Annotated in this window: 22 protein-coding genes and 1 pseudogene (2 of these 23 running past the window's edge); 5 read left to right on the top strand and 18 right to left on the bottom strand. The window is 69.1% G+C overall.

Going from position 1 to position 57,671, the window contains the following annotated elements:
- The 3 genes in view from ACGFQC_RS21460 to ACGFQC_RS21450 are tightly spaced (at most 26 nt apart) and all read left to right on the top strand, a layout consistent with a single transcriptional unit that may run on beyond the window.
- Positions 1-400 carry the 3' portion of an amino acid adenylation domain-containing protein gene (locus ACGFQC_RS21460; RefSeq protein ID WP_363092874.1) on the top strand. Its footprint begins 3,599 nt before the window's first position, so 400 of the gene's 3,999 nt are visible here — the last part of the coding sequence; its start codon lies beyond the left edge, outside the window; the stop codon is at positions 398-400.
- Complete coding sequence (locus ACGFQC_RS21455; RefSeq protein WP_363092875.1) at positions 397-9,708, top strand: amino acid adenylation domain-containing protein; 9,312 nt, start codon at positions 397-399, stop codon at positions 9,706-9,708. The genes ACGFQC_RS21460 and ACGFQC_RS21455 overlap by 4 nt, the downstream gene beginning before the upstream one ends.
- Before the next feature lie 26 nt (positions 9,709-9,734).
- Positions 9,735-10,607 (top strand): TauD/TfdA family dioxygenase, encoded by an 873-nt coding sequence (locus ACGFQC_RS21450; RefSeq protein ID WP_363092876.1) that lies wholly within the window; start codon positions 9,735-9,737, stop codon positions 10,605-10,607.
- A 627-nt stretch (positions 10,608-11,234) separates the two neighbouring features.
- Here ACGFQC_RS21450 and ACGFQC_RS21445 read toward each other — a convergent pair.
- The 15 genes from ACGFQC_RS21445 to ACGFQC_RS21375 all read right to left on the bottom strand — a co-directional run bounded on the left by ACGFQC_RS21445 (position 11,235) and on the right by ACGFQC_RS21375 (position 51,802).
- The gene (locus tag ACGFQC_RS21445; protein ID WP_363092877.1) at positions 11,235-12,107 is read right to left on the bottom strand and encodes an NAD(P)-dependent oxidoreductase; all 873 of its coding nucleotides are present in this window, start codon (positions 12,105-12,107) and stop codon (positions 11,235-11,237) included.
- Positions 12,108-12,174: 67 nt separating this feature from the next.
- Positions 12,175-13,344 carry an ATP-grasp domain-containing protein gene (locus ACGFQC_RS21440; RefSeq protein ID WP_393288499.1) on the bottom strand — a complete coding sequence of 390 codons (1,170 nt, stop codon included), beginning with the start codon at positions 13,342-13,344 and terminating at the stop codon, positions 12,175-12,177.
- A 125-nt stretch (positions 13,345-13,469) separates the two neighbouring features.
- Positions 13,470-17,828, bottom strand: a complete 4,359-nt coding sequence (locus tag ACGFQC_RS21435; protein WP_363092879.1) for an amino acid adenylation domain-containing protein — start codon at positions 17,826-17,828, stop codon at positions 13,470-13,472.
- Between the two features lie 72 nt (positions 17,829-17,900).
- Complete coding sequence (locus tag ACGFQC_RS21430; protein ID WP_363092880.1) at positions 17,901-19,682, bottom strand: non-ribosomal peptide synthetase; 1,782 nt, start codon at positions 19,680-19,682, stop codon at positions 17,901-17,903.
- An 11-nt stretch (positions 19,683-19,693) separates the two neighbouring features.
- The gene (locus ACGFQC_RS21425; protein WP_363092881.1) at positions 19,694-20,950 is read right to left on the bottom strand and encodes an MFS transporter; all 1,257 of its coding nucleotides are present in this window, start codon (positions 20,948-20,950) and stop codon (positions 19,694-19,696) included.
- Between the two features lie 29 nt (positions 20,951-20,979).
- Positions 20,980-22,566: an acetolactate synthase large subunit gene (locus ACGFQC_RS21420; RefSeq protein WP_363092882.1), complete on the bottom strand. Its 1,587-nt coding sequence runs from the start codon at positions 22,564-22,566 to the stop codon at positions 20,980-20,982.
- Positions 22,563-23,267 carry a TauD/TfdA family dioxygenase gene (locus ACGFQC_RS21415; protein WP_363092883.1) on the bottom strand — a complete coding sequence of 235 codons (705 nt, stop codon included), beginning with the start codon at positions 23,265-23,267 and terminating at the stop codon, positions 22,563-22,565. The genes ACGFQC_RS21420 and ACGFQC_RS21415 overlap by 4 nt, the downstream gene beginning before the upstream one ends.
- Before the next feature lie 76 nt (positions 23,268-23,343).
- On the bottom strand, positions 23,344-24,387 hold the full coding sequence (locus ACGFQC_RS21410; RefSeq protein WP_363092884.1) for a zinc-dependent alcohol dehydrogenase family protein: 1,044 nt from the start codon (positions 24,385-24,387) through the stop codon (positions 23,344-23,346).
- Positions 24,388-24,409: 22 nt separating this feature from the next.
- The gene (locus ACGFQC_RS21405; RefSeq protein WP_363092885.1) at positions 24,410-25,342 is read right to left on the bottom strand and encodes a hypothetical protein; all 933 of its coding nucleotides are present in this window, start codon (positions 25,340-25,342) and stop codon (positions 24,410-24,412) included.
- Between the two features lie 23 nt (positions 25,343-25,365).
- Positions 25,366-25,833 (bottom strand): VOC family protein, encoded by a 468-nt coding sequence (locus tag ACGFQC_RS21400; RefSeq protein ID WP_363092886.1) that lies wholly within the window; start codon positions 25,831-25,833, stop codon positions 25,366-25,368.
- 125 nt (positions 25,834-25,958) lie between these two features.
- Positions 25,959-27,668 (bottom strand): carbamoyltransferase N-terminal domain-containing protein, encoded by a 1,710-nt coding sequence (locus ACGFQC_RS21395; RefSeq protein WP_363092887.1) that lies wholly within the window; start codon positions 27,666-27,668, stop codon positions 25,959-25,961.
- Between the two features lie 11 nt (positions 27,669-27,679).
- Entirely contained in the window at positions 27,680-28,645 is a 966-nt protein-coding gene (locus ACGFQC_RS21390; protein ID WP_363092888.1) for a class I SAM-dependent methyltransferase, read from the bottom strand.
- A 135-nt stretch (positions 28,646-28,780) separates the two neighbouring features.
- Positions 28,781-40,438 (bottom strand): amino acid adenylation domain-containing protein, encoded by an 11,658-nt coding sequence (locus ACGFQC_RS21385; RefSeq protein ID WP_393288497.1) that lies wholly within the window; start codon positions 40,436-40,438, stop codon positions 28,781-28,783.
- Complete coding sequence (locus ACGFQC_RS21380; protein ID WP_393288509.1) at positions 40,435-49,845, bottom strand: amino acid adenylation domain-containing protein; 9,411 nt, start codon at positions 49,843-49,845, stop codon at positions 40,435-40,437. The genes ACGFQC_RS21385 and ACGFQC_RS21380 overlap by 4 nt, the downstream gene beginning before the upstream one ends.
- Before the next feature lie 667 nt (positions 49,846-50,512).
- Positions 50,513-51,802, bottom strand: a complete 1,290-nt coding sequence (locus ACGFQC_RS21375; RefSeq protein WP_363090332.1) for an MFS transporter — start codon at positions 51,800-51,802, stop codon at positions 50,513-50,515.
- 285 nt (positions 51,803-52,087) lie between these two features.
- Between ACGFQC_RS21375 and ACGFQC_RS21370 the strand changes: the two genes are divergently transcribed.
- Positions 52,088-52,417 (top strand): hypothetical protein, encoded by a 330-nt coding sequence (locus ACGFQC_RS21370; protein WP_363090344.1) that lies wholly within the window; start codon positions 52,088-52,090, stop codon positions 52,415-52,417.
- On the opposite strand, the pseudogene ACGFQC_RS21365 reads toward ACGFQC_RS21370, so the two are convergent.
- Positions 52,374-52,484 (bottom strand): annotated as a pseudogene (locus ACGFQC_RS21365) (IS5/IS1182 family transposase); the annotation flags it as partial. The gene ACGFQC_RS21370 and the pseudogene ACGFQC_RS21365 overlap by 44 nt on opposite strands.
- Positions 52,485-53,543: 1,059 nt before the next feature.
- Between ACGFQC_RS21365 and ACGFQC_RS21360 the strand changes: the two are divergent.
- Entirely contained in the window at positions 53,544-54,929 is a 1,386-nt protein-coding gene (locus tag ACGFQC_RS21360) for an MFS transporter (RefSeq protein WP_363090197.1), read from the top strand.
- Positions 54,930-54,981: 52 nt separating this feature from the next.
- Here the strand turns inward: ACGFQC_RS21360 and ACGFQC_RS21355 are convergent, their stop codons facing one another.
- Both ACGFQC_RS21355 and ACGFQC_RS21350 read right to left on the bottom strand, forming a co-directional pair.
- Entirely contained in the window at positions 54,982-57,048 is a 2,067-nt protein-coding gene (locus tag ACGFQC_RS21355; RefSeq protein ID WP_363090198.1) for a GAF domain-containing protein, read from the bottom strand.
- 76 nt (positions 57,049-57,124) lie between these two features.
- Positions 57,125-57,671, bottom strand: partial view of a 3-hydroxybutyrate dehydrogenase gene (locus tag ACGFQC_RS21350; protein WP_363090199.1) — the 3' portion only. The gene runs 254 nt beyond the window's last position; only the last 547 of its 801 coding nucleotides appear in the window; its start codon lies beyond the right edge, outside the window; it ends in the stop codon at positions 57,125-57,127.

Here is a 57,671-nt window from a genome sequence, read left to right as displayed (position 1 = left end):
CCGGGAGAAACTGGTGCGCTTCAACGGCATGTACCCGGGTATCGACGACGACCAGGTGGCCCGGTACCTGAACGTCTACAACCACCATCGCGAGACGGCGCGCGACTACGCCGTACCCGAATCACCCGCCCGTGTCGTACTGATGCAGGCGACGGCCGTGGAGGACGAAGACGCGGACGTCGAGGGTGCCGCCGCTCGTCTGCGCGCGTTCTGGCGGCATCGCGTCAGCGGTGAGTTCGTGGTCGAGCCGGTCGCCTGCGGTCACTGGGACATGTTGGAGAGCGACGAACTGCCCCGCGTCGCCGCCGTCCTCATCGCAGAACTGCACCGGCTGACATCCGGCCCCGGCCAGGGCGAGACGGAGCGCACCACACCTTCAGGTACGTCGGAGGCACGATGAAACCGCGCGTCGAAACGTCCCCCACCGACGTGGCCGAGGACGTGAGCGCCCCGACCGGGATAGCCCTCGAGATTCACCGCCGGGCTCTTCGCACACCACACGCCGAGGCGGTCGTCGACGGCGAAGTCAGGCTCGACTACGCGACGTTGAACGTGGCAGCCGCCGCCGTCGCCCAGGAGCTGGGGCGCCGGGGCGTCACCGCGGGGCAGGCCGTGGCGGTGGCGCTGCCGCGGTCGTGGCGGCTGCTCTGCGTGATGCTGGGCGTTCTGCGGCTGGGAGCGCATGTCGTGCCCCTCGACACGCAGAGCCCTGCCGAACGCCGTCACTTCATCCTCCGGGATTCCGCCGCGGTCGCCCTGGTGCATCAGACGATCGAGAGCGTCACCGGGCTGCCGCAGGGCGTGAAGGCCCTCACCGTGGACACCCTTGTGCCCGAACTTCCGGACGTCGCCGAAGCCGTAGAGGAACCATCCGTCCCCGGCGAGGTGTCCTTCCTGTTCTACACCTCCGGAACGACGGGGCAGCCCAAGGGAGTCGAGGTCCGTGACACCGGAGTCCGGCGACTGGCACAACCGGGCTACATCCGCGTCGAGCCCGGTCTGCGCTATGCCTGCCTGGCCAATCCGGCGTTCGACGCGCTGAGTTTCGAAGTCTGGGTGCCCCTGCTGACCGGTGGCTGCTGCGTGGTCCTGAGCGACGGGGACGCACAGACTCCCGAGCGGCTCGCCGCGGCGCTGCGGCGCGGGCGCGTGGACACCGTCTTCATCACCACGGCGCTGTTCAACGCGGTGGTCACGGCTGTGCCGGACTGCTTCGCCGCGGCCGGCGAGGTCCTTGTGGGCGGTGAGCAGCTCAACCCCCGGGTGATACGCCGCTGGTACCGGGACAACGCCGCCAGCGGCACCCGTCTGTTCAACATATACGGGCCGACGGAGTCCACCACCTTCGCCCTGTGCCATCCGATCCCGCGGGACTTCGACGGGGACGTGGTGCCGATCGGTCGGCCCCTGCCGCAGAGCGGTGCGGTCCTGGTCGTACCGGGCCAGGAGCGGGTCGCCGCGCCCGGTGAGGTCGGCGAACTCCTGCTGAGCGGAGCCGGACTCGCCGTCGGATACCGCAACCTTCCCGAGGAGACCGAGCGGCGTTTCGTACGGCTGCCGTGGCTCGACGGTGGCGAGGAGCGGTACTACCGCACCGGTGACCTCGTACGGGCCGATGACCAGGGTCTGGTGGAGTACGTCGGACGAATCGACCGCCAGGTCAAGGTCCGTGGCTTCAGGATCGAGCCCGGCGAGGTGGAACTGCACGTTCTCACCCACCCCGCGGTCCGGCGGGCCCACGTGTGCACGCGCCGCGCCGGCCAGGAGGGGCCCAACGAACTGCTGGCGTTCGTCGTCCTCGGCCGGGCGCTGTCCTACGAGGAGTTCGACAGCCACCTCGCGACCCACCTGCCCGCCTACATGCGCCCCCACCGGGTCCACCTCGTGGCCGAGCTGCCGCTCAACGCCAACGGCAAGGTCGATCAGGCCGCCCTGTTGCGGCGGGCCGGCCGGCCCTGGCGGCCCGCCGCCTCCGCATCCGGCGGACCGGCCATGACGGAGACGGAGCGCCGGGTCGTCGAGCTGGCCGAGGAGGTACTCGGCACCACCGGTCTCGGGCCCGGTGACCGGTGGATCGCCAGCGGCGGCGACTCGCTGAAGGCGCTTCGGTTCTGCTTCGCCGTACGACAGCGCTGGGGCCGCGAGCTGACGCAGGCGGCCGTCCTCCACGGCGACCTGGCCGCCGTCGCCCGGTGCCTGAGCACAGTCGCTCCCGGCGAGGAGAGCACCCTGCCGGCACCGGTGGTCTCCGGTGCCCGGTCTGCGCCCGCCACCAGCGAACAACAGCGGCTGTGGCTGGTGCAGCGCCGCGCCCCCGGCTCCCGGGCCTACTCCGTCAACCAGGCCTTCCGGGTGGACGGACCCGTCGACACCACTGCCCTGCGGGGGGCGCTGCGCAGCCTGGTGGCACGTCACGAGGCACTGCGGACGGGCTTCGGTCTCGGGCCGGACGGCCTGGAGCAGACCGTCGGCGAGCCGTACGACCCCTGGCACGAGCCGAAGCCCCGGCAGTCCTGGAGCGAGCAGGAAGCGCACGCCTTCGCCGACGCCTTCTTCGCCGAACCCTTCGACCTCGCCGTCCCCCGCCTGCTCCGAGCCTGCTGGCTGCCGCGTGACGGCGGCGGCACGCTCCTGCTGCACCTGCACCACATCGCCGTGGACGGCTGGTCGTTGAGCATCCTGTTGCAGGACCTCTCGGCCGCCTACGCCGAAAGCGGCCGGCCCGAGGAACCCGCTCCGACCCCGCTGGACTTCGCCGTCTGGCAGAGCGACCGGTTCGCGAGCACGGCCTACCAGGTGCAGCGCGACGAACTGCTCACGTTCTACCAGGGTTTGGAGGACCCACAGGAGCCGCTGCCCGCCCAGGAGACGGGTCCGGCACCGCGGGCGCACCTGCTGCACACGTCGCTCGACGTCGCCCGGCTGGCCCAAGTGGACGAGCTGTGCGCCGAGTTCGGACTGACCCGGTTCCAGGTCCTGCTGACCGTGTTCTCCTGGTGCCTGTACGGCGTGACCGGCCTGGTCCGTCCGCGCATCGCCGCCCCGGTCGCGGGCCGCCCCGTGCGCGAGTTCGAGAACAGCGCGGGCATGATGGCGAACACCGTGCTGCTGCCTCTGACCGTCGCGCCCGGTGAGGACCTGCGCTCCCACCTCGCCCGCACCAGGACGGTCACAGGGGAGGTACTGGGACGTCAGGACGTGGCGCTCACGGACGTCCTGACCGGCTGGGAGGCCGTCGGCGACAGCACACCGTTCGACTTCCTGTTCGTCCTGGAGAACACCGACTTCGGGGCGCTGCGGCTGCCCGGCTGCGCCCAGCGCCCCCTGTGGTGGGCGGCACCGGAGGCCAAGTGCCCGATGACCGTCTCCGTGGTCGAGCACGCGGACGGCTGCGACGTGCTGTGGGAGTACGCCGCGGACCGGTTCGCCGGCGAGGCCGTCGAGGCGATGGCGGAGCTGTTCCGGCGGGGCGTGGACGCGCTCGCGGCCGGTGGCCGCTCCACCGCCCGTGACCTCGTCGTGCCGTACCGGCGGTCCCTTCCGGAGCACGGGCGCGGCCCCGCCCCGGAACCCGGCTTCACCACGGTCGCCGAAGGCTTCGGCCGGCAGGTCGCCCGCGCTCCGGGCGCCCCCGCCGTCGTCACGGCCGACGGCGGCGTCCTGAGCTACGCGGCCCTCGACGCCCGTGCCGCGGCCCTCGCGACGGAACTGGCCGACCGCTATCCGATCCCGGCCGACGGCAGCCCCTGCCGGGCGGCCCTGTACCTGGACCCCTCCGCCGAACACGTGGTGGCGCTGCTGGCACTGGCACGGCTGAACGTCACCGCCGTCCCCCTCGATCCCTCCTACCCTGCCGACGTGCTGCGCCGCGTCCTGGAAGAGATCGACCCGCTGTGCGTCCTGGCCACGCGGGACGGCTCGCCGACGCTGGACACCCTGCTCCCGGACGGCGTGGTGCGCCACCTGGTCGCACCGGTGGAACCGGCGCCACACAACGGCGACGGCACGAGTGCCTCGTACGGCGGGCACACGTATGACCGGCGCACGGTCGACGCGCCGGCACACGACGGCGCCCGCCCCCTGTACGCACTGTTCACCTCCGGCTCCACCGGCGTCCCCAAGGGCGTGCAGATCCACGACCGCACCCTGTGCGACCTGATCAGGTGGCAGTCCGGCCCCGGCGGTCTGACCGCCCCCGCGGCCACCCAGCAGTTCTCGATGCTGGCGTTCGACGTCTCCTTCCAGGAGATCTTCGGGACACTGTGCACAGGTGGCAGCCTCCAGCTCGTACGTCCCGAGTGGCGTCAGGACGCGCCCGTGCTCCTGGACCGGCTGGAATCCGCGGGCACCGAGCGGATCTTCATGCCCTACGTGGCCCTGCAACTGCTCGCCGAGTACGCCGTCCGTCTGAACAGGTACCCCTCCCGGCTGCGCGAAGTGGTCACCGCGGGCGAGCAGTTGGTGTGCACCGAGAGCATCCGGCGCTGGTTCGCCGGGCTTTCCGGCGCGCGCCTGTTCAACCACTACGGACCGACGGAGACCCATGTGGTCAGCGCCCTGTGCCTGGAGGGAGACCCTGGGCGATGGCCCGAGCGGCCCGCCGTCGGACGCCCGGTGGCCGGCGCCGACCTGCGTGTGGTGGACGCCCAGGGCGACCCGGTCCCGACCGGGTGCACCGGCGAGCTGCTGATCGGCGGCACCATGACCACCCGCTGCTACCTCGGCGAACCCGCACTCGACGACACCCGCTTCGTCGAACTCCCCGGCGCGGGTCTGTTCTACCGCAGCGGTGACCTGGCGTTCTTCGACCGTGCGGGCCTGCTTCACTACGCCGGCCGCGACGACCAGCAGATCAAACTGAGCGGACACCGGCTTGAACTCGGCTCCGTCGAGGCGGCCCTGCTGCGCCATCCGGCGGTGGTCAACGCGGTCGTCACCCGTGAGGGAGACCGGCTGACGGCCGGCCTGGAGATCCGTGGCGAAGCGCCGTCCGCCGACGACCTGACCACGCATCTGTCCGCCCTCGTGCCCTCCTACGTACGTGTGGACCGCTTCCGCAGACTGGAGGGACTGCCCCGCACACCCAGCGGCAAGCTGGACCGGCAGGCGGTCGTCCGGGCACCGGGGGAAGAGATACGTCGTTCCGCGATCGCCCGCACGGGCCTGTCGGCCGAGGAGGAACGCCTCACCACCGCCTTCGAGGAGGTCACCGGGTCGTCGATCGCACCGGACCAAACCTTCTTCGAGGCGGGTGCCTCCAGTCTCGCCCTGATGCGCTTCCACCTGCGCTGCACCACGGCACTCGGTCTGCGCTTCAGTGTCGCGGACCTGTTCGAGCACGTCACCGTCCGCTCACTGGCCCGCCACCTCACCGCCCCGCGGCCACTCACCCCGTCGGCCGCGAAGGACAACGGGACCCCCGAACCCGGCGAGCCGATCGCGGTCGTCGGCATGGCGGTACGGGTGCCCGGCGCCCCGGACCTGGCCGCCTTCTGGGAACTCGTGGTCTCCGGCGGCACCGGAATCCGCCGCATCGACGCGCCGGACGGAGTCGTCGGCGCGCACAGCACGCTCGACGGCATGCTCGACTTCGACCCGGGCCACTTCGGCATCAGCCCGCAGGAGGCCCGGCTGATGGACCCCCAGCAGCGTCACCTGCTGATGGCCGGGGTGCAGGCCCTGGCACACGCCGGAGTGGCGGACACCTCGGCCACCCGGGTGGGCCTGGTGGCCGGCGCGGGGGAGAACACCTACTTCCAGTCCCTGCTGCGCGAGGCCGACCCCGACCGGCTGCCCGACGGCTTCCAGCTCGCCCTGCACCATGAGAAGGACTTCCTGGCCACCAAGGTGGCGTACCACCTCGGGCTGACCGGCCCCGCCTTCAGCGCGCAGACCGCCTGCTCCAGCTCTCTGGTCGCCGTGCACCTCGCCGCCGGGCTGCTCCGGCAGGGCGAGGCCGACGTGATGCTCGCCGGAGGGGTCCTCATCGACCCCGGGCTGACCAGGGGCTACCGCTACCGCCCTCAGCACATCTTCTCCGCGGACGGCGACTGCCGGCCCTTCAGCGACGACGCCACCGGCACGGTCGGCGCGAGCGGCGTCGGCGTCGTGGTCCTCAAGACGCTGCGGCAGGCACGGCGCGACGGCGACACCGTCTACGCACTGATCACAGGCTCCGCGATCAACAACGACGGCGCGGCGAAGATGAGTTACACCGCGCCGTCCCTGACCGGACAGCGGGAGGTGATCCGGACCGCCCTGGCCCGCGCCGGACGCACGGGCGCCGACCTCGGCTACGTGGAGGCCCACGGCACCGGGACCCGGCTGGGCGACCCGATCGAAGTGGGGGCGCTGCGGCAGGCGTTCGACGTGAGTGAGTCCGGCCGCTGCGCTCTGAGCTCCGTCAAGAGCCAGCTCGGCCACATGGGCGCGGCCGCCGGTGTGGTGGGCCTGGTACGCGCGGTCCTCGCCGTGCATCACGGGACGCTCCCGCCCAACCTCAACTTCCGCGCCTTCAACCCGGAGATCGGCCCCGATCCCACTCCCTTCCACGTCCCGGCCGAAGCCACGCCCTGGCCCGGGGGACGCGAACGGGTGGCCGCGGTCAGCAGCTTCGGGATCGGCGGCACCAACGCCCACGTCATCGTGGAGCAGGACACCGCGCCCGGACCGGTGGCGGCCCGCGAGGTGCCCACGTGCCTCGTGCTGTCGGCCTCCAGCGCGGACGCCCTGGCCGCCGACGCCGCTCGGATCGCCGACTACCTCCACCTGCGCCCGGAGCGGTACGGGTTCGTGCTGCGTCATCTCCAGGCCGGGCGGGTCGCTCGGCGCCTGCGGACCGCGGCACCCGTGGCGGACGCCGCCGCGGCCGAGCACTGGCTGCGCGCGGTGGCCACGGGAGCGGTGCCGCCCGGTACCGCGGACCCGGACGCCGTACCGGTCTCCGCGGCCGGTCGCACGGCCCAGGACCTCGCCGAGGACTGGGCCGCCGGACGCCCCGTCGACTGGGGGGCAGGCCCCGCTCCGGCGCCCTGGGACTTCCCGCCCCCGTCCTTCTCCCTGGCGGAATACGACGTCGACCGACTGCCCGAGAGGCCGCGCGAGGCTCCGGACGCCACACCCCGGCGGCTGCCCCGCGAGAACTGGCTGCACCAACCGCACTGGGTCCGACTGCGCCGTGCCGCCGTCGCGGACACCACCGTGCCGGCCGGCCGCGCGTCCGCCGTGGTCGTCGTAGCCTCCGAGAGCACTCCGCGGGCAGCGTTCGCGCCCTTCGAGGCGGTGGCGTCGCGAGTGATACGGGTGCGCCCGGCCGGCACCTTCGCCCGCAGAGGACCGGACGCCTACGAGGTGGACCCTGCCGATCCGGCGTCCGTGCGCCGGCTGCTCGACGCGCTGTCCGAGGACGGCGTCCCGGCCTCCGCCGACACGGAGTGGGTGCACGCCCTGCCCCTCGGCGTGACAGGGCCGGTCGGTCCCGGCACCCTGGAACACGCCCGTCACACCTGCTTGGACAGCACGGCGGCCCTGGCCCAGGCGCTGACCGGGCGAAACGGCTCCCCACGCGTGTGGTGGCTGTCGTACGGCGCCCGGCCCGTGACGGGAACGGTGGACAGACCCGAACTGGCACTTCTCGCCGGGCCGGTCGAGGTCGCCCATCAGGAGTCCGCCCTGAACGGCCACTGGCTCGACCTCCCCGACGGCGACCTCACCCGCTGGGCCGGACACGTGGCCTCGGTCGTCGCCGAAACACATGGGGCCGGTCGTCCCGGCGGACCGGCCCTACCGCGCCAGCTCGCGCTGCGGCAGGGTTACTGGTGGCGGCCGGGCACCATACCCGTACCGGAGCCAGAGGGCACGCGGCCCCTCGTGCCGGCCGGAGCGGACACCGTCCACCTGGTGCTCGGCGGCACGGGCGGCATGGGCCGCGCCATCGCCGCCTGGCTGCTCGAGCACACCCGCGGTCGCGTCCTGTTGCTGTCGAGAGACCCGCGGCTGCCCGAGGAGTTGACCGGATGGCCCCACCGCGTCGGCCTTGTCCCGGCGGATCTCACGACCATGCCCGTTCACGAAGTGGCGGCGGCCGTCGCCGCTCACACGTCACGGCTGGACGGCGTCATCCACGCGGCCGGTCTCGGACACGGCGGGCTGCTCGTACGACGTGACGCCACCGCGATGCGCGACGCCGCCGCGGTCCGCGAGAGGGGCGCGCTCGTCGTCGAGCACCTGATCGGGGCCTTCCGCCCGGAGATCGCGGTCTACTGCTCCTCGATGTCCGCCTTGCTCGGCGGTGTCGGTCAGAGCGACTACGCGGCCGGCGCGAGCCTCCTCGACGGATTCGCCCACCACCGGGCCACCGAGACGGAGACGACCGTCCGGATCGGCATCGACTGGGACATCTGGCGCGAGACCGGAATGGCGACCCGGGTCCTGAACGCGGACAGCCGTCATCAGGCCCACCTCGCGTTCGGCCTGACCGTCGAGGAGGGCAAAACGGTCTTCGCCCATGCCCTGGCCCTGCAACTGCCTCAACTCCTCGTGTCCACCACCGACATCGATGTCTCCCGGGCCTTCTACGCTCCTGCCGGGATCGCGGACCGGTCCTCGCGCTCCGGATCGGTGCACCCGACGGACTCGGAGAAGGAGGCATCCGCCGCCGGCGGTCCCGGGGAGCGGGCGGACGCCATGGCCCGGGTGATCCAGGATCTGCTGGGCGTGGACGAACTGGACCCCGAGGACTCCCTCTACGACCTGGGCGCCGACTCGCTGACCCTGATCAGCCTGATCGCCCAGATCGAGGACGACCACGGCGTCGAGGTCGACCTGGCCTCCTTCAGCCACCGCGTCAGCCTCACGGAGGTCCTGAAACACATCGAGGCGGCCCTCACCTGCGCCGAGCCCACCACCGAGGCGGTCGCAGGCACCTCCCGGGTCGTCCTCGACATCTGGCAGGAGGGAACCGGTTCGGCCGTCCTGTGCCTGGTGCACCCCGTGGGCGGAGACATCCAGGCCTACCGCTCCCTGGTGGCGGCGCTCGGACCCGCACCGACGGTGTGCCTCATAGCCGACCCGGCACTCCGCGACGCCGAGATGCCCGCATGGTCACTGGCCGAGCGGGCTCATCACTACGACGCGGAGCTACGTGAGCGCTTCGACGGACCGGACCACCGGCTTCACCTGGCCGGATGGTCCTACGGCGCCCGTGTGGCGATGGAGATGGCGGGCCTCGCCGAGTCGGCCGGCCGGCCACCGGAAGCGCTCTACCTCCTGGATCCGCCACCGCCCCGGGCAAAAGCACTGGTCACCGCCTACGACGAGGCTCACCTGGAAAAGGTGTTCGCCGCCGAACTCGGCGCCGGGACCTCCTCGTTGCCGACCGAGCAGGCACAGGCGTACGCCGAGAGGCTGGCCCGCTGCTGCCGCGCGAACCTGCGCAGCCTCGGGGAACATCGCGTACGGCCGATCGTCTCCGTCCCCACGTATCTGTGGCTGGCCGAACACCCCACGGCGGGCATGCCCGCTCCCGCAGACCCTCAGGACCCGGACCGGCAGTGGAACGCCTGCCTGCCCCCGTCCGCCGTACGCAGGTATCTGCCCACGGACCACTACGGCATCGTCGCGGCACCCCACGTGGACACGGTGGCCGAGACCATCAGGGCGACGCTGGCGTCCCCGGGTGCCGGTGTCCGCGGGACCGCCGACCTGTAAACCCCACCCCGCCCCTGGAGGACGGCATGGAGTCATACGAACTCGAAGCACTGGAAGCGGTGACCACGCGTCCCGCGTACGCCTACCGCACGCTCACCGTCGAACGGATCACTCCCGTTCTGGGAGCGGAGGTGTCAGGCGTCGACCTGTCGCAGGAGATCCCATCGGAGCAACTGGAAGAGATCCGGGCCGCCTTCCGCGACCATCACGTCCTCGTCTTCCGCGATCAGACGATCACCGCCGAGCATCACAAGCGCTTCGCCGCCGCCTTCGGCGAACTGCGCCCCGTCAACCCGCCGCCGCCCGAGGGCGATCCCCACATCCTGGAGATCCGCACGACGTCGGCCGCGGCGGACGTGGCGGGCAACGGCTGGCACGCGGACGGCACCGCCGACGCCGAACCGTCACTGGGGTCGATGCTCCACATCACCGAGACACCCGAGCCGGGATGCGGCGGCGACACCCTCTTCGCCAACATGCACCTCGCCTACGACATGCTCTCACCGGCGATGCGCGCCCTGCTGGACCCGCTGACCGCGATACACGACGGCGCGCAGGCCCTGGCGGGATACACACCGCCCGCGGACTACGTCGTCCCCAAGAGCGAACACCCGCTCATCGCCCGGCACCCCGAGACCGACCGCAAACTGCTGTACGTCAACAAGGCCTACACCAGCCGCATCCCGCAGCTCTCCGCCGACGAGAGCCGGGCCCTGCTCGACGTGCTCTTCGACATCATCGCCCGCAGGCCGGTCCTGCACTGCCGCGTCCGCTGGACCCCGGGCACGCTCGTCTTCTGGGACAACCGGTGCGTCCAGCACCACGCGACGTACGACTACTACCCCTACGCCCGCCACGGCCGGCGCGTCGCCATCAACGGCGGCCCCGTCAAGGGCTGACGTCCTGAACGGGTGAGGCGTCATGCACGGACCCGGTCCCGCGTACGACGCCTCACCGCGCTGCCTGAGGTGGCTGCCTGCGGTAAGTGCCGTTCCGGATCGAACTCCAGCACCTGCGTGAGCCGGACGCAGGACCGCACGGTCGGCGGGTCGTTGCCCCAAGCAGGGCGCGCGACGGCCGCCTCCGACCAGTCGTCGCAGTCTGCCCTGCGCCAGAGCAACGGTCTCCTCGCGCGAGGCGTGTACCTGCTTGGCGTAGCGCGCCCGCCGGTGTGGCCATGAGGGCTGCGGTGCCGGCAACTGGCCGCGCCCCGGGTCCTGGATGCGGCCCCGGCGGAGGTCGAGGGACTGTGGTCGAAGGCGAAACGCCAGGTGGAACGAGGGCGGGCACTCCAGACACGGCCAGGGGTGTTCACCCCGCTCGGGACGCCAGCCGGCTGAGAACCCACCGCCCGCCCCGCCGGACCCGGGATCGCCTGTCGACTGGCCGACCCCGGCGCCAAGGTCCTCGTTCACCTCCTCCCTTCACGCTTGGGCCCTCCATGGCGGCGCGCGGTGGTCGGGCGTCTCCGAGACCGCTCCGCTGCAGGCAGCCGACCGTCTGCGCCCGACGAGGACCAGGCTCATTCATGTGAGAGCGGCGAGAAGGTTTTCGATCAGCTGCCTCTCCGCGCGCTTGACGGATTCGACCGTCCGAGCCGCGTAGAGATTGCGCACCTCGACCCCTGGAATACGTAGCGTCGCATCTGCGGTGGCATGGGCGGCACAGAGGTCCATGACCGTGTGCCCGTCCCGCGTCGACTGCCAGGTGGCGAAGTCGGATTCGGCCATGGGCAGACCCAACGTGGTGATGACAACCAGCGTTGCCGACGAGATCAGTCTCAAGTCCTCGCACGCGACCACGTGTTGGTAAGCGGGTGAGTGAAAGGACAGGATGTCCGCGGACCGGAGCACCTCGCGCAGGGGCAGCCACCGAGGCTCCCCCTCCCGGGTCTGTCGGCGTGTTGGAGTGTGGAAGACCACATCCATGCCCAGTGCCGCCGCGACCCGGCCAACGCCCCTTGCCACAGCACCGTGCCCGATGAGCCCCAGGCGACGGCCCGCCAGTTCACCGGGCGTCCCCTCACCACTCCGGGCGTGCTGGAGCATCTGCTCGACGACGAACTCGACGGTCCCTGTGTCACCGTATCCATAGATCGGCGACACGTTGATGCCACGCCGACGTGTGTACTCCAGGTCGATTCCGTCAGTCGACGTCGAGCGGAGGCCTATGTAACGCAACGAGGGCAACCGGCTCAGCCGCGCGGCGTCGAGCTTGTCCTTCCAACCCGCCAGCAGGGCGTCCGTGTGAGCGAACGGCGTCATCGCCGCCCCCGTGGGCGGCCACTCGGTCAATTTTATGAGCGGCATCTCGCTGATGGGCCCGAGCTCGTCGAGCAGGCCGGGGGAAGGCCAGACCCCGGGAAGGACGGATACCTGCCGAAAGGTGGGGGTTCGCACAATGCTCCTTCTGCGGACCTGTTGGGTACTGGATCGACGGATGCGCGGTGGCCTCGGGCCCAGGGGATCACCCGGTGGAAGGGGCGGCATCGGCGGCGTCACCGAAGGGATCCAGCACCTCGTGCACGGTGGCGAGCAGACCGCCCATCGTCACCGAGGGCTGGAGCTCTTGGCCATTGGTGCGGATCTCGATGGATTCCGCGACCTGTCGGGCCCGGTGCTCGGCTGCCTCGCTGCTGTCGGCACGGGCGATCACGGCGCCGGACCGGTCTTCCGACCAGCACAGTGGGCGCACGTCCTGTCCGGGCCGGACTTTGATGTCGACCTTGACCACCCCGTGCGCCGCGCGGGCCTGGTCCACGCCCCGGATGTCTTCGACCCGGCCTGCGGGCGGCGCGAGGAATCGCACGGCCGCGGCGCCCTGCCCGCGCTCCCGGACCCGGGAAGGGCCCGGGTTCCGGGCCAGCAGGTAGGTCGTCCGCTCCATGTCGACGCCGTACACCAGCTCGACGAGCTCATTGATGTAACCGCCGGCGCAGCGGTTGTGGGACTCCACGACGCGGGGTCCGTCGGCGGTGAGGATGACCTCCGTGTGAGCCGGGCCCTCGGTCAGACCCACGGCGTCCAGCATCCGCAGCGTGATGTCCTCGACCGCTGACGCCTGCCGGGTGCTCAGCACGGCTGGAACCACATGTCCGAGGGCCACCACTCCCCCACCGTTGTCCTTGCCGGTGATCGCCACCACCGAGTGGCGTCCGCCGACGGAGAATGTCTCCACACTGAGTTCGGCGCCGACGAGCAACTCCTCGACCATGAAGTCACGGACACCGAACGAGGCGAGCCAGTCCAAGGTCGCCGGCACCTCGGAGGCCGAGAGGACCTTGCGCACACCCAGGCTTCCTGAGCCCATCGTCGGCTTCACGACAGCAGCACCATGACGGTCGACGAATCGCTGGAGCGTCTCGCGGGAGCTTCCCCGCGCAACCTCGACCCTTCCGATCCCCCGTTCGTTGAGCAGTGAACGCAGCGCGAGTTTGTCGTGGAGCAGACGGGTCACGGCGGCGCTGTTCCCCGGCAGCCCCAGGACTGTGGTGAGATGCCCGGCGACCAGGGGACCGGCTTCCGTCTGGCTGAAGACCCGCGTGAACGGTGTGTGTGCGTGCAGCGCCCGCGCCAGGGCCGTGACCAGACCGATGTCCTGGTAGTCGAGCAGGTGGGTCTGAACGCAGTGCTCCATGGCACCGCTTTCGAACAAGGCCGGCTTTTCGATGTTCACCACGCCGAGACCGCATGCCGCCGCCTTGCGCGTGCTCGTTTCCGTGCCGCCCAGGAGGAGTACTCGTGGTCGGTCCATATGTGTGTTCAACGCATCGCACCTTCGTGGTCCGCAGACGGCAGGAACCCGGATTCGACGAAGTACTGCACGTACCTGGTGAAGAGCTTTTCGTCGATGTCCGGGCAGGTGATCCCCCTGTCGGTCAGGAGCGCCGCCGTCCCACCGGAGTCGTAGCGGGTGCTGCCCTCGGGGTCGTCGTCGTGTCCGTCCATGCCGAGCACGCCCAGCAGGGGGAACGCGGCGCTGTCCGGTCTCTGCTCCACCGCACGCACCCACACCGGCAGAGGTACGTCTCTGAGCCGGTAACCGAGCCCCCGCAAGCTGTCGACCGCCGTGCCGAACGACAGCAACTGTTCGCTGGAGAGATGCATGTTCCTGCCCGCCGCGCGGGGATGCCGTGAGAGCGCGACGACCGCCCGGCTCACGTAGTCCACGGGGACCAGGTCGAACGCCACGCCGGGGAGCAGGGGAGCCAGCCCCACCTGCACACACCCCTTCAGCAGCAGCCACAGAAAGTCGGCGTCCTGACAGGCACCGGTGGAGGTGTCGCCCGCGATGCGCGTGGGCCGGTAGACGGTCACCGGCAGGCCGCGCGCACGAGCGGTTTCGACCAGTTGCTCGGCGACCCACTTGCTCTGCGTGTAGCCGTGCATCAGCCCCTCGACCGGGGTGAGCGGAGTGTCCGGGCCGATCCGGCGCCCCCGGATGCGGGGTCCCGAGAACACGCCGACTGTCGAGATGTGGTGAACGGGAACCGTATGGTGGGCTGCCGCGAGCCGTAGCACCTCGACGGTTCCCACGACGTTCGCTCCTCGAGACTGCGCGTACGACTGGGCCAGGTTGACGGCGGCACCGGCGTGGTAGACGGCCTCCACCTCGCGCGCGAGCAGGTCGTAGGTCTGATCCGGCAGCCCGAGACGCCGCGGCGCCAGATCGCCGGCGTGGACGACGATCCGGTTCTCCGTCTCCTCGTCCCAGATCCCGTACCGCTCCAGCGTCGCTCGCAGCCGGCCGGCCGCCTGCACCTGGTCGGCCCCGCGCACGAGGCAGTGCACGCGCGCCGCCGTACGGTCGATGAGTTCGCGCAACAGGAACGCCCCGAGGAACCCGGTGGCACCAGTCAGCAGAACCTGCCGCGGTGCCCTGACGACGCTCACTGCCTCGGCTGCGGGGACGATGTCCCTCGGCAGGACGGCGTCGTCCCCCAGCCCGGGGAGTTCCGGGCGCTGTCCCAACCGGTCGACGAGCACCGACATCGCGGCCGGAGTGGGTGCTGTGAACACAGCGTTCATCGGCACCTTGACCTCGCATTCCGCGCGCAGTGCGAGGGCCAGCCGCACCGCCAGAAGGGAGTCGCCGCCGTGGGCGAAGAAGTCGTCGGCGCTCCCGATCCCGCAGACTCCCAGGACCTGGGCGTACACCGCGCGGATCCGCTGTTCGGCCACCGTTGCGTGCCCGTCCGGTGCTGCCGGCGGCGGGGCGGGCGACCGTCGTAGCCGGGAGATGGCCGCCCGATCCACCTTGCCACTGGGCGTCATGGGGAAGGAGTCCAGTTGCACGAAACCGGTCGGCACCATGAAGGAGGGCAGACGTTCGTGGAGCGCCGCACGTATGTCCTCGGGTGTGGCACCGCCCGCCGCGGCGGGTAGACAAGCGGCGATCAGCCGCAGGCCGTCACCTGGTGCCGCGTTGTCGGTCACCACCACCGCGTCCTTCACGCCAGGGACGGCCTTGACGGCCGACTCCACCTCGCCGACCTCGACCCGGTGGCCTCGGACCTTGACCTGGTCGTCGGTACGGCCGACGAACTCGATACGGCCGTCGGGGAGCACCCGGGCCAGGTCGCCCGTGCGGTACACGGGTCCCGGATGCGGGGAGTTGGGATCCTCCACGAACCTCTCGGCCGTTGACGACGGAAGTCCCAGGTATCCCTGGGCGGGTGCGGTTCCTCCGACGTAGAGCTCGCCGACGGCGCCGATGGGCCGCGGGTACATCCTCCCGTCGAGCACGTACACCCGGGCGCCGGGGACGGGACGGCCTATGGCAGGCCGTTCGGGCCACTCGGAGGGTGGTCCCGTCAGGCGTTCGGCGGTCACCACGTGCGTTTCCGTCGGACCGTACTGGTTTTCGAGCCACGCGTCGGTGAGGTCCGCGAAGAAGCGTCTGATCGCAGAGGTGACGAACAACTGCTCGCCGGCCGTCACCACTTCCTTCAGCGTGGGACAGGGGCGCGCCTCCGCACAGGCGTACCGGGCGAGTTGGTGCAGGGCGACGTACGGAAGGAAGATTCTGTCGATCCGGTGTTCCGAGAGCGTGTCGAGCAAGCGCTCGGGGTCACCGCGCACCTCATTCTCGACCAGGACGACGGCTCCCCCCGATGCCCAGGTGGAGAACAGTTCCTGGAACGACACGTCGAAGCTCAGCGGGGCGAATTGCAGGGTGCGGGAACCGGCGCCGCAGCCTGATCTTTGCCGTTGCCAGTCGATGAGGCCGGCCAAGGAGCGGTGGGGCATCGCCACACCCTTGGGCCGGCCGGTGGATCCGGAGGTGTACAGCACGTAGGCCAGATCGTCCGCCCCGGGGTTCGGCAACAGGGCCTTCGGGTCTGTCGCCGTCCCACGCGCCACCGCCTTGTCCAGGGAGATCACGGGGAGGCTGTCGGGCAGCCGCATCCGCTCGATCACCGCCGGGGGGCCCACCACCGCGGTGGAACCGCTGTCGAGCACCATGTGGGCGAGACGCTCAGCCGGATATCCGGGGTCCAGCGGGACACATGCGCAGCCCGCCTTCAGCGTGGCAAGCACGGCGATCACCGTGTCGACGGACCGCTCCGCGCACAGCGCCACACGGCTGCCCGCGTGGCCTTGTTCCACCAGGGATGCGGCCAGGGCATCGGACAACATGTCCAGTTCCCGGTACGACAGCGTCCGCCGACCCTCCAGGACGGCGGGCGCGTCCGGGGTGAGCCGGGCCTGCTCGACGACGGTCTCGTGCGCCAGGGGCACGGTGCCGTCCGGGAGGGAACCAGACGTCCACGAGCTCTGGATGACGTCCCGCTCCGCCTCGGGCAGGAGGGACAGCTCACCGAGTGCCCGCTCCGGGTGAAGGACCGCGTCAGCCAGCAGAACCCGGTAGCGCTCCGCGAGCCGCTGCGCGGTCTCGTGGTCGTAGAGGTCGGCCGAGTACTCGAGAACGCCCCGGAATCCGCGGCCTTCGGGTACAAGGTTCAGGAACAGGTCGTATTTCGATGTGCCGTTGTGCAGGGGCAGCCATTGCGCTGTCGCGCCCGGCAGATCCAGCCCGGGCGGCTCACGGCGGTCGGAGGTGAAGACGATCTGGAAGATCGGAAAGCGGCTGAGCGTCCGCTCGACTCCCAGCTCCGCCACCAGGCGGCTGAAGGAGACGTCACGATGCTCGACGGCGTCCAGGACGACGTTCTGCGTCGCGGACACCAGGTCCACGAATGTGTCGGCGGGCGAGACACGCTGCCGCAGGGGCAGGACCTCGGCCATACACGCGATCATCGAGTCCAGCTCGGGTTCGTCGCGGAGCGACACCGGGGTGCCGATGACCAGATCCTCCTGCCCGTTCAGGCGGTGCGTCAGCGCGGTCAGTGCCGCGAGCATGACCACGAAGGGGGTGGTGCGCAGTCGTTCGGCGAGGCGGCGGACACCGTCCGAGACGGTGTCGTCCAGAGTGAACCGCACGTCCCCGCCCCGATGGCTCAGCACGTCCGGCCTCGGCCGGTCGGCGGGCAGACCGGTCTCGTGCGGGGCGCCGCTCATTGCCGCCTGCCAGTGAGCGAGGTGGGCGCTGCCCAGCAGCCGATCGGCTCGGCGCTGGCGCGCGGCGTACGGGCCCACCTGGCGCTCCGGCGCGGGCAGGTCGGGCTCCGTACCGGCGAGCGCGGCCCGGTAGCAGGCGCTGAACTCGGCGTCCAGCAGGTGGAGGCTCGCACCGTCCATGGCCGCGTGGTGGAGCGTGACGACGAGCACTGCTTCGTCTTCGGACTCCTGTGGCACGGCGCCGATGTGCTCCCCGTCGCCGGCCTGCTCGAAGAGCCAGGCCCGCAGCAGGGGCGGGTCGTCAAGTGGCAGCGGCTCGGCGAGGGCCTCACGCAGAGCGTCCTGCATACGGCGTGCCGGTACGCGCCGTCGGCTGACCGTGACGGGCCGGGCCGGCAACACCGTCTGCACCGGGCGGTCCGCCTCCAGATGCAGTCGGCTGCGCAGCCCCTCGTGGCGCCGGACCAGCTCGGACAGCGCGGATTCGACGGCATCGATCTCAAGACGACCGCGTATGCGGTGTGCCCACGGCTCCGCATACCGGGATCGCCCGTCCTGGAACTGGTCATTGAGCCAGATGGATTCCTGCTGGAACGTCATGGGATAGGTGCGTGGCGAATCGTCCCGCGGGGGCCGGCCACGGAGTTGGCTGGTCACAGGCATCCAATCTGGTCAGGCCGAACGTGTGGACACGGACCGGACATGTGCGAGGTAGTCGTCGAAGCGCGGATGCGAGAACACCGACTTCACACCGACGGCGAGACCGGTTTCGCGGAGCAGGGCGCTGGACAGCCGGGTCGCCGCCAACGAGTCGCCGCCCAGCACGAAGAAGTCGGTGTCAGGGCCTACGTCGGAGGCGCCCAGCAGGTTCTGCCAGAGCCGCCGCACCACGTGGCGCACCTCGGCGAGGCCGACGGGGGTGGTGAGGCTGCCGGACAGCCGTTCGGCGACCGCCGCGCGGAGCGCCGACAGGTCCACCTTTCCGCCGTCGGTCAGAGGGAAGGTCTCCCACCGCACGATCGCGACGGGCACCATCACGGGTGGCAGCACGGTGCGCAACTCGCCCAGCAGGGCATCCTGGTCGACGGGCTCGGCCGCGCATACGCAGCCGACGAGATTCTCACCGATCTTCAGCACCTTGGCGTCGGTCAGCGCTTGATGACCGATCAGGGCGGCGGCGATCTCGCCGGGTTCGACCCGCACGCCGTTGATCTTCACTTGGTCGTCCAGGCGCCCGAGGTAGTACAGCAGGCCGCGCTCCTCGCGGACCCGGTCGCCGGTCCGGTACCAGGGGCCTTCTCCGGCTTCGGCGATGGGGCCTTCGACGAAGCGGTGCTGCGGTCGTGGGGTGTCGCCGCAGTACCCGACGGCTACTCCCGGTCCGCCAATGAGCAGTTCGCCGTCCACTCCGGGTTTCACCCGTTCGCCTCGCTCGTCGACAACCACCGTCCGCACTCCGGGCAGGGGCGCCCCCAACGGGGCACGTTCCCCGGTCGTCAGCGCCGGGGTCAGCTCGCAGGCGACAGAGGTGATCGTCGCCTCCGACACCCCGTACGCATGGATGAGCCGCGGACGTCCGGGGTCGGAGCACCAGTTCCTCGCGACATCGACGGGCAGTTCCTCGCTGCCGGTGACGACCAGACGCAGAGCGGGCAACTCTGTTCCGTACGCGTCGAGATGGGCCGCCCACCCGCTGAAGTAGGAGGCCGGGATGTTGCACACCGTGATCCCCCGTTCGAGGACCACCCGGGTGAGCTGGTCGAAGCTCACCTCGCCGAGACGGCCGGGCAGGAGGGTGACGCAGGCACCCGTGGCCAGGGTGGGCCAGATTTCCTCGGCTGACACGTCGAACGCCAGGGATGAGGCTTGCAGGACGCGGTCATCGTCGCGCAGCCCGAAGAGGTGACGGACCGCCTCGGCGTGCTGTGCCAGAGACCGCCTCGCGATGACGACCCCCTTCGGCGTACCGGTGGTTCCGGAGGTGAACACGATGTAGGCGGGTGTGTCTCCGCGCATCGCCCGGTCGGGTTGCCCTTCGTCGGCCGACTCGCCCGGCGCCCAGTCCTGCGGGGTGAGCACCTTGGCCTCGCCGCCGTAGAACCGCTTGGGCTCTTCTGCCAGGATCAGGCGCGGCGACGTCTGTTCGAGCACGTGGCGCAGCCTGGAATCGGGCACGTCGTCCCCGATGGCCACGTACGCGGCGTCGGCCAGCAGGACACCGAGGAGCGTCGCCACCGTCTGCGGACTCCTGCGGCCCTGGACCACCACGGCGTCTCCGGCTCCGGCACCCCAGGTGCGCAGGCACCGCGCGACGCGCCGGGCGTACTCGCCCAGTTCGGCGTACGTCCAGGTCCCGGACTCGCCCGTCACCGCCGGAGCACCGGGGGTTCGGAGTATCCGCTCGAGGATCGACGCGACCGGATCCATCGGCTCCGCCACTTCACGGTTCTTCATCGCTCTGCCCTTCATCCAGCGGGGGAAGTCACGGACACGGATGTGCCGCCGCCTGTGGTCCTCGTCCGCAGCGCCCACGCCGTGGCCGGCGCCACGCCCGCCGCTACCACCAGGAAGCATCCGGAGAGCAGCACCCAGCCCAGCGCGGCGTACCGTTCGACGAGCAGCGTGACCAGTGCCGGACCGACTACGAGATTGATCGAGCTGCCCAGGGAGAAGACCCCTCCCCAGGTGCCCTGAGCATGTGCGGGCGCCAGGTCGTAGCGGATCTTCCAGCCGGCGGCCGAGCTCCACACCTCGCTCAGCGACAGCAGGACGACCGCCAGCACGAGGGCGAGGACGTCGAGGAGGTCGGAGGCGGTGGAACTCGCGGCCACGGCCAGGCACGACGCCGTGGAGGCGAGGCTCGCGACGAGCAACAGACGACGGACCCCTTCGAAGGTCTCCGCGCCCCTGCTCAGCGGTACCTGCAGCACCACGACCAGCACCGCGTTGAGGCCGTACAGCCACGCTCCCAGTCCCTTGGGGAGTGTGGAGTGGGAGACGACCCACAGGGGGAGTCCGACACGCAGGATGATGTCACCGACGGCCAGCAGGCCGTAGAGGAGCGACATCACCAGATACGGCACGTCACGCGCCGCGTGCCTCAGCCTCACCGTGCCGGCCCGCACCCCCGCCGCCGGCCCCGGTGGCAGCGACGCACACAGCACGGTCGCTGCGGCCTCCGCCAAGGCGCTGCCCAGGACGAGAGCGAGATAGACCGGTCCGCTGTCCCACGTGAGAGCGAGCCCGCAGGCGAGCGCGCCCAGGATGACACCGATGTTGAACGCGCTGCGCAGACAGGCGGAGGCCCGGACCCGGTCCTCGTCGGACACCAGATCCGCGACCAGCGCCTCACGGCAGATCCAGCCGCCCTGGACGAAAACGCCGAGCAGGGACACCACGACGACGAAAGCCGTGAACCCGCGGATCTGTGTCGCGACCAGCAGCAGCACGACCTGGCAGACCCCCATGATCAGGGTCGCTCCACGCGCCCCGACGCGATCGGAGAAACGCCCGAGGTGGATCGACAGGGGGAGCCAGACCAGACCTGCGACGGTCAGGCCCACACCGACCTGCGACACGGGAAGGCCGACGTGACGGGTAAAGAACAGCGCACTACCCGACGCGTACATTCCGAATCCGATACTGGCAAGCAGGTTCACGGCCACCAGCCGCGGCAACGGTCCGGAAGGTGCGGTGCGCAAGGCACCGGACAACAGAAACATGACGACTCGACTCACGTACGGACAGGTGGTCAGGCAGGCCGCACGTCGGCCCGCGCGGGGACGGTCGCGGTCACGGGAGGGACGACGGCCTCGATGAGGTGCGGGCCGGGCTCCGCCAGGGCCAGGCGCAGCTGCTCGGCGAACGCCTCGGCCGTGCGGGCGCGGGTGGCGGGGACGCCCATGCCGTTCGCGAGGGCGACGAAATCGAGCCCGGGGATGTCGATCATGGTTCGACTGCGTTGCGCCGCGGCACCGTCGAATCCCCCTAGGCGCCGCAGCTCCCCCTCCAAGATCGCGTACGAGGCGTTGTTGAAGATGACGGTGGTGACGTCGAGCCCCTCGCGGGACTGGGTCCACAGGGCCTGGAGGGTGTACATGGCGCTGCCGTCCGCCTCCAGACTGATCACCGGCCGGTCCGGGCAGGCCACGGCGGCTCCCGTTGCAACCGGCATGCCCATGCCGATCGAGCCGCCGGTGATGTTGAGCCAGTCATGCGCCGGCGCCCCGGCGGTTGCTTCCGGAAGCCACTCGTCGCTGGTCATTGCCTCGTCGACGACGATGGCCCCTTCCGGCAGCAGTGCGCCGAGGACGGCGGCGGCCTTCTGCGCCGTCAGGTTCCCCCTGGGCAATCGGGGCCGACTCGCGGCGGCGAGAAGCGGCGGGACACCAGGCGCGAGCAGGTCGGCCACCTGCTGCAGAGCCCCGGGATCGGCTCCGAGATCGTGCACCTCGCAGCTGTCGGGGACCAGTGTGCTCGGCTTGCCCGGATAGGCGAAGAAGGAGACGGGCGGCCGGGCTCCAGCGAAGACGATGTGACGTGCACCCGCCAGCTGCGCGGCCGCGAGATCCCGCGGGTAGGGCAGACGATCCACGCAGGGAATCCCCGCTCCCCGCTCGTGGCGAGCCGGGGACTTCTCCGCCAGCAGGCGTGCACCGGTCGCCTGGGCTATGCGGCTTGCCGCGGCCAGCGCATCCCGCCGCATCGCGCCGCCGCCGATGAAGAGCAGGCAATCGCTCTCACTCCGCAGAACTTTGGCGACTCGCTCGACGGTGTCCGGGTCGATCGGCGCCGAATCGACGGCCGTGACGGCAGCCGGCGTGCCACCCTCCGACCAGCAGACGTCGGAAGGCAGGACCAGTGTGGCGACCCCACCCGGCAGATGTCCGACGGGGGTACGGGCAGCGGTGATCGCGGCCGCGGTGTCGATCCCGGCCCGGGCGACACTGTCGGTCCGGCGCACCCACTTCGACACCGGAGCGGCCATGCCCTCGATGTCCGAGTCCAGCGGCGCGTCGAACGGTTTGTGGTAGGTGGCGTGGTCACCGACCATGTTCACCACGGGTGTGCCCGCGCGACGTGCGTTGTGCAGGTTCGCCAGGCCGTTGCCGAGCCCGGGGCCGAGGTGGAGCAGGGTCGCGGCCGGTGCTGCGGCCATCCGGCCGTATCCGTCGGCGGCCCCGGTCGCCACTCCCTCGAAGAGGCAGAGAACCCCCCGCATCTCGGGGGTGGCCACCATGCCCGCCACGAGGTGCATCTCAGAGGTGCCCGGGTTGCTGAAGCATGTGGTGATGCCTGCGCCGATCAAGGTCCGCAGGACAGCTTGGGCACCGTTCATGACGAGATCTGCACCCGCTTCAGGTGGCGGGTGGGATCCTCGAATGCGTTACGGGAGTGCAGCATCCGCCAGTTGTCCCAGACCACCATGTCCCGCTTCTCGTACCGGACGGCGATGTGCTGCTCCTCGTAGAGGGCGTTCCCGCGTTCGATGAGCCTGCGAGCCAGCTCGTCACCTTCCGGGATCACCAGGTAGCTGGTGGAGAAGCGGAAGACAAGTTCGCCCTCGTGCTCTTCGAGCACCGGGTGCTCGGCGGTCGGCACCACGCCCTTGCGCGCCAGGCCCTCGGTGGATCCCCAGCGATAGACCGTGTCGCGGAATTGACGCAGCTCGCTTTCGTCGAACTCGGCGAGCACGCGGTTGCCGTCGAACATGGTGGTCTCCCCACCCGGACCCTCCGCCGGCTTGACACACCACAGCGCGAGGTAGCGCGGGGGCCTGCCGCGGAACTCGTAGCCCTCCGTGTGGGGCTGCAGCGCACCGCGGTTCTGGCCGTGGTTGACGTCGTCCATGCCACGTTCCGGCTTCACGTCCCCGACGAGTGTGCCGGTCGGTGTGGGCTGGAATTCCCCCAGATGCTTCAGGAAGGCGACGTGGTCGAAGGACTCCGGGACATTCACCAGGTGCACGTACCCGTTGTTGCCGAGGAGTTGGTGAAAGACGTACCTCAGTACGTCGTCGGACAGTGCTTCGCCGTTCATGTCAACACACGACACGACGCTGTCGGGCCACTTGCCCACGAGAGCTCCACTTCGTCGTTACACCGGCATGACGCCGCTAGTACGTGATCAGCACCTTCAGAGCGGTGCGTTCGTCCATCGCCCGGTATCCCTCGGGCACCTTGTCGAGATCGACGGTCAGGTCGAAGACCGGGGAGGGGTCGAGCCTTCCTGCCAGGACGTCCGGCAGCAGCTCCGGGAGATACGTCCGAACCGGGGCGACGCCCCCGCGCAGAGCGACGTTCCGTTCGAAGATCTCACTCAGATCCAGACCCGTGTCACTGCCGTGCGGCACACCGACGCACCCGATGGCACCGCCGTCCCGGGCGATTCCCACGGCCGTCTGCATGGACTGCTCGGTTCCCACCGCTTCGATCACGGCGGGCACGCCGTGGCCACGCGTCAGTTCGCGCACGGCCTCGACCGCGGCCGTGCCCCGCTCCGCGACGACATCCGTCGCGCCGAAGACTTGTGCGAGATCCGTGCGTGCCCGGTGACGGCCGAGCGTGATGATCCGTTCCGCCCCCAGGCGCCTGGCAGCCAGTACCGCGCACAGCCCAACCGCGCCGTCCCCCACCACGGCCACGGTGCTGCCGCGGCGCACCCCGGCGGTCACCGCCGCGTGATGCCCCGTGCCCAGGACGTCGGAGAGGGTCAGCAGCGCGGTCAGCAGACCGTGGTCCGAGGCGGCGTCGGCCGGCAACCCAACGAGCGTGGCGTCGGCGAACGGCACCCGGACCGCTTCGCCCTGCCCGCCGTCCGAACCCGGTGAACCCCAGAACCCACCGTGTTCGCAGGATGTGGTCAGGCCCTCGAGGCAGTAGTCGCAGATGCCGTCGGACCAGACGAAGGGTGCCACGACCAGGTCACCGACGGCGAAGCGGGTGACGTCCGCCCCGACATGCTCCACCACACCCAGGAACTCATGGCCCGTACGCTGGCCTGGACGGCTGCCGGCCACCCCTCGGTACGCCCACAGATCGGTGCCGCAGACGCAGGAGAGCACGACACGCACGACGGCGTCGCTCGGATCTCTCACCACGGCGTCGGGCACGTGCTCGACGCGGATGTCGCCCGGGCCGTGGATGACTGTTGCGCGCACGGGTGGTGCTCCTTATCGTCGCTCAGATATGTGCGTGCGGCTCGGTCGCGCCGACCGCCGCGTCGGCGACCTCGCGAAGCACATGGCCGAATCTGTTCTCACAGTCGGCCACCTCGGGACTGCGCAGCTCCGCCGGACGCTCGTCGCCCTCGTGGCCCAGCGGATACAGGCCCTGGCGGGAGACGTCCAGCGCCACCGCCCGCAGCCGATGGAGCAGTTGCGCGACGATGCCCTCCTCGCTGACCTCGGCACGCAAGGTCATGAAGAAGTTGTCGTACAGCAGCGCCGTGCGCTGCGACAGGCGGACCGTGCTCCCTTCCATGGCCTGCTGGAGCAACGACCTCCCCTCGGGCACCAGCCGGGCTGCGATGCCGTCGTGGATGGTCTTGTTCAGCTCCACCGCGCGGGCCAGCCCCGTCGTCTCCGGCACTTGGGAGCCGGCCAGGCCGCGTCCCCGGAACAGACCTCGTACCGGTACGAAGTCCGAGGCCCACGTGCCGCTGAAACCTCGGTGCTGGAGGTACATCCGCGGCCGGATCAGAGAGTGATAGAGCTCGCGCGGACAGGACCCGGTGTACAGCAGCATCGCGCAGTACCCGTGGGTGTACGTCTCCAGCCGGGTGAGGGCGCGTTCGTCCAGCAGGTTCCTGTCCCCGGTCCTCTCCAGTAGCCGGCCCATCAGGTGCCAGATCAGGAAGGTGATCTGGTGGCCGGTGATCCAACGGAACCAGAACAGCTGTTCCTGCGAGGGCTCGTCGCCCTCGGGTGCGCCGACCGGTGCGCTGTCCGCGAGCACACTCAGCTGGAGGAGGACGAAGTCGCGGTCGCACTCCGGCACCGGGTGCGGGAGTTCGGAGAACGAGGCGGTCGCATGTCCGACGGACGGCATGGTCAGCGGTTCCAAGCCGTAGGGGAAGTCGCCGAACTCCCATACGCTGGTGCGTGGGTCAACCACCAGGGTGTTCTCTCCGGACGGCCTCACCGGTCGCCGTCCGGTATGTAGCTGAGTTCGTATTCGAGCCCGTTGACGTCGAACAGATAGAGGCTGTGCACCCCGTCGTCGTCCACCACGATGTCGGTCGGCAGATCGGCCCGGGCGAACGCGAAGCGTCCCGACTCGTAGAGCTCGATCCACTTCTGTCGCCTGGCGACCAGTTCTTCGGGCGATGCGACGGCTACGCAGGCGTGCTGGAAGACGAAGCCGTCCGGATCGGCCTGCTTCCCGTTGTGACCCGCCCGGTCGAAGAGGTGGATGCGCAGCTCGCCGACCGCGATCTCGATCAGTCGTCGAATACCCGGCAGTCTACTGACCGTGAGGTCGGAGAACCTGTCCAGCTCCCATTTCTTCTCCGCGTCGAAGAACTCCTGGTACCAGGACAGACAGTTGTCGAGGTCTGCTGTCTGCACACCGAGGTGGTGAATTCTGGTGCTTGCCAACTGGGGCACGTTTCAAGCCTTCCTCTCGGGGTCTTTCCTCCTAGCGCGGCCGACCGGGGGGCCGGTCGGCCGCGCGGGCGGGAAGCGGCGGCGACCGGGAAGACGCAGCGGGTCACCACGGTCTCCGGCGTCCCTCAGGCCTTGCTGTAGAGCACTCCGTCGGCCCAGACGTAGTCGGTACGGCCCCACTTCATGGCTGACGCGGCGTCCGGGAAGAAGCCGCTGCCGTGCAGATTGGCACTGGTGTTGCAGAGCACCGGAACGCCACTCAGCCGGTGGTAGGCGCGCAGCAGTTCCGCGAGCACCGGATCGTCCTCCGAGCTGACGGTCTGCAGCCGGGCGGTGCCGTCGAGGTGAGTGATGGCGGGAATCTTGTCCAGCCAGTCCGGACGGACGTCGTGGTCGAAGAGCATGTACGGGTCGGGCGTACCCGGTTCGAAGATCTCGGGGGCGTGCTCAGTCAGGCAGATCGGGGCGACGGGCCGGTAGTACTCACGGTCCTTGACCTCGTTCAGCACGTCCTTCATGGCCGGATCCGTGGCGGCTCCGAGGATGCTCCGGGCACCGAGGGCACGCGGGCCGAGTTCGGCGCGATCCCGCAGGAAGACCAGCGGCTTGCCGCTCTCGTGCAGGATGCGGGCAACCTCGGCCGGTGAGCACTCCCGAGACGTCCAGCCGGCCGGCACTTCGGGGGTGGCGACCAGCGCCGGGCCCAGCCGGGCGTGCCACCGCATCGCTGAGAGGCCCTGGGTGTGGGCGTAGGAGGCGCAGGCGGTACCGATGGCGGAGCCCGAGTCGTCCGGGAAGGGCGGCACCCAGACGTCGTTGAACAGCGGGTGCGCGCGAAGAGCGCTGTTCCACTTGATGTTGAGCGCGCAGCCACCCGCGAAGGCCAGGTTCCACGGCCCGTCCCCCTTCCAACGGCGGATCTTCTCGACGATCCGCTCGACGAGGAGGTCTTCCATGAACTGGTGCATGCTGGCCAGGACGTCCTCGTCCGACACGCCGAGCTCAGCGATCCGCTCGGCCGCCTCGCTCAGGTACGCGTGCACGTATCGATGCGAGGGCTCACCGTTGCTGCCGCAGCCGATGACGCTGCGGCGGTATTCGGCAACGGCCTCGGTGGGGGCCTCGAAGTGCTTGCGGAAGGTGTCCCGGATGGTCTCCTGGACGGCGTCCTTGGGCTGTCCGAGGGCGATGTAGGCCATCAGCTTCCCGGCCACCGAGAGGTCGTCCACGACCTCGGACCGCTCTGCGCTCTTGCGCGCCCACGGGCCGAAGTACTGGGCCGCCATCGCGTACGAGTGACCGATCAGCGGGAAGACCTCGTCGCCGTTCTCGACGGTGCCCTTGGCGGCATCGACGAAGTACAGCCGGGGGAAGCAGCCTCCGTCCCAGACGAGCACGAAGGAGTCCTCGCCGCGCGCCGCGAAGGGGCTGGAACAGTAGGCGGCGGCGAAGTGGCTCGACATGTGCACGAAGCTCTCATACGTCACCAGGCCGCCGCCGATGGGTATCTGACCCGTGAAGCCTGGCCGGACGAGGCTGTTGATGGTGTCGTTCTCGCGGTAGGGCGCGACCTTCAGCTCCAGGGGTGTGCCGTTGTCGAGAACGGAGAGCCGACCGAACTCCGCCCCGTCCCAGCCGTCGAGAGCCCAGTGGTCGACGTCGGACACCTTGAAGCCGTACTCGGAGAGGATCTCCGGGATGAGTCGGAGATCGGCCACCGGGCTGTAGCGAGCGTTGTTCGCCAGCTTCTGAACCTCGATGTTGAAGAGGAGTTTGTCGTCCTCCAGCAGGGCCAGGCCGCCACTGTGGGTGAGCTTGAGGCCGGCTGTGATCATAATTGCGTCTCCTAGGAAGTCTGCGTGCGCAGCAAGTTGGCGTTGCGGGCGTTGACACGGATTTCGTCCGCGCACCGCTCCAGTCCTGCGGAACTGCCGGAAAGCAGAGTGAAACCGGTGGGGCGGAGTTTGAGTTCGACGCAGTGCAGTTGGGCGACCGGATCCATACGTTCGAACACGGCTCGCAGGCGCTCATTCGGAAAGAGCACGCCACTGGTCAGCGTGCCGAATTCACCTGCGTCCCAGCCATCGGTGTTGATGAGACCTGAGCCGCCGTCCCAGTTAATGCCGTGAACGATAGTCCATTCACAGCGACTACGGAAGAAGTCAGCGGCTTCCCGGAATCGGTAGGCGTTGACGATGGGGTGAATGAAAGCGTCTACATCAGCAGCGAGTTGCGCTTCCGTCGACGCTTCGGAGAAGGACGTACGAGTGCCGTACTGCTCCACGGAGAGGGTCAGCCCCAGATCCGCCAGAACGGTGCCCGATATGTCTTCCGGAGAATTCTTGAGAAGCACTTGGACCAGCTCGCGGCTCAGCAGCCTGTCGAATTCACCGTACGGGTGATAGTACCAAGTGTAGGCGATTCCATCTCTTTTGAGGTGCTGTTGCAGCCAGTCGGCACCGCCGGCCGGATCGGCCAGATGATGGATGACGCCTGTACTGGTTATGAGGTCGAAGCTGCGGCCCAGCAACTCACCGCCGATCTCAGCGTGCTGGAACTCGACGTTGTCACACTGGTGCCTTTTGGCCAGTTCACGGGCCACCGAAAGAGAATGCTCACTGAAGTCTATGCCGAGGAATTTGGTGTCCGGGTACTGAAGAGCGGTTCCTACGAGTCGATGTCCCGTTCCGCAACCGGCGTCCAGCACGTGGCAGCCGTCGAGTTCCGGCAGCACCGAATCCAGCCCCATGGCCACGTCATAGATCGGGTCCGTGTCGGAGTTGGGCAGTGGGTACGGGAATTCCTCGTACATGGCGCGTACGTTCGCCGAAGACGGCGGAAGCGCCCCGGCAGGGGAAGTCGTCATGATGTGAGTCCTGTTGTGGGTCCGATGGGAAAACACCGGCCGGCAGGGGGGCCGACGAACGGCGCCGGCCCCCCTGGGGCGCTAGAGGTGCGCGATCACCTTGGCGATCTCCTGTGCCATGCCTTCCACATGCGGCGAGCGCAGGAAGGTGAGGTGATCACCAGGCGTGAGCCGGGCATCGAGCCGGCCGGTGAACGGTGCCCAACTGTCCGCGACCGGAAGCCTCCAGGGCGACCCCTCCGCCTGGTAGAGGAGTACGGGGCAGGAGATCTTCGGCGGCCGGTAGCCGAACAGCGCCCGCGTGTGAGCCTCCATCGTCCGCAAGTGGGCGACCAGTTCGGAGCGACGGAGCGCGAGCATGTCGGCGGGCAGGTTCAGTTCGGTCATCAGTGCGCTGATCGTCGCGGGGTCCGCCTCCGGCTGGTCCAACCGGGCAAGCAGCTGGGTGACCGCGGTGTGGTCCTTCTCGACCAGTTCCATCGTGCCGCCGACCGGAAGACAGGAGTCCAGCGCGATGATGAGCTGGACCTGCTCGCCGGCCTCCTCGATCAACCTCGTGACCTCGACGGCCAGCGCGCCGCCGAAGGAGTAGCCGGCCAGCAGGTACGGCCCGGTCGGCTGGAGGGCACGGATCGACTCCCAGTACCGACGGGCCATTGCCGCAACGTCGTCCTCCGGCTCGGCACCGAACGCGACGCTGCGGGACTCGATACCGACCACGCGCACCACGGGGGCCAACGCCTCGGCCAGGTGCATATAGCCGCTCACGTTGCCGCCGCCCTCGTGGAAGGCGAAGAGCGTCCGCTCGGCCGTGCTGCGGCCCAGGACCACGGTGGAGACCCGGGTGTCCTGCTCCCGGGAAGCCGACCCGTGTACCACGAACGGCTGTCCATCGTCCTGCTGCCGCCCGGCAGGGGTGACCGGGGCGCCCCGCTCGGTCAGCCGCGCCGCCAGTTCGGCGATCGTCTGGCTCTGGAAGAGCAGCCGCGGAGTGAGCCTGACGCCGCGGCGCCGCGCTCGGGCGATGACCTGCATGCTGAGGAAGGAATCGCCGCCCAGCTCGTAGAAGTTGTCCGACGTGCCGATCCGGTCGGTCTTGAGTACCTCGCACCAGATCTCTGCAAGGAACTCCTCGGTCGGGTTCGCCGGGCCCACGTACGGGGTGCCCACGGTTCGCTGGGCCGCCTCGGGCGCCGGGAGCGCCTTTCGGTCGACACCCTTGCCATTGGTGGTCACGGGGAGTTCGTCCAGGAAGACGAAGACGCTCGGGACCATGAACTCGGGCAGAGTGCGGGCGCACCACTCCCGCAGTTCGGCAGTGTCCGGGGCGTGGCCGGGGACCGCCAAGCAGTAGGCCACCAGTCGGCGCACGCCCGGTTCGTCCTCGCGGAGCAGCACGACACCCGCCCTGATCCGCGGATGCGAGGTGAGCGTCGACTCGATCTCGCCCAGCTCGATGCGGAAGCCGCGCAGCTTGACCTGGTCGTCCATGCGTCCGAGGAACTCGATCTGCCCGTCGGGCAGCCACCGCACCAGGTCGCCCGTGCGGTACATCCGTCGTGTGCCACCGGCGGAGCGCGGGTCGCGCACGAATCGTTCGGCCGTGAGATCGGGCCTGTTCACGTAGCCACGGGCCACGCCCTTGCCGCCGATCCACAACTCGCCGGGGACACCGATCGGCACCGCACGGCCGGCTGCGTCGACCACCAGGACATCGGTGTTCGCCACCGGTGCTCCGATCGGCACGATCGGCGAGGGCCCGGTGAGCAGGCAGGTGGTCATGTTGACGGTGGTCTCGGTCGGTCCGTAGATATTGAACAAAGGCACCGAGGTCTTGGCGAACCACCTCTCCACCGAGGCCGCCAGCACTCGCTCGCCACCCATGCTCATCAGTCGTAGGTGGTCACCCAGTTCGCCGGAGTCGGTGAGTTGCGACGTCAGCTCGTTCCACACGAAGGGCGGCAGCTGGCAGACGGTGATCTTCTTGGCCCCGATAATCTCCAGCACCTTGGCGGGCGTCCAGTCGTCGCCCCGGGGAACGAGTCGCGCGCCGGCGATCAGGGTCGGGAAGATCTCGCCCACTGATCCGTCGAAGGTCACCGAGGAGAACTGCAGATAGGCGTCCTCGGGGGTGAGACCGTACTGCCGGCGCATCTCCTGGACCCGGTCGCTCATCGACCGGTGTTCGATCATGACGCCCTTCGGCCGGCCGGTGGAGCCGGAAGTGTAGATCACGTAGGCGAGGTTCTCCGGCCTCGCCATCGGCTCCGGGTCTGTCACCGGTTCGGCGGCCAGCTCAGCGCGGTCGGGTTCGTGGTCGAGGCAGACCAGCCGCACGGCCTCCGCCGGCAACTTGTCGATCAGGTGCTGGTGCGTGACCACGATCGGCAGCCTGGTGTCCTCGACCATGAAGGCGATCCGGTCGGCCGGGTACTGGGTGTCCAGGGGGACGTAGGCGCCACCGGACTTCATGATGCCGAGCAGGGCGACGAGCATGTCGAGACCGCGCTCCAGGCAGAGGCCGATCATGACCTCCGGCCCCGCGCCCAGCGCCCGGAGCCGGTGCGCCAGTTGGTTGGCCCGCTCGTTGAGCTGCTGGTAGGTGAGGATGTCGTCGTCGAATTCGACGGCGACCGCATCGGGCCGCAGTCCGGCTTGACGCTCGATCAGCTCATGTACGGGTACATGGTCCTCGTACGGCAGATCCGGGCCGCTCCAGGTGGCCAGTTGGGAGCGGTCCTCCTCGGTGAGCAGGTCCAGCGAGCCGACCGCGTCCTGTGGTCCGGCACTGATGATCCCGTCCAGCAGGTGCGGCAGCTGGACGGCCATCCGCCGGGCCGTGGCGTCGTCGATCAGACTCCGGTCGTGCACCAGGTGCAGATGGAGCAGGTCGTCCGAGTACGCGGCGCCGAGCACGAGAGGGTAGCCGGTGCGCTCGACGTAGCCGAGCCGGCGGCGGGCGAGCCCGTCCGGCAGATCGGCGCCGCTCAGGAGCTTCGGGTAGTTCTCGAAGATGAGTATGGAACGGAACAGTTTCTCGTTCGCCGGTACGCCGCTCCACCTCTGGATGTCCGTGAGCGAGCTGTACTCGTACTGGCGCAGCTCCACGTGTTCGTCCTGCAGGGTCCGCAGCCACCCGAGGACGGGCGCGTCTGCGGGTACGGCGGTCCGGACCGGGAGGGTGTTGATGAACAGGCCGACCATCGACTCCACTCCGGGCAGGTCGGCGGGCCGACCGGAGACCGTGGAGCCGTACAGGACGTCCTCGCTCCCGCTGTACCTGGAGAGCAGCAAAGCCCACAAGCCCTGCAGGACGGTGTTCACCGTGAGCCGGTTGGCCTTCGCGAACTCGCCCAGCCGGCCGGAGAGTTCACTGTCCACGGTGAACTCCGTATCCCCGAACCCGGTCAAACCGGTCTCCCGGTCGATCCCGAGCGCGGTGGGCGTCGTGAAGCCGTTCAAGCGGTGTCGCCAGAACTCCTCCGCCTCGGCCTGCGAACGCTCTGCGAGCCAGTCGAGGTAGCGGGAGTACGGTACGGCCGGGGAGGATCCGCCAGGCGTACCCTTACCGGCCCACCGGTATCGGGCGTAGAACTCCTGTTGCACCAGCTGGGCACTCCACCCGTCCAGCAGCAAGTGGTGGAACGACCAGAGCACCACGGTGCGGCCCTCCGCCACCCGGGCGAGGGTGAAACGCATCAGCGGAGGTTGCGCCAAGTCGAAGCCACTGCGCCGGTCCTCGTCCAGCAGCCGCTCCAGTCGTTGCCGCTGTGTCTCCGCATCGGCGTCCCGCCAGTCGACCTCGGTGAACCGGAGCGCGGCCTTCGGCCGGACCAGTTGCCGTCCGTTGCCCTCGTCGTCGAGGAGGAAGGCGCTGCGCAGAATCGTGTGCCGGTCCACCACCTCCTGCCAGCCACGGCGGAAGCGGTCGTGGTCGAGCGGGCCGGTGAACTCGTCGACCATCTGCACCACGTACGGGCGCACCTCGTCGCTCTCGACGGTCTCGGACAGCGAGTGGTAGAGCATCCCCGCTTGCATAGGGGTCACCGGATGAACCTCGTCCGCCTGGACCGCGGCCGCCGGTTCGGCCTCCTGCTGCGCCCGGATCAGGGCGCGCAGCACGGCGGCCGTACCCTCCACCAGTTCGCGCGCCGTCCGCTCGTCGTGCACATTCCTGCTGTACAGGACGCTGAGCGACATCCGGGTGCCGTGCACACCGACGAGGACGTCGAGGAGGTGGGCGCGGTGTCCGTCGGGATCGGCGGAGGCCCCCCTGGGCTCGCTCTCGACCGCCGCCCGGCCCAGACCGGTGATCTCGCGGTCGAACTGGCCGAGGTAGTTGAAGCTGATCTCGGGCCATGTCTGCCCGGCCAGCTCCCGGCGGATCGCGTCCGGGCCCAGGTAGCGCAGGATTCCGTACCCCACTCCACGGTGGGGAACTGCCGCCAGCTGTTCCTGGACGCTCGCCAGCGTAGTCGCCGGTCCGCCGGGGGCAGGGCTCAGCTCGACTGGGAAGATGCTGGTGAACCAGCCGACGGTGCGAGAGAGGTCGACGTCGTCGAACAGTTCCTCACGGCCGTGGCCCTCAAGGGCGATCGCGACGCTCTGCTCGCCCGTCCAGGCGCAGACCGCCTGCGCGACGGCGGTCAGCAGGACGTCGTTGATCCGGCTGCCGAAGGTGCGCGGCACATCGCGCAGCAGGGCGGCCGTTTCGGCCTCGTCCAGGGAGACGGTGGCCGTGGCGTACGAGGCGTTCGTGTTCTCGCCCTCCCGGTCCCTCGGAAGCAGTGTGGTGCTGCGGGGGCGTGTCCAGTGGCCGGCTTCGGTGAGGGCCCGGTCCGCCCTCGCGTACTGCTGGAGCCGGGTCGCCCATGCCTGGTAGGAGGTCGTCTTCAGGGGAAGGATCACTCGCTCCCCCAGGGAGAGGGAGCGGTAGGTCTCGGCGAGGTCCTCCAGGAGGATGCGCCACGAGACGCCGTCGACAGCGAGGTGGTGGATCACCAGAAGGAGCCGCTGTCCGCGGTTCTCGCCGAGGTCGAACAGTACGGCGCGCAACAGCGGGCCGGCAGTCAGGTCGACGGCTCGCTGCGCCTCGTCCGCCGCGGCGCGGAGTTCCTCCCACTGTTCCGCCTCCCTCAGCGGGGAGAGGTCGCGGTGCAGGCTGAGCCTCGCGGTCTCCTCGGCCGCATGGGTCTGGCTCCATGCCTCGGGACCGCCTTCCAACCGCAGCCGCAGTGCGTCGTGGTGTTCCACGAGCCGCGAGAGCGCAGCCTCCAGGATCTCGGGGTCGAGCGCGTCGGTCTCCAGCAGCCGCGACTGGTTGAAATGGGCGTGGTTCGGCAGGTCCAGCTCGAGGAACCAGCGCTGGATCGGGGTCAGGGCCACCTCGCCCTGGACGGGTCCTTGCTCCGCCCAGACCACGGTGTTCTCTTCGGCATGCCGGGCCACCTCGGCGATGGTCTGGTGTCGGAAGAGCATGCGGGGAGTGAGGTGCAGGCCATGTCGCTTGGCGCGGGAGACGACCTGGATGCTGAGGATGGAGTCCCCGCCGAGCTCGAAGAAGTTGTCGTGGACGCCGACCCGCTCCACCCGCAGGACCGCGGCCCACACACCTGCGATCGCCTCTTCCACCGCAGTGCGCGGAGCGACGAACTCCGTTCCCGTGTGGGGGCGTTCCCCGCCGGGAACGGGCAGCTCCCTGCGGTCGACCTTGCCGTTGCCGGTCAGCGGTATTGTCTCCAGCACCACGAACGCGGCCGGCACCATGTACTGCGGCAGCGCGCGGGCGCACCATTCCCGCAGCTGGGCCACCGTCGGGTCCGCGCCCTCGGCCGGCGCCAGGTACCCCACCAGGCGTTGCTGTCCCGGCACGTCCTCGCGCACCACCACCGCCGCCGAGACGACCTCGGGATGCCGCACCAGCACCGACTCCACCTCACTCAGTTCGATCCGGTGCCCGCGGATCTTGACCTGGTCGTCCAGCCGGCCCAGATATTCCAGCTCGCCGCCACCCACGCGCCGCACCAGGTCACCCGACCGGTACCAGCGTTTGGTGTGGCCGCCGACCTCTCGCTCGACGAACCGCTGTGCTGTCAGCTCCGGCCGGTTGAGGTAGCCGCGCGCGACACCCGCACCCGAGACCCACAGCTCACCGGCGATGCCGACCGGCACTGGCCGCCCGGCCCCGTCCACGACGGCCACACCGGTGTCCGCCAGCGGCCGTCCGATGGGTGAAACAGTCCCTCGCGCCATGTCTGCGGGCGTGATCTCGCGCGACGTCACATGCACGGTGGTTTCGGTGATCCCGTACATGTTCACCAGTCGCGGGCCTGCTTCGCCAACCGCGTCCCACCAGGATGCCAACCGTGCCGGGACCAGTGCCTCGCCACCGAAGACCACCAGGCGAAGGGCCAGCTTCCGGGCCCGGTCACAGTCGATCTCCTGCTGCAGCAGTGCGAACGCCGACGGGGTCTGGTTCAGGACCGTCACCCGCTGCTCGATCAGCAGGTCGGCGAAGGCGTCCGCGTGGCGAACGGTGTCCCGATCGACCACGACCAAGCGTCCGCCGTAGGTCAACGCGCCCCATATCTCCCAGACGGAGAAGTCGAACGCGAATGAGTGGAACAGCGTCCACACGTCATCGGGACCGAAGCCGAAGTCCCCGTCCGTGCCGCGCAGCCGGTTGACGACACTGCGGTGCTCGACCAGCACGCCCTTGGGCACACCCGTCGAACCCGACGTGTAAATCACATACGCCACGTCGTCCGGAGCCGCCGCCTGGGCCGCCAGGTCTTGCGTCGACTCGCTCGTCGACTGCGCATCGACGCAGACCACTTCCGCACCGGCATCGGGCAGTCGGTCACGCAGAGCCTCCTGGGTGACCACCACTGCGGCCGATGTGTCGCGCAGCATGAACGCCAGTCGCTCGGCCGGATGGTCCGGATCCAGTGGCACATAGGCACCGCCGGCCTTCAACACCCCCAGCAGTCCGGCCACCAGGTCCAGACCACGCTCCAGACACACCCCGACCAGCGAGCCAGGACCCACCCCGAGGCCGCGCAGCCGACGCGCCAGCCCGTTCGCCCGTGCGTTCAGCTCTCCGTAGGTCAGTGACTGATCGCCGACGACCACCGCCACCGCATCCGGACGCTCCCGCACCCGCTCCTCGAACAGGCCGTGCAGGGTCGCCGCGTCGGCAACCCCCACCGCAGCGGCCTCCCACTCCGCGGTCAACTGGGCCAGTTCGGCGCCCGACAGCATCTCCAACTCGCCCACACGAGCAACCGGGTCAGCCACCAACGCCGACAACAGCACCACGAAATGCCCCGCCACCCCCTCCACCGCAGACCGCTCGAACACACCACGGTCATAAGCGAGGTTCAGCTTGATGCGGTCGCTGTCGTAGACGATCGCGGTCAACGGATATCCGGTCCGCTCGACGTCGAGGCAGGACTTGCGTACCAGCCCGTCGGGGAGCTCGTCGGCACCAAGGCCAGGGAAGTTCTGGAAGACCAGCAGCGACTTGAAGAGCTGTTCCCCCTTCGGGACGGCGCTCCAGCCCTGCGCGTCCACCAGTGAGGTGTACTCGTACTGCCGCAGCTCCACATGCTCGCGCTGAAGCTCCCGCAGCCACTCCACCACCGGCCGCTCGGCCGCCACACGGGCCCGCACCGGCAGCGTGTTGATGAACTGACCGATCATGGATTCGGCATCGGCCAGGCCCTCATGGCGGCCGGAGACGACAGAGCCGTAGACGACGTCGTCGCTGCCGCTGTACCGGGACAGCAGCAGGGCCCAGGCCCCCTGGACGATGGTGTTCACCGTCAGCCGGTGCGCCCGGGCGAACTCGCCTATTCTGGTGGTCATCTGGCTGTCGAGGCGCACCGCCACGTCGTCAAATCCGCTCTCGCCGGTGGCTCCGCCGATGCCGAGCTCCGTCGGTTCGGCGAAGTCACCGAGATGGCCGTGCCAGAACTCCTCCGCCCGCTCGCGCGACTGCTCCGCCAGCCACTCGATGTGGCGGGCGTACGGGACCGGCTCAGGCAGTTGTACGGGAGAGCCCTGCAGGTGGCTGCGGTAGTGGGCGAAGACTTCCTTCATGACGAGCTGGCCGCTCCACCCGTCCAGGATGATGTGGTGGAAGGTCCACAGCACCATGGCCCGCTCGTCCTCGAACCGCACCACCGTCAACCGCATCAGCGGCGCCGAACCCAGATCGAAGCCCCGGACCCGGTCCTCCTCCAGCAACTCCGCCAGCCGGCTCTCCTGCTCACCGCTCACCCACGAGCGCCAGTCCAGCACCTCGAACGGCAACTCCACCCGCCGCTGCACCACCTGCACCGGCTCGTCCAAGCCCTCCCACACGAACGCACTGCGCAACGCCGAATGCCGATCCACCACCGCCTGCCAAGCCCCCCGCAACCGCTCCACATCAAGCGGACCCGAGAACTCGTCGAGGAACTGAACGGTGTACGGGTTCACCTCGGATGAGTCGTAGAGAGTGTGGAAGAGCATCCCGGACTGGAGGGGAGCGAGCCCGTACCGGGTGGGTGCGGGACGCGTCGGCTGCTGGGCCGCCGCGGCCCCGTCCCGAGTGATCGCGGCCCGTTCCTGCTCGGCGATGCCGGCGATGGTTTGGTGTCGGAAGAGCATGCGGGGGGTCAGGTGCAGGTCGTGTCGCTTGGCGCGGGAGACGACCTGGATGCTGAGGATGGAATCGCCACCGAGCTCGAAGAAGTTGTCGTGGATACCGACCCGTTCCACCCCCAGCACCTCCGCCCACACCGTGGCGATGGCCTCCTCGACGGGGGTGCGGGGGGCTTCGAAGGCGATGCCGGTGCGCGGGCGCTGGTCGCCGGGTGCGGGCAGCGCCCTGCGGTCGACCTTGCCGTTGCCGGTCAGCGGGATGGACTCCAGCACCACCCACGCGGCCGGGACCATGTACTGCGGCAGCGTGCGTGCGCACCACTCCCGCAGCTGGACCACCGTTGGATCCACACCCTGCCCGGGCACCACATATCCGACCAGACGCCTCTGCCCGGGTATGTCCTCACGCACCAGCACCGCCGCCGAGGTCAGCTGCGGATGACGGGCCAGCGCGGACTCCACCTCACCCAGCTCGATCCGGTGCCCACGGATCTTCACCTGATCGTCCAGTCGGCCCAGGTACTCCAGCTCCCCGCCGCCCAGCCGCCGCACCAGGTCACCGGACCGGTACCAGCGCGTGCGGCGCCCGCCGACCTCCCGTTCGACGAACCGCTGCGCCGTCAGCTCCGGCCGGTTGAGATACCCACGAGCGACACCCGCCCCGGACACCCACAGCTCGCCCGCGACACCGACCGGCAGCGGCCGCCCGGCCGCGTCCACCACCGCCGCGCCCGTGTCCGCCAACGGCCGCCCGATCGGAGACACCGCCCCCCGCGACGTGTCCGCCGGTGTGATCTCCCGCGAGGTGACATGCACCGTCGTCTCGGTGATGCCATACATGTTCACCAGCCGAGGGCCGCCCTCACCCACCGCCCTCCACCACGACGCCAGCCGCGACGGCACCAACGCCTCACCACCGAAGACCACCAGCCGCAACGCCAGCTCCCCGGCCCGGCCGCGATCGATCTCCTGCTGCAACAGCCCGAACGCCGACGGCGTCTGGTTCAGCACCGTCACCCGCTGCTCGATCAGCAACTCGGCAAACGCACCCGCGTGACGAACCGTGTCCCCGTCGACCACGACCAGACGCCCGCCGTACGTCAGCGCTCCCCAGATCTCCCACACCGAGAAATCGAACGCGAACGAATGGAACAGCGTCCACACGTCATCACCCGAGAAACCGAAATCCGGGTCGGTGCCCAGCAGACGGTTCACCACACTGCGATGCTCGACCAACACTCCCTTCGGGGTGCCGGTCGAACCAGAGGTGTAGATCACGTACGCCACATCATTCGGCGTTGCCCCAGCCGGCAAGTCGTCGGTGTGCTCGTCCGCCGGCAACGTGTCCACACAGACCACGTCCGCACTGACATCCGGCAGCCGACCACGCAGTTCCTCCTGCGTCACCACCACACCCGCCGCCGTGTCCCGCAGCATGAACTCCAGCCGCTCCACCGGATACTCCGGATCCAACGGCACATACGCACCACCGGCCTTCAACACCGCCAGCAGCCCCACCACCAGATCCAGACCACGCTCCAGACACACCCCCACCAGCGAGCCCGGACCCACACCAAGCCCCCGAAGCCGATACGCCAGCCCGTTCGCCCGCGCGTTCAACTCCCCGTACGTCAGCGAACGATCACCAAAGACCACCGCCACCGCACCCGGACACTCCCGCACCCGCTCCTCGAACAGACCATGCAACGTCGCACCGTCCGCGACCCCCACCGCGGCGGCCTCCCACTCCGCCGCCAACTCCGCCAGCTCGGCGCCCGACAGCATCTCCAGCTCGCCCACACAAGCCGCCGGATCAGCCACCAACGCCGACAACAGCACCCCGAAATGCCCCGCCAGCCGCTCCATCACGGACCGCTCGAACACACCACGGTCATAGGTGATCTCGGCGAGCAGCCGCTCCTTCGTGTGGCTGACGGCGACGGTGAGGGGGTAGCCGGTACGGGCGACACCGGTCTGATGCCGTACGTCGAGCCCATCGGGCAGATCTTCGTCGCCGGTCAAGTGGGGGTAGTTCTCGAAGACAAGAATGGAATCGAACAGTCGCTCGCCCTTCGGGACGGCGCTCCAGCCCTGCGCGTCCACCAGTGAGGTGTACTCGTACTCCCGCAGCTCCACATGCTCCTGCTGAAGCTCCCGCAGCCACTCCACCACCGGCCGCTCGGCCGCCACACGGGCCCGCACCGGCAGCGTGTTGATGAACAGACCCACGATCGACTCGGCATGTGGCAGATCAGCCGGTCGACCGGAGACGGTCGAACCGTAGACGACGTCGTCACTGCCGCTGTACCGCGACAACAGCAGCGCCCAGGCACCCTGCACGACCGTGTTCACGGTCAGCCGGTGCGCACGCGCGAACTCGCCGATGCGTGCGGCGGTGTCCGAGTCCAGTTTCAGTTCGACGTCACCGAAGCCGCTCTCGCCGGTCGATGGGCCGAGGGCGATCTGCGTCGGTTCGGCGAAGTCACCGAGCCGACCGCGCCAGAACTCCTCCGCCCGTTCCCTGGACTGCTCACCCAGCCACTGGAGGTAGCGCACGTAGGGCACTGCCGTGTCCAGCCGGGATCCGGTGCCGGCCAGTCCGTCGCGATAGAGGGTGAAGACCTCCTTCTGGAGCAGTTGATTGCTCCATCCGTCAATCAGCAGGTGGTGGAAGGTCCACAGCACCATGGCCCGCTCGTCCTCGAACCGCACCACCGTCAACCGCATCAGCGGCGCCGAACCCAGATCGAAACCCCGGACCCGGTCCTCCTCCAGCAACTCCGCCAGCCGGCTCTCCTGCTCACCACTCACCCACGAGCGCCAGTCCAGCACCTCGAACGGCAACTCCACCCGCCGCTGCACCACCTGCACCGGCTCGTCCAAGCCCTCCCACACGAACGCACTGCGCAACGCCGAATGCCGATCCACCACCGCCTGCCAAGCCCCCCGCAACCGCTCCACATCAAGCGGACCCGAGAACTCGTCGACGGACTGGGCGACGTAGTGGTTCGCATCCGTCGTGTCGTACAGGACGTGGAAGAGCATCCCGGACTGAAGAGGGGCGAGCTTGTAGATGTCTTCGACGTTGCTCACTTCGAGAACCTTTCGAGGACGGAGGCCAGACCCGCTTCGTCGAGGCCGGCGAGCGGAAAGCTTGTGCTGGACGCGGGGTTGGGGGTCTCCCGGGACTTCTCCCCCAGCAGTTCCTTCAGGTACTTGTGCAGGCTCTGGACGAGGTCCTGGACCGTGTTCGTGGCATGACTGTGTTCTGCGTAGGCGAGTTCGAGTGCGAGTCCTCTGCCGTCGAACCGGGCGGTCACCTCGACGGAGTTCCCCGGAACGCGAACCGGCCTGCGGCCCTCGGGCCAGGGGAAGGGAAGGTCGCTCCTGAATGCCCTGGGAAGCTCGTGATGTTCGCGCACCACGGTCAGTGCGACGGCGGGCCGGGGGGCGCCGGAGGTGAAGACATCGGCCGGCGACGCGGCCAGTTGCTCTCGTACGCCCGTCATCGCCGAGTGCACGTCCACGGTGTCCGCGTCCGACGGCTCGATGCGGAGGCAGTGTGTCAGACAACCGACGGTGCGGGTGAGGTCCGTGCCCTCACGGGGATGTTCACGGCCGCTGACCCGAAGCTCCACCGGCACGGGCTTCCCGAGCCAGTCACGGGCCGCCCACTGCAGCGCCGTGAGCACTGCCTCGGTCAGCCGGGTGTGCCGTTCCTCGGAGGTGTCACCCGCCGGGGAGCCGAACACGGCCATGTCCTCCGGATCGATGTCCATCCGCGTCCGTAGGCGCGCGGCGGTCTCTCCCGCGGCAAGGGGCGGCTCGGCAGCCGCCTCTGTGCACCGGACCGACCAGGCGGCGAAGGAAGTGCCCCGCAATGGCAGGACGACCTCCTCGTCCGCCGCCAGGGCCTGACAGGCCAGTTCCAGGCTGTCCAGCAGAATGGGCCAGGATTCCTCATCCACCACGGCGGCATGGGCGACCAGGAGCAGATACCTGCCGAGCCCACCGCCCAGGTCGAACAGGGCGCCACGCACCAGCGGTCCGTTCCACGGCCCCTGCGCCAAGTCCTGGGCAGCCGCGTCCAGAAGTCTCCGGCTGTCTTCCGCCGTCCGGTCCGTGAGGTCCTGGTACGGCAGTTCCACGCTGTCATCGGCGCTCACGCGCAGCCGCGGGGAATCCTCCGGGACGCGGCGCAGACGCAGCGCGTCATGGTGGCGGACCACCGCCGTCAGTGCCTGCTGCAGCAGTTCCCGGTCGAAGCCCGGGCAGGCCAGCAGTCTGTCGACCGTGCGACCGTATGCGAGGAGCGTGCGCTGGTACGGGGTCGCGCGCAGGTCGTCGCACGCAGTGGTGCCGGTGGCTTCGTCGGGCACCGCGTGGGTCGCCAGCTGTTCGACAGTGGGGTGGCGGAACACCATCGGCGGCGTGAGTTCGAGGCCGTACCGTCGTGCGCGGGTGATGAACTGGATACTGAGGATGGAGTCGCCACCGAGCTCGAAGAAATTGTCATGGACGCCGACCCGGTCCACTCGAAGGGCATCCCGCCAGAGCCGGGCGATCACCTTCTCGGCCGAGGTACGCGGAGCCACATAGCTTCCCTCCAGCGCGGGACGCAGCCCGTCCGGGGCGGGCAGCGCCTTACGATCGATCTTCTTGTTCGCCGTGAGCGGCAGCTCGTCCAGCAAGACGAACGTGCTCGGCACCATGTACTCGGGCAGGCTGCGCGTACACCAAGCCCTCAGTTCGGTCGTGTCCGGCCGGTCCGTGTCATGGGCGGGGTCATGGGCGGGCACGCAGTACGCGACGAGTCGCTTGTTCCCGGGGCTGTCCTCTCGGACGACGACCACCGCGGTGTCCACGGCATCGTGGGCCATCAGGGTCGACTCGACTTCTCCGAGTTCTATCCGGTGCCCGCGGACCTTGACCTGGTGGTCCATCCGTCCGAGGTACTCGATCGCTCCGTCGGGCCGGCGTCGGACCAGGTCGCCGGTGCGGTAGACCCTGGCGTCGGCATCGCCGGAGAAGGGGTGCGGGACGAATCGTTCCGCCGTGAGCTCCGGGCGGTTCACATACCCACGGGCGACGCCCGTCCCACCGATCCACAGTTCGCCGGGCACTCCAACGGGAGCCAGCTGGTGGCCGCGATCCATCACGAACAGCTCCGTGTTCGCGATCGGGCCTCCGATGGTCACCGAGTCCGCACCGGGTTCGACGTCGGCGGCCAGAGACCAGATGGTGGTCTCGGTGGGGCCGTAGAGATTGGTGACTCGGCCGACCCGTGCCGTGAGGCGTGCGGCCAGATCCGCGGAGAGCGCCTCACCACCGGTCAGCACGTGCAGGTCGCCGCTCCGGCCTGGCATGACGTCCACCACCATCTGCCACACGGAAGGCGTGGCCTGCATGAGGGTGATCTTCCGCTGTTCCAGCAGCGTGACGAGCTCACGGGGATCCCGGACCTGCTCCCGGCCGGCCAGCACGACCGTGGCCCCGGTGACCAACGGCAGGTACAACTCCAGGTTGGAGATGTCGAACATGACCGTCGTCACCGACAGCAGCCGGTCCTCGGCCGTGACGCCCAGACGGTCCCGCATGGCGAGGAGGAGGTTTGTCAGAGCATTACGGGGTACGCCCACCCCCTTCGGGGTTCCGGTCGAACCAGAGGTGTAGATGACGTACGCCACATCGTCGGGGGTGGCTCGGGACGCCACATCAAGCCCGGGATCCTCCTCCGACCCGTCGGTCGGCAACGTGTCCACACAGACCACGTCCGCACTGACATCCGGCAGCCGACCACGCAGTTCCTCCTGCGTCACCACCACACCCGCCGCCGTGTCCCGCAGCATGAACTCCAGCCGCTCCACCGGATACTCCGGATCCAACGGCACATACGCACCACCGGCCTTCAACACCGCCAGCAGCCCCACCACCAGATCCAGACCACGCTCCAGACACACCCCCACCAGCGAGCCCGGACCCACACCAAGCCCCCGAAGCCGATACGCCAGCCCGTTCGCCCGCGCGTTCAACTCCCCGTACGTCAGCGAACGATCACCAAAGACCACCGCCACCGCACCCGGACACTCCCGCACCCGCTCCTCGAACAGGTCGGGGACGGCTCGGCCGACCGGGTAGGGGACCTTGGTGGCGTTCCACTCGGCCAGCAGCTGACCGCGCTCGGCGTCGGTGAGGATGTCCAACATGCCGATCCGCGCGTCTGGCTCGGCCACCGCGGCACCGAGCAGCACCGCGAAGTGCCCAGCCAGACGCTCGACGGTGGTGCGGTCGAAGAGGTCGGTGGAGTACTCGACGCGTGCCGCGAGGCAGTCGCCGTGCTCCTGGATGGACACGCTCATGTCCAAAGCGGCGGTCGCGGACTCCAGCGGGTGCGACTTCGCCGCCAACCCCTCGAACGGCTCCCACCGGTGGTCTTCCTGGAGGGAAAGCATGACCTGGAAGAGCGGGGTGCGGGACAGGTCTCGCTCGGGGGCGAGTTCCTCAACCAGACGTTCGAAGGGCACATCCTGGTTGCCGTATGCCTCGAGTGCACGGTCCCTTGTCCGGGCCAGCACCTCACGCACGGTCGGTTCACCGCTCAGGTCGGCACGCATCACCAGCGTGTTGACGAAGAAGCCGATCAGACCCTCGGTCTCGGCTCGGTTGCGGCCGGCGATGGGTACCCCGACGGCGACGTCCGACTGGCCGGAGTATCTGCTCAACAGCACCTGGAACAGGGCCAGCAGTACCATGAACAGCGTGCAGTCCTCGGCGCGGGCCAGATACCGCAGCCCTTGGAGGACGTCACCCGGCACCTCGAACTCCACGCTCGCGCCACGGCTTGAGCGCACCGGCGGTCGCACGCGGTCCGTGGGCAGCTCCAGCGGCTCAAGTCCTGCCAACGTCCGTCGCCAGTAGGACAGTTGGGGCTCCAGCGACGCACCCGCCGCCTGTCCCCGCTGCCACAGCGCGAAATCCCCGTACTGAACAGGCAGCGGTGCGAGGTCCGCCGGGCGCTTGTGTACTGCGGCCGCGTAGAGAAGCGGCAGTTCCCGCGCGATGACTCGCATCGACCAGCCGTCCGACACGATGTGGTGCACCACCATCAGCAGCAGGTGCTCATCCGCCGTCACCCGGACCAGTACCGCCCGCAGCAACGGCCCCGACGCCAGATCCATCGGCCGGTACGCCTCGTCCCGCACCACGGCCCACGGGTCGGGGGCCCCGTCCGGCGTCTCCAGCAGAAAACCGCTCGGTTCGTCGACCACCTGCCGTGGCTCGCCGTCGGCACCGGCCACGAAACGGGTCCGCAGCACCTCGTGCCGCGCCATCAGTTCGGCGAACGCCTTCTCCAACGCCCCGGCATCCACGTCACCCTGCAGACGGAGCACCACGGGCAGCAGGTACTCGGCGGAGTCTGTGAGCAACTGGTCGAGGAACCAGAGACGTTGCTGCCCGAAGGAGAGCGGCACCGGTGCCCCCGCCTCCCGTGGCAGCAGCGGAACCATCTCCGTCGAGAGCGCCTCGAGCCTCCCGGCGAACCCCGCCACCGTGGGATGGGCGAACAGCTCACGCACCGGTACGTCCGCCTTCAGCCTGCCGGCCAGTCCGTTGACGACGCGCATCGCCAGCAGCGAATGACCGCCCAGTTCGAAGAAGTTGTCGTGGATCCCAACCCGGCTCACGCCCAGCACGTCGGCCCACACCTCGGCCACGATCTCCTCCACCGGGGTGTGCGGCTCCGTGTACCGCGCCGCCGTCTCGGCAAGGTCCCGTTCGGGAGCTGGGAGGGCCTTGTGATCCACCTTCTTGTTGGTCGTCAACGGCAGCCGGTCCAGCAGCGTGAAGGCGCTGGGCACCATGTACTCGGGCAACCTGCGCCCGCACCACTCCCGCAGCGCCGCCGTCTCCGGTTGCCGGCCGACGAGGGGCACGCAGTATGCGGCGAGCCGCTTGCCTCCGCGTCCGTCCTCCCGATCGACGACCACACAGGACGCCATGTCCGGGTGCTCCATCAGCACCGACTCGATCTCGCCCAGCTCGATGCGGATGCCCCGCACCTTGACCTGCTTGTCGATACGACCGAGGAACTCCAGCGTGCCGTCGGGCAGCCACCGGACCAGGTCGCCGGTGCGGTACATACGCGCGCCCTCCGGGCCGTAGGGATCCGGCAGGAAGCGCTGATTCGTGAGTTCCGGACGGTTCAGGTAGCCGTGGGCGACTCCGACCCCGCTTGCGTACAGTTCGCCCGGAACGCCGGGTGGCACCAGTCGGCGGTGCCGGTCGAGGACGTAGAGGCGGGTGTTCCCGACAGGGACGCCGATCGGTGCGATGCCGGGCCAGAGCCCGACATCGGTCGGCAGCATGTGGTCGGTGACGCCGTGGGTCTCGGTCGGTCCGTAGCCGTTGTGGAGCACGCACCAGGGGTGGCGGGCGTGGAAGGCCCGGGCGGAGTCACCCAGCACATGGGTGTCTCCGCCCTGGGCGATGACACGCAGCTCCGGAAGAACCGCACGGGATGCGTCAGCCGCGCGATAGAACTCCTCCAGGACGAGATTGGGGGCGTTCAGTTCGTGGATCTCGTAGCACTCCATCCACTTCACGAGCGCGACCGGATCAATCCGGATGCTCTCCGGTGCGACGACAAGGCACTTCCCGTACAGCAGGGCGCTGAGGATCTCATAGGGTGCGATGTCGAAACTGATGGTCGCGAACTGGGCGATCCGGCCGTTCGGCTCGCCTGGGGTCGCCTTGCGCAGCCAGGAAGTCAGATTGATCAACCCGCGCCCCGGCATCACCACGCCCTTGGGACGGCCGGTGGAGCCCGAGGTGTACATCACGTAGAACGGGATGTCCTGGGTGACCGGCCCGCGCAACTGATCGGCCGTCGGGTTGTCGGCGGAGCAGGCGGCGAGTGTCGCGGCCCATTCCGGTGCGTCCAGGGCAATCGAAGGGGGCCCGTCCGGGAGGACGTACCGCACGGTGGTGTCGGTCAGGACACAGGCCGGCTCGGCGTCCTCGATCATGTACCTGATGCGCTCGGCGGGATACCCGGTGTCGATCGGCAGGTAGGCGGCACCGGTCTTGGCCGCCGCGAGCAAAGCAGCGATGAGGTCCGCGGACTTCGGCAGGGCCAGGGCCACCACGTCACCAGGCCCGACGCCCCGTTCGATCAGCAGGTGGGCAATACGGTTGACCCGCTCATTGAGCTCGCGGTAGGTCCACTCGCTGTCGTCGTGGATCAGCGCGGACGCGTTCGGCGTCTGCGCCACCTGCCGCTCAAACAGCGCGGGCACGCTTTCCGCCGGCATTTCGTGGGCCGTGTCGTTCCACTCCACGAGCAACTGGTGGCGGTCGGCCTCGCCGAGCAGTTCGAGTTCGCTCAGCCGTGCCGTGGGGGTCTCTACAGCCCGGGCCAACAGGTTTTGGAAGTGGCCGGCCATGCGCTCCGCGGTCGCGCGGTCGAAAAGGTCGGTGCTGTAGCTGAGCAGGCCCCGTAGCGTCTCTCCGGACTCCTGAAGGACGAGCGTGAGGTCGAATTGGGCCGCGTCCGTGCCGGTGTCTACGGCTTCGGCCTCCAGGCCGGGGAAGCTCCAGACCTCGGCGGCCAGGTTCTGCGGGGTGAGCATGGCTTGGAAGAGGGGGGTACGGCTCAGGTCCCGTTCCGGCGCGAGCTCCTCCACCAAGCGCTCGAAGGGCAGGTCCTGGTGGGCATAGGCCGCCTGGGCGACGTCGCGCACACGGTGCAGGAGTTCCTCGAACGTGGGATCGTCCGACATGTCTGCGCGCATGACCAGTGTATTGACGAAGAACCCGATCAGGCTCTCCGTCTCGGACCGGTACCGCCCAGCGGTCGGTATGCCGACGGCGATATCGTCCTGACCGCTGTACTTGCCGAGAAACAGTTGAAACGCCGCCAGTTGCACCATGAACGGGGTGACGCTCGTGCGGCGCGCCAGCTGGGACAGTGCGCGCGTCACGGCGTCCGGGACGGCGAACTCGACACTGGCGCCGTTTCCGGTGCGCTGGGGCGGCCTGACCCGGTCGGTGGGCAGCTCCAGAGGTTCGGTGTCAGCCAACTGCGCACGCCAGTAGTCGAGGTCGGCCTTCAGGCGCTCGCCTCCGAGCCGTTGGCGCTCCCATACAGCGAAGTCCGCGTATTGGACCGGAAGCGACGGGAGCGCCGGTTCCCCGCCGGTGAGCGCGGCGGAGTAGAGCTCACCGAGTTCCTTGGCGAGGATCTGGACCGACCAGTCGTCAGTGACGATGTGGTGCATGGCCAGCAGGAGCAGGTGAGCGTCGGCACCGGCCGACACCAGCACGGCTCTGATGAGGGGCCCGTCCACCGGACTGAGGGCCCGTGCGGATTCCTCGCGCACGACCCGGACGGCTTCGTCGTGATCGTGCGCGTCCCGGTGTTCCAGCCGGAACCCGGTCTCCGCGTCGATCAGTTGGTGTGGCTGTCCGTCACTCGCCACAGCGATCCTTGTGCGCAGGACCTCGTGCCGCTCGATCAGGCCGGCGAAGGCCGCTTCCAAGGCTTCGGCGTTCACGGGTCCGGTCAGTCTCACCACGCGGTGGGTCAGCAGCTGCCCGCTGTCCGGCATGAGCTGGTGCAGGAACCACAGCCGCTGCTGGCCGAACGACAGTGGGGCCTTCCGGTCCAAGGGGCCGCGCCGACGCGGTTCCACGGCCGCGGCGTCGTTCGCTGCCTCCAGGTGACCGGCCAGCGCGGCGACCGAGGGGTGGCTGAACAGCCCTCCGACGGACACGTCCGATCCGAGGTCACGGGCGATGCGGCTGACCACGCGCATCGCCAGGAGCGAATGCCCACCCAGGTCGAAGAAGTGGTCGTGGACGCCCACCCGGTCAACGCCGAGTACCTCGGCCCAGATGCGGGCGAGCGCGTGCTCGGCATCCGTGCGCGGTGCGACGTAGTGCTCGTCGAATTCCGCGCGCAGTCCGCTCGGTTCCGGCAGTGCCTGGCGGTCGATCTTCCCGTTGGCCGACAGTGGCAGCTGCTCCAGGAACACGAAGGCATTGGGGACCATGTACTCGGGGAGCTGCTGTTTCAGGAACCGGCGCAGGGAGGCCCGCATGGTGGCAGGAACATCCGGTACGGCCCTGCCCCGCCCGTCGTGGACCACGTAGGAGACCAGGCGCTTGTCCCCGGGCTGGTCCTGCCGCAGCACGGTGACCGCCTGGGCCACCCCCGGGCACGCCGTGACGGCGGCGTCGATCTCCCCGAGTTCGACCCGGTGTCCCCGTATTTTGAGCTGGTGGTCCGACCGCCCCAGGAACTCGATGTTTCCGTCTGGCAACCATCGCGCCAGGTCACCGGTCCGGTAGATCCGCGCGTCGGGGTCGTGCGAGAACGGGTGGGGCAGGAAGCTCCGCGCGGTGAGCTCAGGACTTCCCAGGTAACCGCGGGCGACACCGGCTCCGCCGATCCACAGCTCCCCCGCAATCCCGATGGGCTCGAGACGCCCGAACCGGTCTACGACGTAGGCCTCGGTGTTGGCCATGGGACGGCCGATCGGCAGCGTGGTGCCCGGTGTCAGCGTGGCGGGATCGACTTCGTAGAGGGTGGCTCCCACGGTCGTCTCCGTGGGCCCGTACTCGTTGAGGACCACCGCACCTGGCGCGCACTTCTCGACCGCCGCCCGCGCCAGATCCGAACCGAAGGGTTCGCCTGCGACAACGAGGGTGCCGACGTTCAACCGGACATCGCTTCCCTCCAGACGCTCCAGGAGGATCTCGAGGTGGGAGGGGGTGAGCTTAACCGTGCTGAAGGACTCGCCCCGTGCGAAGGCGGCCGCGAGCATGGCCACGCCGTCGGCACCCGCCTGCCCCATGATGACCACCGACTCGCCCTGCATCAGCGGAAGGAAGAGGGACGGAATCGGCAAGTCGAAGGCAATGGACGAGAGCAGCACCGAACCGTGTCCGCGTCCGGTCGGCGGGAAAGCGGCGTCGGCGCTGTGCATGAAGTCCGCGAAGTTGCGGTGGGTGACCTGAACGCCCTTGGGCGTTCCGGTCGACCCAGACGTGTAGATGACGTAGGCCAGGTCATCCGGAAGTGCTTCCGATATCGGCTCCTCGGCAGGCAGTTCGGCGATGGCGGGCCAGTCACTGTCCAGGCAGACGACCCGCACGCCTTCGGATGGCAGGCGGTTGCTCAGGGCTTGCTGGGTGATGACTGCGGTCGCCTGAGTGTCGTCGAGGATGAACGCCAGTCGATCCGCGGGGGTCTCCGAGTCAAGGGGCACATAGGCGCCGCCGGCCTTGAGCACAGCCAGCATTCCCACGAGAACGCATTCGTCGCGCTGGACACAGACCGCTACCAGGCTTCCGGGGCCGACGCCGAGGTCTTGCAGGTGATGGGCAAGCCGATTCGCCCGCTGGTCCAGTTCCTGGTGGGAGAGCCGAACCTCACCCGCGATGACGGCTGTCGCCTGCGGGGTGCGCGCGGCCTGCTGGGCGATCAGCCGGTGCACCATGCTGTCCGCCGGATGTGCGACCGCGGTGCTGTTCCAGTCAACGAGGAGTTGCTGCCGCTCGGTGTGGCTGAGGATCTCCAACTCGCCGATGCGGGCGGCGGGGTCCACGATGAGCGCGGCGAACAGCGTCTGGAAATGTCCAGCCAGTCGATCAATGGTCGAATGATCGAACGCTCCGATGCGCCAGTGGTATTGAAGTGCCTGGCCGTCCGGGCTCAGGGTGACGGCCAGTGGGAGTGGCTCGGCTGCGGCGCCGTCCTGGGCGATCGGCTGTGCCAACCACGCGGCCACCGACGTCTCCGCGATCGGCTCCGAACCGTGTTCATGTCCGAGACGGGACAGCAGAAGCAGCCCCGCACGCTCAACGAGTTCGGCAACACTCAGGCCATAAGCCTGCGCGAACTCCTCTGCCGCCGACCTGAGTTGGGGATCCAGCGAGCCCGTGATCGATACAGCGAAGTCGTCACTTCCCACAGCGGTCACTCGGAGAAACCTTCCTACGCATGACGGATCACCCCGCCACTGGACTCGGCCGTGTCAGGCGCGCGGTGAGCAGGTTCTGTTCAGGTGGACACACCGATTCGAGGGCCGGCGACTCAAGGAAGTCGTGAGAACCGAGTCGACGAGAAACCACACGAAGCGAATATCAGGATTCCGGGCCGACAGGTCAGGCCTCTTGGAGGGCCTCTTCCGGGCCGGCCGACTGCAGCGGGAACTTCCGCATGGCACGCAAAGGAGAGAAAACGATCGGAATGAACGCCAGGCAGCCGGCGGCAGCGCACACAAAGAGCGCTTCACGCGCCCCCAGCAAACCACTGACCAATCCACCGAGCATGGAGCCGAGCGGCATGACACTCCAGGTCAGAAACCGCATGCTGGCATTGACTCGACCAAGGAAACCATCTGGAGTCAGCGCCTGCGTGCAGCTGACTTGAGTGACGTTGTAGACCACCGTCATGAAAGCGACGACACCATTGGCAAGAGCGCCGACCCACAGTACCCAGTCCGCCCCGACCACGGGCAGCACCAAAGCGAAGGGAGATCCGAGGAGCAAGATCAGCCACATGGCGGGACCGGGGCCGAATTTCTCGGAAATGCGTTTCGAAACAAAGGAACCCAGCAATCCGCCAACTGCAGAAACACTGAGGAAGAGCCCGATCAGGGTGGGCGACAGTTCGAGGGTCCGCGCCAGGAACAGCATCGTCACCGTGTAAACCGCATACGACGTCAGGTTCAGCCAGGCGGTCGATCCAGCGATCGCCAGCAGTCGCGGGTCCCGCAAGACCAGACGCAAACCGGCACCCACCTCGGGCAGCATCCGAGAACGCGCCGTGCGCGCAGCGGGACGCTCCTCCACTCTGATACGAGTGATGCAGAGCGTGGAGACCGCCAGTCCGACACTGGTCACCAGAAACGAGACCGGGGCCGTCAGCAGCGCAACGACCTGGCCGCCCAGCGAGGGCCCACCCACGGCGAAGACCTGCTGAACTCCGGTGAGCTTCGCATTCGCTTCCAGCACCCTCCCCCGTCCCACCACGGTGGGCAGATACGACTGGTAGGCGACGTCGTAGAACACATTGCAGATACCGAAGAGAAGGACGGTGGCATATACCTGCCAAATTGTCAGGAAGCCAAACCACCAAGACAGCGGTATCGAGAGAAGAATGACCGATCTGGCCAGCTGAGAGAAAACCAGGACGGGTCTACGCCGCAAGCGATCGACCCAGACGCCGGCCGGAAGCCCCACCAGAAGAAAAGGAAGCGTCAGGAAGGTCGAGACAAGTCCGACTTCAAATTCCCCGACGTCCAACGCGAGGACGGCAACAAGCGGAATTGCGATTCTAGCCACGCTCACACTTGCGGCACTTACAGCGGTGGCCGAGAAAAGATTTCTGAATCCCCCGTCCTTCAGTAATAAATCGCCAGATTGAGAATCTTCACTTTCGCCAACCTGCATCACGCGAGAGAACCTAGCAACAGTGATCAACAGGGCGCAAGTGATCAGGGTCACGTTTGAGTGAAATTCGCACATCCTTGCACAGTGATGCCCGATTTGCGGATGACGGTGTGCCGTTTGTGCGCCCAATTAGATCCGATTGGCCACGGCTGTCGTACGGCAGTTCTTCCGCCTCGGCGCAGCCTTGTCGGACACACAGTCTTTTGTTCGGTAAATTTCTGTCAAATTACAGGAAGAGCATGTCGGATTCAGGGCGGAACCGGCGGCAGGGACGGGCGCGAGCTGGTGCTGGGAGTGATCGGTGATCTGCCCGTGGGCACGCCGGTGGCGTTCGAGGCAGCGTTCGGCTGGGCCTGGCTGATCGAACTGCTCCAGGACTACGGTTGCGAGCCGCACCCGGCCCAGCCCTTGCACTGCAGGGCGATCGCGTCGGCGAGGCTGAAGAACGACAAGGCGGACGCGGCCACCCTGGCTCACCTGCTGCGCGCCCATCTGCTGCCCCGAGGCGTGGATCGCTCCGGCAGCGATCCACGAGCAACGGGCCGTGCCGCACCAGCGGGCGCTCGCCGCACTGGTGCGGCGGGAGTTTGCACCTGCGGTCACCCTCACGGGTGACGATGAGCATCGTGACCCACTCGACGAGGGCATGCGGGAGGTCGAGTGCGGCAGGATAGGGAGCCAACGGAGCTCCTGTGCGGATGGGTTGAGACTTCGAACACCTCCAGCAACGGCACGGGAGCCTTGTGCGTTGCGGTCCTCACCTCGACCTGACCGGCGTCACCCGATCAGTGGTCCCGTTGAAAACGCTCACTGCTCCACCTCCTGACGCGGGGGCGCTGACCCGCATGCCGCTCGACTTCGATGGCACGCGCTCAGGGTTCTCGCCAGCCGCCCTTGTTCGCAGCCCAGAACAGCTAACAGGAGCAGAGGAAACCCCGTCGACCACCGCTCAACCGGGCCCGTCCCCACGCGGAGACCCCGCCGGATCAGGCCGACGGGGGTCCACATCGGTCACACCTGTCACGCGTGTCACCAACAGCGTCGACGCTCCTGAACCACAAGGCCCTGACCAGGCCAAACACTCCCGACTTGGATCACGTGGACGCCAGAAGACGGTTCCGACTACCTGTGCCATGTCGTCCCGCAGGACTCGCACGCCAACACCACAGATCACGCACCAAGATCCGGACCAGGTGCGGACCAACGCGGCTCAGCAGCAGACGATTCCACCCTTTGCCACAGGTCAGAGGCGACGGTGGGCGCGTACCACCAGCAGACGAAGAATCTGCTGGGACGAGCGCGCACCACACCCAGGCGCAGCGCTTTGCCCGTGCCCGCAGAGCCGAGCGGCAAAACCGGGTCGGCCTATCCAGTCAGGTCGCCTACCGCGCAACGGCCCTGAGCCGATCAGCCCCAAGATGTCCGAGTTCAACGGAGCGTAGTCAGTACCAAGTCAGCACGGGACAGGTGAAGACGGATGATGACGTGGGCTTTTAGTCAGCACCAAACCAGCACGGGAGTCAGCACCGCACCGTCAAATCACCCTGAACCGCGCGTCCCGGACGGCACTCGTTTCGACCACCATCGCTCCCCTGAACCGCCTTTCCGCGAGCCGGCATGGTGGTCGCACGCATAGCGAACCCTCGAACTATGTTGCCCCGCCACATGTGCGCCTGACCTGCGGATTCCTACGGTGTGGCGACACGCAAACGTCCCCGTCACACCCCAGGAAGTGGTGCCGATGTCGTCGCCCGCAGCCGCTCCACCAGCCCCCGCCAGCCTCAAGCGCATCGTCGCCGCGTCCCTCATCGGCACCACCATCGAGTGGTACGACTTCTTCCTGTACGGCTCCGCCGCCGCGCTCGTCTTCAACAAGCTGTTCTTCCCGGGCTCCGATCCCCTCGTCGGCACGCTGTTGTCCTTCCTGACGTACGCGGTGGGATTCGCGGCACGTCCGCTCGGGGCGCTGGTCTTCGGGCACTACGGGGACCGGCTCGGGCGCAAGAAGCTGCTGGTGCTCAGTCTGTTGATGATGGGCGGGGCGACCTTCGCGATCGGACTTCTGCCCACGCACGCGACCATCGGGACCGCCGCTCCGGTGCTGCTGACCGTGCTGCGTCTGGTGCAGGGCTTCGCGCTCGGCGGCGAGTGGGGCGGGGCCGTCCTGCTGGTGTCCGAACACGGGGACGCGCGCCGACGCGGGTTCTGGGCCTCCTGGCCGCAGACCGGGGCGCCGGCGGGGCAACTGCTCGCGACCGGTGTGCTCTCCTTCCTCACCGCCGTGCTGTCGGACGCCGCCTTCGGCAGCTGGGGCTGGCGGATACCGTTCCTGCTCTCCGGTCTGCTGGTGATCGTCGGTCTGTGGATTCGGCTCTCTGTCGATGAATCCCCGGTCTTCAAGGAGGCGTTGGCGCACGCGGAGGCCCGGAAGGCGACGGAGGCGGCCGGCGCCGAGAAGCTTCCGCTCGTCGCCGTGCTGCGGCACCACTGGCGTGACGTGCTCGTCGCGATGGGCGCGCGCATGGCGGAGAACATCTCCTACTACGTCATCACCGCGTTCATCCTCGTGTACGCGACGACCTCGGCCGGTGTCTCCCGGCAGACCGCTCTCAACGCCGTACTCATCGCCTCCGCCGTGCACTTCGCGGTGATCCCCGCCTGGGGTGCGCTCTCCGACCGGGTGGGCCGACGTCCCGTCTACCTGCTGGGCGCGGTCGGCATCGGGCTGTGGATGTTCCCCTTCTTCTCGCTCATCGACACGGGTGGCTTCGGCAACCTCATCCTCGCCGTGACCGTCGGACTGGTCCTGCACGGCGCGATGTACGCACCTCAGGCCGCCTTCTTCTCGGAGATGTTCGCGACCCGGATGCGCTACTCCGGTGCTTCCATCGGCGCCCAGTTCGCCTCGGTCGCGGCCGGTGCCCCGGCCCCGCTCATCGCCACCGCGCTGCTGGCCGACCACGACAGCTCCACTCCGATCGCCCTGTACGTGATCGCCGCGTCCCTGCTGACGGTCGTAGCCGTGGGCGTGGCCAAGGAGACCCGCCACCGCGACCTGGGCGCCCTGGACACCGTCCCCGAGGTGCGTGACCCGGCGGTCAGGACGGAGGACGCCCGCGTCCTCTGACCTCCGGCCCGAACACCGAACCGACCTGCGCGCCCCTGCGGGAGTACGGAGGTCAGTTCGGTATTCGGGCCGTCAACCGGTTCAGCCGCAGGGCGAGTTGGATCTCCAGGGCGCGGGCGGGACTCTGCCAGTCCTCGCCCAGGAGGCGGGCTACGCGCTCCAGGCGCTGGGCCACGGTGTTGACGTGGACGTGGAGGTCGTCCTTGGTGCGGGCCGGGCTCATGCCGCAGGCGAAGTACGCGTCGAGGGTGCGCACCAGATCGGTGCCGCGCCGCTCGTCGTAGGCGACGACCTCGCCGATGGTGCGCTCCACGAATCCCGCCACGTCCCGGTCACCGGCGAGCAGCAGTCCCAGGAAGCCGAAGTCGTCGGCGGCCGCGCCGTCACCGCAGCGGCCGAGCAGCCGCAGTGCCTCGACACACCGGCGGCCCTCCTGGTAGGCGGCGACCACCGCTTCGGGGTGGGCGGCGGGGCCCTGGACGGGCGCGGAGGCGCCTACGGTGACCGCCTCGTGGACGGCGGTGCCCAGATGGCGGGCGGTGCGGTGGGCGAGCTCCGTGGCGGTGTCACCCGGTGTCAGCGGCAGCAGCAGAACGGTGCCGCCGTCCCGGGCTGCGGCCAGGCCGTGCCGGGTCGCCGCGAGGTGGGAAGCGGCGGACCACAGCCGTCGCCGCGCGTCCGCCTCCTGGTCGGCGTCGGCCGCGTCTGCCTCCAGCCGCGCGGCGAGGACGACATGGGTGGCGTCGAGGTCGGCACGCAGCCGGGAGGCACGCTCACGCAGCATGCGCGGATCGCGGTCGCGGGCGTCGAGCAGGTCGTCCAGCAACTCGCCGCGGACGCGTTGTTCGGCCTCGGCGGCGGAGCGCCTGGCGAGCAGTAGCAGGGAGGTGACCATCGCGGCCCGCTCCAGCGTGCGCTGGTCGACGGGGTCGAGGCCGGGGTGGCCGCGCAGGACGAGGGCGCCGAGCAGTTCGCCGCCCGCGGTCACGGCGGCGATCCAGTCGTCCTCGTGCCGCACGGCGTGACCTTCCGCGCGGGACGTCTCCAGTGCTCCGGCCGGGGCCGCGCCGGCCTCGCTGAATTCGACCGTGCCCGCCAGGACCTGGGAGACGGCCGCCGCCACGTCGTGGACCCCGCCGCCGCGCAGGACCAGTTCGGCGAGCCGGTCGTGGACGTCGGAGGCCCGCTCGATGACGGCGCTGCGGTCCTGGATGATCTCGTGGGCGCGCTCCAGGCCCGCCAGTGCCGAGCGGGTCTCGGTGAGCAGGTTGGCGGTGTCGATGGCGGCCGCGGCCAGGGCGGCGAAGGAGCCGAGCAGGGCGATCTGCTCGCGCTCGAAGACCCGGGCGCGCCGGTCGGCGGCGAACAGCACCCCGATGACGTTGGCCCCCAGCATCAGTGGGACGCCGAGGATGGCGACCAGGCCCTCGTCGCTCACGCCCGCGTCGATGGTCGTGGTGTGCCGGAAGCGGTCGTCCCGGAAGTAGTCGTCGGTGACGTACGGGCGGGCCGTCTGGGCGACCAGGCCGCCGAGCCCCTCCCCCATGCCGAGGCGCAACTGCTGGAAGCGGGCGGCGACCGAGCCCTCGGTGACCCGCATGTAGGTGTCTCCCCTGACCGGGTCGTTCAGGCTGAGGTAGGCGACGTCGGTGCCGAGGAGGGAGCGGGCCCGCTGCACGATCGCCTGGAGGACGGCGTCCACGTCGCGCAGGCCCGCGAGGTCGTGGGCCGTTGCGAAGAGTGCCGACAGCTCGGCCTCCCGCCGACGGCGGCCCTCCAGTTCGGAGCGCACCCGCAGGGCGAGCCGCTTGGCGTGTTCGAGCGCGGTGATCCGCTCGGCCGGCAGTCCTTCGGCGCGCGCGAGCAGCACCGGCCGGTCATAGGCCTCGGCGGGCGCGCCGCGGGCGAGCAGTTCCAGGAAGGGCGCCTCGGCACCACCGGGACCGCCGGGCACACCCGCCGCACCGGGCACACCCGCCGTACCTGGCGCACTCGCCGCACCGGGCACACCTGGCACGTCCGTCGCAGCGGGCACGGCGGGGCCCGCCTCGGCACCGTGCGCGGCGGCCTCGGCATCGCTGACGGAGCGCTCGACCGGCTCCACGTGATCGCGGGACATGCTCACAGGATTCCTCATGTCCGAACCGGCCCGTCAGGCCTGTGGAAAACTCCGGGCCCGCCGCTCACCGGGCAGGTCAGTGTGCCGTCCAGCCGCCGTCCATGACCAGGGAGGTTCCGGTCACGAAGGACGCTCCGGGGCCGCACAGATAGGCGACGGCATCGGCGACCTCCTCCGGTTCGATGAGCCGCTTGAGCGCGCTGTCCCGCAGGAGCACCTCGGCCAGGACGCGCTCCTGCGGCAGGTCGTGCGCCCGCGCCTGGTCGGCGAGCTGCTTCTCGACCAGCGGGGTGCGCACATAGGCGGGGTTCACGCAGTTGGAGGTGACGCCGTGCGACGCGCCTTCGAGGGCGGCCGTCTTGGACAGTCCCTCGAGCCCGTGCTTGGCGGCCACGTACGCCGACTTGTAGGGCGAGGCGCGCAGTCCGTGCACGGAGGAGACGTTGACGATGCGGCCCCAGCCCTGCCCGTACATGTGGGGCAGGGCGCCGCGGATGAGCCGGAACGGTGCCTCCAGCATCACCGTGAGGACCGTGTGGAAGACGTCCGGCGGGAACTCCTCCAGGGGGCGTACCAGTTGCAGGCCGGCGTTGTTGACCAGGACGTCGGTGCCGGCGGCCGCG

The sequence above is a fragment of the Streptomyces sp. NPDC048734 genome (assembly GCF_043198675.1).
Classification (GTDB): domain Bacteria; phylum Actinomycetota; class Actinomycetes; order Streptomycetales; family Streptomycetaceae; genus Streptomyces.
The sequence above is the reverse complement of the archived record's forward strand: the minus strand, read 5'-3'. Positions and strand labels throughout refer to the sequence as shown.

Bases quoted from the DNA above. Each gene is read 5' to 3' on its own strand.
- ACGFQC_RS21455 (WP_363092875.1), top strand. From the start codon at position 397: ATGAAACCGCGCGTCGAAACGTCCCCCACCGACGTGGCCGAGGACGTG.
- ACGFQC_RS21450 (WP_363092876.1), top strand. From the start codon at position 9,735: ATGGAGTCATACGAACTCGAAGCACTGGAAGCGGTGACCACGCGTCCC.
- ACGFQC_RS21440 (WP_393288499.1), bottom strand. From the start codon at position 13,344: ATGGAGCACTGCGTTCAGACCCACCTGCTCGACTACCAGGACATCGGT.
- ACGFQC_RS21435 (WP_363092879.1), bottom strand. From the start codon at position 17,828: ATGACGTTCCAGCAGGAATCCATCTGGCTCAATGACCAGTTCCAGGAC.
- ACGFQC_RS21430 (WP_363092880.1), bottom strand. From the start codon at position 19,682: ATGAAGAACCGTGAAGTGGCGGAGCCGATGGATCCGGTCGCGTCGATC.
- ACGFQC_RS21425 (WP_363092881.1), bottom strand. From the start codon at position 20,950: ATGTTTCTGTTGTCCGGTGCCTTGCGCACCGCACCTTCCGGACCGTTG.
- ACGFQC_RS21420 (WP_363092882.1), bottom strand. From the start codon at position 22,566: ATGAACGGTGCCCAAGCTGTCCTGCGGACCTTGATCGGCGCAGGCATC.
- ACGFQC_RS21415 (WP_363092883.1), bottom strand. From the start codon at position 23,267: ATGAACGGCGAAGCACTGTCCGACGACGTACTGAGGTACGTCTTTCAC.
- ACGFQC_RS21395 (WP_363092887.1), bottom strand. From the start codon at position 27,668: ATGATCACAGCCGGCCTCAAGCTCACCCACAGTGGCGGCCTGGCCCTG.
- ACGFQC_RS21390 (WP_363092888.1), bottom strand. From the start codon at position 28,645: ATGTACGAGGAATTCCCGTACCCACTGCCCAACTCCGACACGGACCCG.
- ACGFQC_RS21380 (WP_393288509.1), bottom strand. From the start codon at position 49,845: ATGGTGCACCGGCTGATCGCCCAGCAGGCCGCGCGCACCCCGCAGGCG.
- ACGFQC_RS21375 (WP_363090332.1), bottom strand. From the start codon at position 51,802: ATGCAGGTTGGCGAAAGTGAAGATTCTCAATCTGGCGATTTATTACTG.
- ACGFQC_RS21360 (WP_363090197.1), top strand. From the start codon at position 53,544: ATGTCGTCGCCCGCAGCCGCTCCACCAGCCCCCGCCAGCCTCAAGCGC.
- ACGFQC_RS21355 (WP_363090198.1), bottom strand. From the start codon at position 57,048: ATGTCCCGCGATCACGTGGAGCCGGTCGAGCGCTCCGTCAGCGATGCC.